Origin of the sequence: Streptantibioticus rubrisoli, assembly GCF_024436055.1 — a bacterium.
GTDB classification, from domain to species: domain Bacteria; phylum Actinomycetota; class Actinomycetes; order Streptomycetales; family Streptomycetaceae; genus Streptantibioticus_A; species Streptantibioticus_A rubrisoli.
In genome coordinates this window covers 1-57,334 of record NZ_JANFNH010000018.1, presented here as the reverse complement: position 1 = coordinate 57,334, position 57,334 = coordinate 1, and the positions used below count along the sequence as shown (strand labels likewise).

Annotated in this window: 48 protein-coding genes and 1 riboswitch (1 of these 49 cut by a window edge); of the genes, 13 read left to right on the top strand and 35 right to left on the bottom strand. The window is 71.2% G+C overall.

The genetic code is table 11. The features are described from left to right. The 4 genes from infB to rimP all read right to left on the bottom strand — a co-directional run. Window positions 1–2,267, bottom strand: partial view of a translation initiation factor IF-2 gene (infB, locus tag NON19_RS17005; RefSeq protein WP_255928980.1) — the 5' portion only. The gene continues 757 nt to the left of window position 1, outside the view; 2,267 of the gene's 3,024 nt are visible here — the first part of the coding sequence; its start codon is at window positions 2,265–2,267; the stop codon falls past the left edge of the window. 167 nt (window positions 2,268–2,434) lie between these two features. Further along, window positions 2,435–2,722, bottom strand: coding sequence for a YlxR family protein (locus NON19_RS17000; protein WP_255928978.1), 288 nt, complete (start codon window positions 2,720–2,722; stop codon window positions 2,435–2,437). Between the two features lie 85 nt (window positions 2,723–2,807). After that, window positions 2,808–3,812, bottom strand: a complete 1,005-nt coding sequence (gene nusA, locus NON19_RS16995) for a transcription termination factor NusA (protein ID WP_255928976.1) — start codon at window positions 3,810–3,812, stop codon at window positions 2,808–2,810. A 2-nt stretch (window positions 3,813–3,814) separates the two neighbouring features. After that, the gene (rimP, locus tag NON19_RS16990; protein WP_255928974.1) at window positions 3,815–4,357 is read right to left on the bottom strand and encodes a ribosome maturation factor RimP; all 543 of its coding nucleotides are present in this window, start codon (window positions 4,355–4,357) and stop codon (window positions 3,815–3,817) included. 267 nt (window positions 4,358–4,624) lie between these two features. Here rimP and NON19_RS16985 point away from each other — a divergent pair, with 267 nt between their 5' ends. Genes NON19_RS16985 through NON19_RS16975 form a run of 3 tightly spaced genes read left to right on the top strand, consistent with a single transcriptional unit; the run spans window position 4,625 to window position 6,548 of the window. Further along, complete coding sequence (locus NON19_RS16985; protein ID WP_255928972.1) at window positions 4,625–5,125, top strand: hypothetical protein; 501 nt, start codon at window positions 4,625–4,627, stop codon at window positions 5,123–5,125. Further along, window positions 5,122–5,598, top strand: a complete 477-nt coding sequence (locus tag NON19_RS16980; RefSeq protein WP_255928971.1) for a ferritin-like domain-containing protein — start codon at window positions 5,122–5,124, stop codon at window positions 5,596–5,598. The genes NON19_RS16985 and NON19_RS16980 overlap by 4 nt, the downstream gene beginning before the upstream one ends. 23 nt (window positions 5,599–5,621) lie before the next feature. Further along, on the top strand, window positions 5,622–6,548 hold the full coding sequence (locus tag NON19_RS16975) for an aminoglycoside phosphotransferase family protein (protein WP_255928970.1): 927 nt from the start codon (window positions 5,622–5,624) through the stop codon (window positions 6,546–6,548). Between the two features lie 156 nt (window positions 6,549–6,704). Here the strand turns inward: NON19_RS16975 and NON19_RS16970 are convergent, their stop codons facing one another. The 10 genes from NON19_RS16970 to NON19_RS16925 form a co-directional block, all read right to left on the bottom strand. After that, window positions 6,705–8,390 (bottom strand): proline--tRNA ligase, encoded by a 1,686-nt coding sequence (locus tag NON19_RS16970; protein ID WP_255928968.1) that lies wholly within the window; start codon window positions 8,388–8,390, stop codon window positions 6,705–6,707. A gap of 128 nt (window positions 8,391–8,518) precedes the next feature. Then, window positions 8,519–9,055, bottom strand: a complete 537-nt coding sequence (locus NON19_RS16965; protein WP_255928966.1) for a GNAT family N-acetyltransferase — start codon at window positions 9,053–9,055, stop codon at window positions 8,519–8,521. A 273-nt stretch (window positions 9,056–9,328) separates the two neighbouring features. Then, window positions 9,329–10,174 carry a GNAT family N-acetyltransferase gene (locus tag NON19_RS16960; protein ID WP_255928964.1) on the bottom strand — a complete coding sequence of 282 codons (846 nt, stop codon included), beginning with the start codon at window positions 10,172–10,174 and terminating at the stop codon, window positions 9,329–9,331. Window positions 10,175–10,236: 62 nt separating this feature from the next. Next, a complete protein-coding gene (ispG, locus tag NON19_RS16955) occupies window positions 10,237–11,391 on the bottom strand; it encodes a flavodoxin-dependent (E)-4-hydroxy-3-methylbut-2-enyl-diphosphate synthase (RefSeq protein ID WP_255928962.1) in 1,155 nt (384 codons plus the stop codon). Window positions 11,392–11,579: 188 nt separating this feature from the next. Continuing rightward, a complete protein-coding gene (locus NON19_RS16950) occupies window positions 11,580–12,890 on the bottom strand; it encodes a M50 family metallopeptidase (RefSeq protein WP_255928960.1) in 1,311 nt (436 codons plus the stop codon). Continuing rightward, complete coding sequence (gene dxr / locus NON19_RS16945; RefSeq protein WP_255928958.1) at window positions 12,887–14,152, bottom strand: 1-deoxy-D-xylulose-5-phosphate reductoisomerase; 1,266 nt, start codon at window positions 14,150–14,152, stop codon at window positions 12,887–12,889. Before dxr ends, NON19_RS16950 begins: the two co-directional genes overlap by 4 nt. Window positions 14,153–14,231: 79 nt before the next feature. After that, window positions 14,232–16,169: an acyl-CoA dehydrogenase family protein gene (locus NON19_RS16940; RefSeq protein ID WP_255928956.1), complete on the bottom strand. Its 1,938-nt coding sequence runs from the start codon at window positions 16,167–16,169 to the stop codon at window positions 14,232–14,234. Between the two features lie 225 nt (window positions 16,170–16,394). Continuing rightward, window positions 16,395–17,846 carry an aldehyde dehydrogenase family protein gene (locus NON19_RS16935; protein ID WP_255928954.1) on the bottom strand — a complete coding sequence of 484 codons (1,452 nt, stop codon included), beginning with the start codon at window positions 17,844–17,846 and terminating at the stop codon, window positions 16,395–16,397. 295 nt (window positions 17,847–18,141) lie between these two features. Beyond that, a complete protein-coding gene (locus NON19_RS16930; protein ID WP_255928952.1) occupies window positions 18,142–19,695 on the bottom strand; it encodes a PucR family transcriptional regulator in 1,554 nt (517 codons plus the stop codon). 36 nt (window positions 19,696–19,731) lie between these two features. After that, complete coding sequence (locus NON19_RS16925) at window positions 19,732–21,819, bottom strand: type IV secretory system conjugative DNA transfer family protein (protein ID WP_255928950.1); 2,088 nt, start codon at window positions 21,817–21,819, stop codon at window positions 19,732–19,734. Window positions 21,820–22,020: 201 nt separating this feature from the next. Between NON19_RS16925 and gabT the strand changes: the two genes are divergently transcribed. Both gabT and NON19_RS16915 read left to right on the top strand, forming a co-directional pair. After that, entirely contained in the window at window positions 22,021–23,382 is a 1,362-nt protein-coding gene (gene gabT, locus NON19_RS16920) for a 4-aminobutyrate--2-oxoglutarate transaminase (RefSeq protein WP_255928948.1), read from the top strand. Window positions 23,383–23,758: 376 nt separating this feature from the next. Continuing rightward, window positions 23,759–24,361: a phosphatase PAP2 family protein gene (locus NON19_RS16915; protein WP_255928946.1), complete on the top strand. Its 603-nt coding sequence runs from the start codon at window positions 23,759–23,761 to the stop codon at window positions 24,359–24,361. On the opposite strand, the gene NON19_RS16910 is transcribed toward NON19_RS16915, so the two are convergent. The 8 genes from NON19_RS16910 to NON19_RS16875 all read right to left on the bottom strand — a co-directional run bounded on the left by NON19_RS16910 (window position 24,333) and on the right by NON19_RS16875 (window position 33,874). Beyond that, window positions 24,333–25,838: a CoA-acylating methylmalonate-semialdehyde dehydrogenase gene (locus tag NON19_RS16910; RefSeq protein ID WP_255928944.1), complete on the bottom strand. Its 1,506-nt coding sequence runs from the start codon at window positions 25,836–25,838 to the stop codon at window positions 24,333–24,335. The genes NON19_RS16915 and NON19_RS16910 overlap by 29 nt on opposite strands. 116 nt (window positions 25,839–25,954) lie before the next feature. Then, complete coding sequence (locus tag NON19_RS16905; RefSeq protein ID WP_255928942.1) at window positions 25,955–26,407, bottom strand: hypothetical protein; 453 nt, start codon at window positions 26,405–26,407, stop codon at window positions 25,955–25,957. 270 nt (window positions 26,408–26,677) lie between these two features. After that, the gene (locus tag NON19_RS16900) at window positions 26,678–28,072 is read right to left on the bottom strand and encodes an NAD(P)/FAD-dependent oxidoreductase (RefSeq protein ID WP_255928940.1); all 1,395 of its coding nucleotides are present in this window, start codon (window positions 28,070–28,072) and stop codon (window positions 26,678–26,680) included. 46 nt (window positions 28,073–28,118) lie between these two features. Next, entirely contained in the window at window positions 28,119–28,991 is an 873-nt protein-coding gene (locus NON19_RS16895) for an ABC transporter permease (protein ID WP_372514167.1), read from the bottom strand. Further along, window positions 28,991–29,923 (bottom strand): ABC transporter permease, encoded by a 933-nt coding sequence (locus tag NON19_RS16890; protein WP_255928938.1) that lies wholly within the window; start codon window positions 29,921–29,923, stop codon window positions 28,991–28,993. The genes NON19_RS16895 and NON19_RS16890 overlap by 1 nt, the downstream gene beginning before the upstream one ends. Next, window positions 29,920–31,071, bottom strand: coding sequence for an ABC transporter ATP-binding protein (locus NON19_RS16885; protein ID WP_255928936.1), 1,152 nt, complete (start codon window positions 31,069–31,071; stop codon window positions 29,920–29,922). The genes NON19_RS16890 and NON19_RS16885 overlap by 4 nt, the downstream gene beginning before the upstream one ends. A 28-nt stretch (window positions 31,072–31,099) precedes the next feature. Next, complete coding sequence (locus tag NON19_RS16880) at window positions 31,100–32,344, bottom strand: ABC transporter substrate-binding protein (RefSeq protein WP_255928934.1); 1,245 nt, start codon at window positions 32,342–32,344, stop codon at window positions 31,100–31,102. A 3-nt stretch (window positions 32,345–32,347) separates the two neighbouring features. After that, the gene (locus NON19_RS16875; protein ID WP_255928932.1) at window positions 32,348–33,874 is read right to left on the bottom strand and encodes a gamma-aminobutyraldehyde dehydrogenase; all 1,527 of its coding nucleotides are present in this window, start codon (window positions 33,872–33,874) and stop codon (window positions 32,348–32,350) included. Between the two features lie 427 nt (window positions 33,875–34,301). Here NON19_RS16875 and NON19_RS16870 point away from each other — a divergent pair, with 427 nt between their 5' ends. Next, window positions 34,302–35,930: a PucR family transcriptional regulator gene (locus NON19_RS16870; protein ID WP_255928930.1), complete on the top strand. Its 1,629-nt coding sequence runs from the start codon at window positions 34,302–34,304 to the stop codon at window positions 35,928–35,930. Between the two features lie 15 nt (window positions 35,931–35,945). Here the strand turns inward: NON19_RS16870 and NON19_RS16865 are convergent, their stop codons facing one another. Next, window positions 35,946–36,767, bottom strand: a complete 822-nt coding sequence (locus tag NON19_RS16865) for a TrmB family transcriptional regulator (RefSeq protein WP_255928928.1) — start codon at window positions 36,765–36,767, stop codon at window positions 35,946–35,948. Window positions 36,768–37,073: 306 nt separating this feature from the next. On the opposite strand from NON19_RS16865, the gene NON19_RS16860 reads away from it, so the two are divergent. Further along, window positions 37,074–39,050, top strand: coding sequence for a putative Ig domain-containing protein (locus tag NON19_RS16860; RefSeq protein WP_255928926.1), 1,977 nt, complete (start codon window positions 37,074–37,076; stop codon window positions 39,048–39,050). A 71-nt stretch (window positions 39,051–39,121) separates the two neighbouring features. Here NON19_RS16860 and NON19_RS16855 read toward each other — a convergent pair whose 3' ends face one another. Next, window positions 39,122–40,021, bottom strand: a complete 900-nt coding sequence (locus tag NON19_RS16855) for a DUF4190 domain-containing protein (protein ID WP_255928925.1) — start codon at window positions 40,019–40,021, stop codon at window positions 39,122–39,124. Window positions 40,022–40,129: 108 nt separating this feature from the next. On the opposite strand from NON19_RS16855, the gene NON19_RS16850 reads away from it, so the two are divergent. After that, the gene (locus tag NON19_RS16850) at window positions 40,130–41,176 is read left to right on the top strand and encodes an adenosine deaminase (RefSeq protein WP_255928923.1); all 1,047 of its coding nucleotides are present in this window, start codon (window positions 40,130–40,132) and stop codon (window positions 41,174–41,176) included. Here NON19_RS16850 and NON19_RS16845 read toward each other — a convergent pair. Continuing rightward, window positions 41,166–41,768, bottom strand: coding sequence for a Uma2 family endonuclease (locus tag NON19_RS16845; RefSeq protein ID WP_255928921.1), 603 nt, complete (start codon window positions 41,766–41,768; stop codon window positions 41,166–41,168). The two genes, NON19_RS16850 and NON19_RS16845, sit on opposite strands and share 11 nt — an antisense overlap. Window positions 41,769–41,878: 110 nt before the next feature. Next, a complete protein-coding gene (locus NON19_RS16840; protein WP_255928919.1) occupies window positions 41,879–43,312 on the bottom strand; it encodes a gamma-aminobutyraldehyde dehydrogenase in 1,434 nt (477 codons plus the stop codon). A 177-nt stretch (window positions 43,313–43,489) separates the two neighbouring features. On the opposite strand from NON19_RS16840, the gene NON19_RS16835 reads away from it, so the two are divergent. From NON19_RS16835 to NON19_RS16820, 4 genes are all read left to right on the top strand, one after another. Beyond that, complete coding sequence (locus NON19_RS16835) at window positions 43,490–43,993, top strand: Lrp/AsnC family transcriptional regulator (protein ID WP_255928917.1); 504 nt, start codon at window positions 43,490–43,492, stop codon at window positions 43,991–43,993. Between the two features lie 2 nt (window positions 43,994–43,995). Then, on the top strand, window positions 43,996–45,357 hold the full coding sequence (locus NON19_RS16830) for an aspartate aminotransferase family protein (RefSeq protein WP_255928915.1): 1,362 nt from the start codon (window positions 43,996–43,998) through the stop codon (window positions 45,355–45,357). Window positions 45,358–45,526: 169 nt separating this feature from the next. Next, a complete protein-coding gene (locus NON19_RS16825) occupies window positions 45,527–46,264 on the top strand; it encodes an ABC transporter ATP-binding protein (protein WP_255928913.1) in 738 nt (245 codons plus the stop codon). Further along, the gene (locus NON19_RS16820) at window positions 46,246–47,319 is read left to right on the top strand and encodes a hypothetical protein (protein ID WP_255928911.1); all 1,074 of its coding nucleotides are present in this window, start codon (window positions 46,246–46,248) and stop codon (window positions 47,317–47,319) included. Before NON19_RS16825 ends, NON19_RS16820 begins: the two co-directional genes overlap by 19 nt. A 135-nt stretch (window positions 47,320–47,454) precedes the next feature. Here the strand turns inward: NON19_RS16820 and NON19_RS16815 are convergent, their stop codons facing one another. The 9 genes from NON19_RS16815 to rpsB all read right to left on the bottom strand — a co-directional run bounded on the left by NON19_RS16815 (window position 47,455) and on the right by rpsB (window position 56,114). Further along, complete coding sequence (locus tag NON19_RS16815; protein ID WP_255928909.1) at window positions 47,455–48,213, bottom strand: energy-coupling factor transporter transmembrane component T family protein; 759 nt, start codon at window positions 48,211–48,213, stop codon at window positions 47,455–47,457. Beyond that, the gene (locus NON19_RS16810; protein WP_255928907.1) at window positions 48,210–49,613 is read right to left on the bottom strand and encodes an ABC transporter ATP-binding protein; all 1,404 of its coding nucleotides are present in this window, start codon (window positions 49,611–49,613) and stop codon (window positions 48,210–48,212) included. The genes NON19_RS16815 and NON19_RS16810 overlap by 4 nt, the downstream gene beginning before the upstream one ends. Before the next feature lie 6 nt (window positions 49,614–49,619). Next, a complete protein-coding gene (locus NON19_RS16805) occupies window positions 49,620–50,213 on the bottom strand; it encodes an ECF transporter S component (protein ID WP_255928905.1) in 594 nt (197 codons plus the stop codon). Next, window positions 50,204–50,311: riboswitch (TPP riboswitch) on the bottom strand. Its footprint overlaps the gene before it by 10 nt. A gap of 45 nt (window positions 50,312–50,356) precedes the next feature. Then, on the bottom strand, window positions 50,357–51,484 hold the full coding sequence (gene rlmN, locus NON19_RS16800) for a dual-specificity RNA methyltransferase RlmN (RefSeq protein WP_255928903.1): 1,128 nt from the start codon (window positions 51,482–51,484) through the stop codon (window positions 50,357–50,359). A gap of 59 nt (window positions 51,485–51,543) precedes the next feature. After that, window positions 51,544–52,617, bottom strand: a complete 1,074-nt coding sequence (locus NON19_RS16795; protein WP_255928901.1) for a phosphatidate cytidylyltransferase — start codon at window positions 52,615–52,617, stop codon at window positions 51,544–51,546. Beyond that, window positions 52,617–53,174, bottom strand: coding sequence for a ribosome recycling factor (gene frr / locus NON19_RS16790; protein WP_255929039.1), 558 nt, complete (start codon window positions 53,172–53,174; stop codon window positions 52,617–52,619). The genes NON19_RS16795 and frr overlap by 1 nt, the downstream gene beginning before the upstream one ends. Before the next feature lie 154 nt (window positions 53,175–53,328). After that, window positions 53,329–54,117 carry a UMP kinase gene (gene pyrH / locus NON19_RS16785; RefSeq protein ID WP_255928899.1) on the bottom strand — a complete coding sequence of 263 codons (789 nt, stop codon included), beginning with the start codon at window positions 54,115–54,117 and terminating at the stop codon, window positions 53,329–53,331. 155 nt (window positions 54,118–54,272) lie between these two features. Then, window positions 54,273–55,127: a translation elongation factor Ts gene (gene tsf, locus NON19_RS16780; protein WP_255928898.1), complete on the bottom strand. Its 855-nt coding sequence runs from the start codon at window positions 55,125–55,127 to the stop codon at window positions 54,273–54,275. A gap of 150 nt (window positions 55,128–55,277) precedes the next feature. Continuing rightward, window positions 55,278–56,114, bottom strand: a complete 837-nt coding sequence (gene rpsB, locus NON19_RS16775; RefSeq protein WP_255928897.1) for a 30S ribosomal protein S2 — start codon at window positions 56,112–56,114, stop codon at window positions 55,278–55,280. Window positions 56,115–56,651: 537 nt separating this feature from the next. On the opposite strand from rpsB, the gene NON19_RS16770 reads away from it, so the two are divergent. Next, window positions 56,652–57,334 (top strand): peptidoglycan DD-metalloendopeptidase family protein (locus tag NON19_RS16770; RefSeq protein ID WP_255928896.1); only part of this gene is annotated, 683 nt, incomplete at its 3' end.

The following is a 57,334-nucleotide window of genomic DNA, read 5'->3' as shown; positions in this document are numbered from 1 at the left end:
TTGTCACCGGCACCCGGCACGTTGGTCAGACCGAGCACCAGGACCGGAGCCGACGGACCGGCCTCCTCCACGTTGTTGCCGGTGTCGTCCAGCATCGCCCGGACTCGGCCGTACGCGTCGCCGACCACCATCGTGTCGCCGACCCGCAGGGTGCCGCGCTGCACCAGCACGGTGGCCACCGCGCCGCGACCGCGGTCGAGGTGCGCCTCGATCGCGATGCCCTGCGCGTCCTGCTCGGGGTTGGCCCGCAGGTCGAGCGCGGCGTCGGCGGTGAGGACCACGGCCTCCAGCAGGCTGTCGATGTGCAGGCCCTGCTTGGCGGAGATGTCGACGAACATGGTGTCGCCGCCGAACTCCTCGGCCACCAGGCCGTACTCGGTCAGCTGGCCGCGGACCTTCATCGGGTCGGCGCCCTCGACGTCGATCTTGTTGACCGCGACGACGATCGGCACGTCGGCCGCCTTGGCGTGGTTGAGCGCCTCGACGGTCTGCGGCATCACGCCGTCGTTCGCCGCGACCACCAGGATCGCGATGTCGGTGGACTTCGCACCGCGGGCACGCATGGCGGTGAACGCCTCGTGACCCGGGGTGTCGATGAAGGTGATCTTCCGGTCGTCGCCGTTTACCTCGGTGGTGACCTGGTAGGCACCGATGTGCTGGGTGATGCCGCCGGCCTCGCCCGCGACCACGTTGGTCTTGCGGATCGCGTCCAGCAGTCGGGTCTTACCGTGGTCGACGTGGCCCATGACGGTCACCACCGGCGGACGCGCGACCAGCGCTTCCTCGCCGCCCTCGTCCTCGCCGAACTCGATGTCGAAGGACTCGAGCAGCTCGCGGTCCTCCTCCTCGGGGCTGACGATCTCCACGACGTAGTTCATCTCGTCGGCGAGCAACTGCAGCGTCTCGTCGGAGACGGACTGGGTCGCGGTGACCATCTCGCCGAGGTTGAGCATCACCTGGACGAGCGACGCCGGGTTGGCGTTGATCTTCTCCGCGAAGTCGGTGAGCGAGGCACCGCGCGACAGCCGGACCGTCTGGCCGTTGCCGCGAGGCAGCATCACACCGCCCACGGACGGGGCCTGCATGGCCTCGTACTCCTGGCGCTTCGCCCGCTTCGACTTACGGCCGCGCGCCGGGCGACCGCCCGGACCGCGCCCGAAGGCACCCTGCGTACCGCCACGGCCGCCCGGACCACCGGGCCGACCGCCGAAGCCGGGACGGCCACCGAAGCCGCCACCGCCACCGGGGCCGCCACCACCGGGGCGACCGGCGAAACCGCCGCCACCGCCACCGGGACGACCGCCGCCGCCCGGACCGGCCGGACGACCGGCGAAGCCGGGACGACCGCCGCCACCGGGACGGGCACCGCCACCGGGACCACGGCCACCGCCACCCGGACCCGGACGCGGGCCCGCGGCGGGACGCTGCGGCATCATGCCCGGGTTCGGACGCGGGCCACCGGGACCGGCCTGCCCGCCGGGACGCGGCATACCGCCCGGAGTGGGGCGCGGGCCGCCCTGCGCGCCACCGGGACGCGGCGCGCCCTGCGGACGCGGACCGCCGGGGGCGCCACCGGGACCGCCCGGACGCGGACCGCCCGGACGCGGCGCGCCGGGCGCCTGCGGGCGCGGCATGCCAGTGCTGCCGGACGAGGTGAACGGGTTGTTGCCGGGACGCGGACCGGCCGGACGGGCACCGCCCGGACGGGGGGCGCGCTCGCCACCCGCACGCGGGCCGCGCTCACCGCGACCGCCCTCACGCGAACCAGGGCCGGGGCGCTGGCTCGGACGCGGGCCGGGCGTGGGGCCGGGGCGCTGCGCCGGACGCTCGGGAGCGGCCGGAGACGGCGCGGCGGCCGGGGAAGAGAACTCCGCCGCGGGCGCGGGCTGCGCCGGGGCGGGCTTGGGGCCGGGGCGCGGACCGGGACGCGGGCCGGCCTGCGCCGGAGCGGCCGGAGACGGCGCCGCGGCGGCGGGCTTCGGCGCGGGCGCGCCGGACGGCTTGGAGGCCGCGGGACGAGCCGCGCCGGCGCTGGGCGCGGACGGCTTGGCGGGCGCCTGCTTGCGCGGCGCCGAGGGCTTGGCAGCGGTGGAACCGGCGCCGCCGTTCCCCTGCTGGAAAGCGTCAGTCAACTTACGAACAACCGGCGCCTCGATCGTCGAGGACGCCGAACGGACGAATTCGCCAAGTTCTTGGAGCTTGGCCATGACGACCTTGCTCTCAACTCCCATCTCCTTGGCGAGTTCGTATACCCGGACCTTAGCCACTTCGCTCCTTCTAGGTCCGGGGTGGTCGTCCGCCGGACCGTCGCTACTTCATGGGCGTACTCATCGCGTACTCATCGAGTGCTCATCGCAATCTCGACCTACTTCCGACTCGCGAGGTACCTGACCGCACGGTTACCCGTACCGTTCTCTTTCCGTGCCGCTTTGTGCTACGCGGCGTTCCGTACCGCGTGTTCCATGGACCGTCGCAACTCCGCCGTACCGAGCGGTCCCCGGCTCCTGAAGGCCCGGGGAAACGCCCGGCGGCGGACCGCCAGGTCGTAACACGCCATGTCGGGGTGCAGATAAGCACCCCGGCCGGGCAGCGTACCGCGTGGATCAAGGACACACTCATCCTCGACCACCGCGATGCGCAGCAGATCGTTCTTGGCCGCCCGCTTCCGGCAACCCATACAGGTTCGCTCAGGGCATGCTCGGGCTCGCGTCCGGCCAGACACTGCTTAAGTCTACCTCCCCGCGCCAACCTCACCCCTTCGGGTCGGTTTGCGCTCTGCTGTTCGTTACCGCTCGCTCACTGCGCGCTCACAGGGGTGCTTCCGCGTTCCGCGGCTCGGCCTCGGTGTCCGGTCGGATGTCGATCCGCCAGCCGGTGAGCCGGGCGGCGAGCCGGGCGTTCTGGCCTTCCTTGCCGATCGCCAGCGACAGTTGGTAGTCGGGCACGGTGACCCGCGCCGAGCGACCGGCCAGGTCCACCACCTCGACCTTGCTCACCCGGGCGGGTGACAGCGCGTTCGCCACCATCTGCGCCGGGTCGTCCGACCAGTCGACGATGTCGATCTTCTCGCCGTTCAGTTCGGCCATCACCGCGCGCACCCGGCTGCCCATCGGGCCGATGCAGGCGCCCTTGGCGTTCAGCCCCTGGCGGGTGGAGCGCACCGCGATCTTGGTGCGGTGGCCCGCCTCGCGGGCGATCGCCTCGATCTCCACCGAGCCGTCGGCGATCTCCGGGACCTCCAGCGCGAACAGCTTCTTCACCAGGTTCGGGTGGGTGCGCGAGAGCGTTACGGACGGTCCGCGCACCCCCTTCACGACCCGGACGACGTACGCGCGCATCCGCGTACCGTGCTTGTACTCCTCGCCGGGGACCTGCTCCTGCGGGGGCAGGATGGCCTCCAACTTGCCGATGTCAACGAGGATGTTGCGGGGATCATTCCCCTGCTGCACCACACCCGCGACGATGTCGCCCTCGCGCCCGGCGTACTCGCCGAAGGTGATCTCCTCCTCGGCGTCCCGCAGCCGCTGCAAGATGACCTGCTTGGCGGTGGTGGCCGCGATTCGGCCGAAACCCGTCGGTGTGTCGTCGAACTCGCGCGGGGATTCGCCCTCCGGAACCTCCGAGGGGTCCTCCTTGGCCCAGACCGTCACATGACCGGTCTTGCGGTCCAGCTCCACCCGTGCGTCGCGGTGACTGCCCGGCTCGCGGTGGTATGCGATGAGGAGGGCCGACTCGATGGCCTCGACCAGCAGGTCGAACGAGATCTCCTTCTCCCGTACCAGACCCCGCAGGGCACTCATGTCGATGTCCACGGCTACGCCTCCTCAGTGCTCTCGGCGTTGTCGCCGTCCGCGTCGTCCAGGTGGGGGGTGTCGTCGGCGGCCTTGCGGCTGAACTCGACCTCGACCCGGGCCTTGGCGATCTCCGCGAAGGCCAGGCGGCGGGCGGTGGGCTTGCGGCCCTTGACGCCCGGCACCTCCAGGTCGAGCCCCTCCTCGTCCACCCCCGTGATGCGGGCGACCAGCTCGCCGCCCTCGGCCAGCTGCACCTTGATGAGGCGGCCGGTGTTGCGTACGAAGTGGCGGGGTTCGGTCAGCGGCCGGTCGGTGCCGGGCGAGCTGACCTCCAGGACGTACGGGGCTCCGCCCATCACGTCCGAGGCGTCAAGGGCCGCCGAGATCTCCCGGCTGAGTTCGGCCACCGCGTCCAGCTGTACGCCCTCGTCGGAGTCGACCACGACCCGCAGCATCCGCCGCTTGCCCGCCGGGGTGACCGCGACCTCGTCCAGTTCGAGGCCCGCTGCGGATGCCAGCGGCTCCAGCAGTTCTCGCAGCCTGTCGGTCTGGGTGGTGCTCATCCGGGTGACTCCTCGGCCGCGTGTGCTGTTGTGGGTTCGTCGCGTGTCGGCATGAGCCTATCGTTTCCGGCACCCCACTGACGATTCGTGCGCCAGCGAGGCGGCCCGAGGCGAACGGGCGATGTGAAACCGCCGGTGAGCGGACCCGACGGGTGCACGCGGCCGCCGTTCCCGTCACGGGTAGGCTCTGCCCTGCCCTGGACCTTGATCCGTCAGGACCGTCCAGGATCCAGCATCCGCCGCCAGTATTCCGCCAGGAAGAGGAACGTGCCGCTCTCCAAGACGCCGCAGGCCCGCCGCGGCCCGCGCAGACGGGCCGTCCTGACCGGCGGTCTCGCCGTGCCGCTGGCGGCCCTGGCCGGATGCTCCGGCAACGCGCACGGCGCCCCGGCCGACCCGGCCGCCGAGTTGAGCGCCCGAGCCGCGCGGGACAGCGCCGCGCTGCTCGCCCGGTACGACGCCACCGCCACCGCGCACCCGGCGCTCGCTGGCCGACTGGGCCCGCTGCGCGCCCAAGTCGCCCTGCACATCGCGGCGTTCACGCCCGCCAGCGGCTCGCCGAGCCCCGCCCCCAGCGCCTCCGGCGCCCCGGTCCCGGCCGACCAGAACGCGGCGCTGGCCGCACTGGCCGACGCCGAACTGCGCACCGCCGACGCCCGCACCGCCGCGCTGTCCGACGCGCCGCCGGAGCTGGCCCGGCTGCTCGCCTCGGTCGCGGCGGCCGGGGCCTGCCATGCGGCCCTGCTGCGGGGAGGCGGTGCCGGATGACCGCCGCCGCGCACCAACTGGCCGCCGTGCAGGCCGCGCTGGCCGCCGAGTACGCCGCGCTGTACGGCTACGGAGTGGTCGGCGCCCGGGTGGACGACGCGCACCGCGCCGACGCCCGCGCCGCCTATGACGCGCACCGCGCCCACCGCGACGCGCTCACCCGTACCGTGCGCGACCTCGGCGCCGATCCGGTGCCCGCCGACGCCGGGTACGCGCTGCCGTTCCCGGTGACCGACCCGGCCTCCGCGGTCCGGCTGGCCGCCGTCCTGGAGGACCGGGTCGCCGCCGCCTACGCCGACCTGGTGCGGGCCGGGCACGACGACGTACGGCGGGACGCCGCGGCCGCGCTGCGCGAGGCGGCGGTCCGCGCGGTGCGCTGGCGGGGCAGCGGTGTGGCCTTCCCCGGGCTGCCGGAGCGGGCCGCCGATGCGAGCCCGTCCGCGTCCGCCACGCCCTCGTCCGACTCGCTGTGAACCCCCGGAAGGATCCGTCACCCATGGCCTCGGCCCCGCAGGTACCGCTGGAGCCGCCCGAGCGCCTGGTCCGCGTGCTGTCCGCGTGGGAGGGCGAGGCGGGCCGCGCATGGCTGGCCGCACTGCCCGGACTGCTCCAGGAGTACCTGGAACGCTGGGAGTTGACGCCGGAGCGGGTGCAGCAGCCCGGCGGGAACATCAGCATGGTGGTGCTGGTGCGGCAGGCCGACGGCACGCCCGCCACCCTCAAGCTGGGTCTGGTCACCGCCGAGACCGCCCAGGAGCCCGCCGCCCTGGCGCACTGGGACGGCCTGGGCGCGGTACGGCTGCTGCGCGCCGACGCCGAGCGCGGCGTACTGCTGCTGGAGCGGCTGCACGGCGAGATCTCGCTGCGCTCGCTGCCGGACGCCAAGGCGATGCTGGAGGCCACCGGGGTGCTGCGCAGGCTGTGGGTACCGCCCGCCGCCGACCACCCGTTCACCTCGGTCGCCGACCACACCGCCCGCCTGGCCGACAAGCTGCGGCAGCGCGCCGAGCAGCCGTGGGCGGTGGACGCCCGGCCGCTGGTCGACGAGGCGCTGGAGCTACCGGACCGGCTGCTGGCCGAGCCACCGGAGCCGGTGCTGCTGCATGGCGACTTCCACCACGGCAACGTACTCGCCGCCGACCGGCTGCCGTGGCTGGCCATCGACCCCAAGCCACTGGTCGGCGACCCCGGTTACGACCTGGCCTGGCTGGTGCGCGACCGGCTCGACACGCTGGCCGCGGCGCCCGCCGCCCGGTCGGCGGCGCGCCGCCGACTCGGCAAGCTGGCCGAGGCGCTGGAGGTGGACCAGGACCGGCTACGGGACTGGTCGTTCTTCCGCGCGGTCGAGGCCGGAGTGTGGAGCTTGTCGGTCGGTGACCGGGAGGGCGGCGAGCTGCTGCTGGAGTTCGCCAGCTGGCTCTAGCGCTCCGCTGGGAGTGCGGCAGCGCTCCGCTGGGAGTGCGGCGATGTGCTTGTCGATCGTCTGCGGCGCCGTTGTGGCTGGTCGCGCCCACGCGGCGGAGCCGCACATGAACACAGCCCCGCGCCCCTTCGGGGCGCCGCCGGGCAGGCCCGCGCGTCAGCCGGTCAGCCGGGTCAGCGCTTCGGCCACGGGGACCTCTTCGCGCTCGCCGGTGCGGCGGTCCTTCAGTTCCACCACGCCCTCGGCGGCCCGGCGGCCCGCCACCACGATGGTGGGCACCCCGATCAGCTCGGCGTCGGTGAACTTCACCCCCGGCGAGACCCCGGTGCGGTCGTCCACCAGCACCCGGACACCGGCGGCGTGCAGCCGGTCGGCCAGCTCCAGGGCGAGTTCGGTCTGGGCGGCCTTGCCCGCGGCGACGATGTGCACATCGGCCGGTGCCACCTCGCGCGGCCAGCACAGCCCGTGCTCGTCCGAGGTCTGCTCGGCCAGCGCCGCCACCGCCCGCGAGATGCCGATGCCGTAGCTGCCCATGGTGACCCGGACCGGCTTGCCCTCCTTGCCGAGCACGTCCAGGGTGAACGCGTCGGTGTACTTGCGGCCGAGTTGGAAGATGTGCCCGATCTCGATGGCCCGGCCGATCTCCAGGCCCGCGCCGCACTTGGGGCACGGGTCGCCCGGCTCCACCACGACCACGTCCAGGTAGCGGTCGACGGTGAAGTCCCGGCCGCACACCACGTTGCGGGCGTGCCGCCCCGGCTTGTTGGCGCCGGTGATCCACGCGGTGCCCTCGGCGATCCTGGGGTCGGCGAGGTACCGGAAGGCGCGGCCCTGCGGCCCGATGTAGCCGCGCACCAGCTCCGGGCGGCCCTCGAAGTCCTCGGCGGTCACCAACTCCACGGTGGCGGGGGCGAGTTGCTCGGCGAGCTTGCCGAGGTCCACCTCGCGGTCGCCGGGCACCCCGACCGCGGTGACCTCTCCGTCGATCTTGACCAGCAGGTTCTTCAGCGTGGCGGAGGCGGGCACGCCCAGGTGGGCGGCGAGCGTCTCGATGGTGGGGGTGTCGGGGGTGTCCAGCTCCTCCACCGGCGGGTGCTCGACGTGCGGGACGGGCGGTACGACGGCGGTGACCGCCTCGGTGTTGGCCGCGTAGTCGCACTTGGGGCAGTCCACGAAGGTGTCCTCGCCCGCCGCGGCCGGGGCCAGGAACTCCTCGGACGCCGAGCCGCCCATGGCACCGGATACCGCCGAGACGATCCGGTAGTCGAAGCCGAGCCGCTCAAAGATCCGTACGTAGGCCTCGCGGTGCAGCCGGTAGGAGTTGGCGAGCCCCGCGTCATCGGTGTCGAAGGAGTAGGCGTCCTTCATCTGGAACTCCCGGCCGCGCAGCACGCCGGAGCGCGGCCTGGCCTCGTCCCGGTATTTGGTCTGGATCTGGTAGAGGATCACCGGCAGGTCCTTGTAGGAGGTGGCCTGCTCCTTCACCACCTGGGTGAAGATCTCCTCGTGGGTGGGGCCGAGCACGTACTCCGCGCCCTTGCGGTCCTTGAGCTGGAACAGCAGGTCGCCGTACTCGTCGGCGCGGCCGGTGGTCTCGTAGGGCTCGCGCGGCAGCAGCGCCGGGAGCAGCACCTCCTGGCCGCCGATGGCGTCCATCTCCTCGCGCACCACCCGGGAGACGTTGTCCAGCACCCGCTTGCCCAGCGGCAGCCAGGTCCACACGCCCGCCGACGTACGACGCACGTATCCCGCGCGCACCAGCAGCTTGTGGCTGGCGGTCTCGGCGTCGGCCGGGGCGTCGCGCAGTGTCTTGAGCAGCATCCGGGACATGCGCAGGACCATGGTGGCTCTCCGTACGGTGGGGTCTTCGTGCCGCCGACGATACTGCGCCGCCCGGCCGGTGCCGCACCGGATTTTGTCGGCGGGGTTCGGGGGGTGATCCCCCCGAGAAGGCACAGTCCGAAGCCCGGTCAGCGCCTGCGCAGCGGCAGGGTCGCGCCCATCACCGTGTACGGGGTCCGGGCGCTGGGGAAGTGCACCGGGTGCGCCAGGTCGCGGTAGCCCAGACCGCGGTAGAAGCGGCGGGCGGGGCTGTCCAGGTCCAGCGCGGACAGTATGCTGCGCGGCTGCGGTACCGGGTCGGTGATCTCCGTGATCAGTCGGCGGCCGATGCCGACGCCCTGGTAGGCGGGCAGGACGTGGAGTTCCACGATGACGAACGAGTCGTCCAGCCAGCCGTCGTGGCCTCGGCGGCGCAGGTACGGTTCCACGACGGTGGACCACCAGTGGGCGCGGTCGTTGGGCATGCCGTAGACGAAGCCGACCAGGCGGTCGTCGGCGGTGGTGGCGCCGAGCGCCCGCACTCCCGGCAGGGTGAGGTGGCGCAGCACGATCTGGCGGCGGACCGCGATCTCCTCGTCGGTGAGCCCGAATGCCAGTGCCTGCACCGCGAGTGCGTCGTCCACCCTGCTCGCCAGATCAAGCGGCCCCACCGCGACGTCGTCCATGACCGGAGCGTACTAGCGGCACGCCCCCGGCAACCACGGCGCCTGAACCGTGATGGCACGCACCGGCCCACCCCACCCGCGATGGCAGGCACCGGCCAACCCCACCCGTGATGGCACGCACCGCCCAACCTCGTTTCCGCGAGGTGAGCGAGCCAAAGGCCGCGCCGGTGTCGAAAGCGACGAGGAGGAGGGAGCGCAGCGACCGCTCGACGAGGAGTGTCGACACAGGCTCAAAGCGGCCGGAGGCGAGCGAACACAAAAAAGGGGCGCCGCTCAGAACAACACGCTCATGAACGAGCCGACTTCGGTGAAGCCGACGCGGCGGTAGGCGGCGCGGGCGGCGGCGTTGAAGTCGTTGACGTAGAGGCTGGCGACCGGGGCGACCTCGCGCAGCGCGTGGTGCAGCACCGCCGACATGCCGGTCTCCGACAGTCCGCGGCCGCGGTACTCGGGGGCCACCCAGACGCCCTGGATCTGGCAGGCGTGCTGGGTGACCGCGCCGATCTCCGCCTTGAACACCACCCGGCCGTCCTCGATCCGGGCGAACGCCCGCCCGGAGGTGACGAGTTCGGCGACCCGGGCCTGGTAGAGCAGTCCGCCGTCACCGGCCAGCGGGGAGACGCCGACCTCCTCAGTGAACATGGCCACGCAGGCGGGCATGATCAGGTCCATCTCGTCCCGCCTGACCCGCCGCACCAGAGGGTCGCAGGGCACGTCGACGGGCAGCGAGCGGGTCACCATCAGCGGCTGGTGGGCGCGCACCTCGCGCGCCGGTCCCCAGCTGGGCTCCAGCAGCGACCACAGTTCGGCGGTGGGCTCGGCCGGGCCGACGATGGACGAGCAGCGGCGGCCACTGCGCCGGGCCCGTTCGGCGAAGGCGCGCACCGCCTCCGGGCCCGCGCAGATCGGCACCAGGTTGGCACCGGCGTAGCACAGCGACTCAAGGCGTCCGCCGGTGTACCAGCCCCACATCTCGCCGCCGAGCCGCCAGGGGTCCAGACCTGCGATGCGCACCCGGGCGGCGACGAAGGCGTTGGCGACCGGATCCCGGTCGAGGACGGCCAGCGCGGCGTCGAGCTCGGCCGGGTCCAGGACCTTGGTGGTGGTCGTCGTCAACACGTGGGCGCCTCACCAGTACGGGGCTGATCTCCGCACTTTACCGTGCGGCCGCGGCGGTGGTGTCAGGAGACGGTGACGGCTGGTTCCCCGGACGGTACGCCGTCGGCCTCCATCCGCGCGGCGAGCTTCATCGCCTCCTCGATCAGGGTCTCGACGATCTTCGACTCCGGAACCGTCTTGATCACCTCACCCTTCACAAAGATCTGCCCCTTGCCATTGCCCGAGGCCACACCCAGATCCGCCTCACGCGCCTCACCGGGACCGTTGACCACACACCCCATCACCGCGACCCGCAACGGCACCTCCATGCCCTCCAGACCCGCGGTCACCTCATCCGCCAACTTGTACACATCCACCTGCGCCCGACCACACGACGGACACGACACAATCTCCAACCGCCGCTGCCGAAGCCCCAACGACTCCAGAATCTGGATACCGACCTTGACCTCCTCCGCAGGAGGCGCCGACAGCGACACCCGGATCGTGTCCCCGATCCCCTCCGACAACAGCGCACCAAACGCCACCGCCGACTTGATCGTCCCCTGGAACGCCGGACCCGCCTCCGTCACCCCCAGATGCAGCGGATAGTCACACCTGGCCGCCAGCAACCGATAGGCATTGACCATCACCACCGGATCGTTGTGCTTCACCGAGATCTTGATATCCCGGAAACCGTGCTCCTCGAACAACGAGCACTCCCACAACGCCGACTCCACCAACGCCTCCGGCGTCGCCCTGCCGTACCGCTCCAGCAACCGCTTGTCCAACGACCCGGCGTTCACCCCGATCCGGATCGGCACCCCCGCCTCCGACGCCGCCTTCGCGATCTCCTTGACCTTGTCATCGAACTGCCGGATGTTCCCCGGATTCACCCGCACCGCCGCACACCCGGCATCAATCGCCGCGAACACATACTTCGGCTGGAAATGGATGTCCGCGATCACCGGAATCTGCGACTTCTTCGCGATCACCGGCAACGCGTCCGCGTCATCCTGCGACGGACACGCCACCCGCACGATCTGACAACCAGCCGCCGTCAACTCCGCGATCTGCTGCAACGTGGCACCGATGTCCGCGGTCACCGTGGTCGTCATCGACTGCACCGACACCGGCGCATCCCCACCCACCGCCACCGACCCCACCTGGATCTGACGGCTCTTGCGCCGCTGCGCGAGCGTGGACGGAACCGATGGCATACCAAGCGAAATCGCGGCCATGTGCTGTGCATCCCCAGGGTTCGGATGTGCGGGCGTCGTTCGAGGCCCGGTCTGGGCGGGCTTCGGCTTCCGAGATTACGGCACGGCGTAGACGCCGGGCACATCCGCCAGGACCGCGCGCGAACATGGCACCGGCCGGACACTCATCATGCCCGGCCGGTTCGTACCTCGTTAGCGTTTGATCGAAATCAGGTGATCTTGACCGGATTGACAACATCCGCGATCAGGACCAGCACGGTGAATGACAGGAAGAGACCGGCCACCACATAGGCCACCGGCATCATCTTCGCCACGTCGAACGGACCCGGGTCCGGGCGGCGGAACACCTTGGCCAGGTTCCGCTTCAGCGCCTCCCACAGCGCCCCCGCGATGTGGCCGCCGTCCAGCGGCAGCAGCGGAAGCATGTTGAACAGGAACAGCGACAGGTTGAACCCGGCCACCAGCATCAGCATGGTCGCCACCCGCTGCTCCGGCGGGATCTTCAGCGAGAACACATCGCCGCCGACCCGAGCCGCGCCGACCACACCCATGGGCGAGTCTGGCTGGCGCGGCGCGCCCTCGAAGGCGGCCCGCCACAGGGCGGGGACCCGCTCGGGCAGGTCCACCAGCGACCGGGTGGCGGTGGTCACCATGTCGCCCATCCGGCTCACCGAGTCACCGAAGGACTGCTTGACGATGCCCTGGGCCGGGGTGAAGCCGAGGAATCCGGCCGTCACGTACTGGCCGTCGACGTAGCCGCCGTGCCCGTCGGTCTTGGCCACCTGGTTCTTTATCAGGTCGGCGTGGAGTTCCAGGCTCTGCCCGCCGCGCTGCACCATGATCACGGCCGGGCCGGTGGTCCTGCGGATGTCGCCCTGCAGCGCGGCCCAGTCCTTGATCGGCTGGCCGTTGAAGGCGGTGATCCGGTCGCCCGCCTTCAGCCCGGCCTTCTTCGCCGGGGAGGCCGGGTCACCGGACGCACAGGTGGTCTTGCCCTTGCTGGCGGCGGACTGCGTGATCACACAGTCCTGCACCGTACTGACCGTCGTGGTCTGGGAGTTGATGCCGAAACCCATCAGCACGCCGAGGAACAGTGCCACCGCGAGGATGAGGTTCATGAACGGACCGGCGAACATCACGATCACGCGCTTCCACGGCTTGCGCGTGTAGAACAGCCGGGTCTCGTCGCCGGGTTGCAGTTCCTCGAAGGCCGCCGAGCGCGCGTCCTCGATCATCCCTCGCCACGGCGAACTGGACCGGGCCACGATCCTTCCGTCCTCACCGGGCGGAAACATCCCGATCATGCGGATGTAGCCGCCCAGCGGGACCGCCTTGATCCCGTACTCGGTCTCGCCCTTCTTGCGGGAGAAGATCGTCGGGCCGAAGCCCACCATGTACTGCGGCACCCGGATGCCGAACATCTTCGCCGTGGTCAGATGGCCCAGTTCGTGCCAGGCGATGGAGATCAGCAGGCCGACGGCGAACACGACTACGCCGAGGACCGTCATCGCTGTCGTCATACACGGGCCTCCGCTGTCGCCTTCGCCGCCAGTTCACGGGCGCGGGCCCGTGCCCACGCCTCCGCCCCCAGGACGTCCGCCACGGTGAGGGAAGTTCCCGAGGCGGGCGTGCCGTGCTCCTCGACGACCTCGGCGACGGTGTCCACGATCCCGGTGAACGCCAGCCGCCCGGCGAGGAAGGCGTCAACGCACTCCTCGTTGGCCGCGTTGAACACCGCGGGTGCGGTGCCCCCGAGGCTACCCACTCGACGGGCCAGCGCCACCGAAGGGAACGCCTCGTCGTCCAGCGGCGAGAACTCCCAGTTCATCGCCTTGGACCAGTCGAACGCGGGCGCGGCGTCCGCAACCCGGTGCGGCCAGCCCAGCCCCAGCGCGATGGGCATCCGCATGTCCGGGGGGCTCGCCTGGGCCAGGGTTGAGCCGTCGGTGAACTCCACCATCGAGTGGATGTACGACTGCGGATGGACCACGACCTCGATCCGGTCGAACGGGATGTCGTACAGCAGATGCGCCTCGATGACCTCCAGGCCCTTGTTCACCAGGGTCGCCGAGTTGATGGTGATGACCGGCCCCATGTCCCAGGTGGGGTGCGCCAGCGCGTCGTCCGGGGTGACACCGGCCAGCTCCGCCCTGGTCCGGCCGCGGAACGGGCCGCCGGAGGCGGTGACGACCAGCTTGCGCACCTCGCGCCGGGTGCCGCCCATCAGCGCCTGGAACAGCGCCGAGTGCTCGGAGTCCACCGGCACGATCTGCCCGGGCTTCGCCAGCGCCTTCACCAGCGGCCCGCCGACGATCAGCGACTCCTTGTTGGCCAGCACCAGCACCCGGCCCGCCTCCAGGGCGGCCAGCGTCGGCGCCAGACCGATGGACCCGGTGATGCCGTTGAGCACCGAGTGGCACTCCATCCGCGCCGCCTCGCAGGCCGCGTCAGGCCCGGCGAGGATCTCCGGCTGGGCCTCCCCCGCCGGGTAGACCGCGGACAGCGCCTCGCGCAGCGCGGGCACCGCCGCCTCGTCGGCCACCGCCACCGCGCGGACCCGCAGGGTGTGCGCCTGCTCGGCGAGCAGCCGGACCCGGCCGCCCGCGGCGGACAGGGCGACCACCCGGAAGCGGTCCGGGTTGCGCAGCACCACGTCGATCGCCTGGGTGCCGACCGATCCGGTCGACCCGAGGATGACGACATCGCGCGGGGCGCCGGGGCCGCCGGTGTCCGGTTGGTAGATCAGGTGCGGATCGGCGAGGGGTGCGGGACTCTCGGTCATGCCCCCCATTGTGGCCGCATCCCCTGACGGTTCCGACAGGGGATGCGGCGGGGCGGCGCGCTGGTCGGGGGTGTGCCGCTCAGCGGATCGGCCGGTGCACGTTGTCCTTGGTGGACGGGCCGGGGGTGGCGTCCGCGATCCACGGGCCGTCGTCCGACGGGTCCACGATGCCGTCCTCCAGCCAGGTGTAGGCGCCGCTCATGATGCCCTTGACCAGTCGGCGGTCGATGGTGTCGGTGTTGGTCCACAGCCGGTTGAAGTGCTCCTCGATCCGGATCCGGGCCTGGCGGCAGAAGACGTCGGCGAGTTGGTACGCCTCCGTGCCGTGCTCGCCGTGCGCCCTGAGCATCTCGGCCCGTACGCATGCCGCGCTCATGGCGAACAGCTCCGCGCCGATGTCGACCACCCGTCCCAGGAAGCCCTGTTTGGTCTCCATCCGGCCCTGCCAGCGGGACATCCCGTAGAAGGTGGACCGGGCCAACCGGCGAGCCGAGCGCTCGACGTAGCGCAGATGCGCCGCCAGGTCGGTGTGGCCGGATGGATGGAACTGCCCGTAGGACGCCGGGAGTTGGCCGGGCCCGGCGACCAGCCTGGGCAGCCAGCGGGCGTAGAAGCCGCCCGCCTTCGCCCCGGCTTTCGCCTTCTGCGACAGGGACTTGTCCGGATCGATCAGATCGCCCGCCACCGACAGATGGGCGTCCACCGCCTCGCGGGCGATGAGCAGGTGCATGATCTCCGTCGAGCCCTCGAAGATCCGGTTGATCCGCAGGTCGCGCAGCACCTGCTCGGCGGGCACCGCCCGCTCCCCCCGGGCGGCGAGCGACTCGGCGGTCTCGAAGCCGCGGCCACCGCGGATCTGCACCAGCTCGTCGGCCATCCGCCAGGCCATCTCGCTGCCGTAGAGCTTGGCCAGCGCGGCCTCGATGCGGATGTCGTTGCGGTCCTCGTCGGCCATCTGGCTGGACAGGTCGAGCACCGCCTCCAGGGCGAAGCTGGTCGCCGCGATGAACGCCATCTTCGAGCCGACCGCCTCGTGCTCGGCGATCGACTTGCCCCACTGCACCCGGGCCTGGGACCACTCACGGGCGATCTTCAGGCACCACTTGCCCGCGCCCGCGCAGGCGGCGGGCAGCGACAGCCGTCCGGTGTTGAGCGTGGTCAGCGCGATCTTCAGACCCGCGCCCTCGGGGCCGATGCGGTTGGCGGCGGGCACCCGCACCTGGTGGAAGCGGGTGACGCCGTTCTCGATGCCGCGCAGGCCCATGAACGCGTTGCGGTTCTCCACGGTGATACCGGGGCTGTCCGCCTCGACCACGAAGGCCGTGATGCCGCCGTTGTGCCCCTCCGACTTCGGCACCCGGGCCATCACCACCAGCAGGTCGGCGACCACCCCGTTGGTGGTCCACAGCTTGACGCCGTCCAGCACGTAGTCGTCACCGTCCGGCACCGCGCTGGTCGCCAGTCGGGCCGGGTCGGAGCCGACGTCCGGTTCGGTCAGCAGGAACGCGGAGATGTCGGTACGGGCGCAGCGCGGCAGGAAGGCGTCCTTCTGCTCCTTGGTGCCGAACAGCTTCAGCGGCTGCGGTACGCCGATGGACTGGTGCGCGGACAGCAGCGCCCCTATCGCCGGGCTGGCGGTGCCGGTGAGCGCGAGCGCCTTGTTGTAGTACACCTGGCTGAGGCCGAGGCCGCCATAGGCCACGTCGATCTTCATGCCGAGGGCGCCGAGCTGCTTGAGTCCGTCGATGACCTCGTCGGGGATCCGCGCCTCGCGCTCGATGCGGGCGCCGTCGACCTTCGTCTCCAGGAAGTCCTTGAGCTTGGCCAGGAACTCCTCCCCTCGCTCGACGTCCTCCGCGCTGCCGGTGGGATGCGGGTGGATGAGGTCGAGTCGGAACCGGCCGAGGAACAGCTCCTTGGCGAAGCTCGGCTTGCGCCAGTCCTGCTCCCGGGCGGCCTCGGCGACCTGCCGGGCTTCGCGCTCGGAGACTTGGCGTGGGGCGGATGGTGCGGTCATGAGGGCTCACCTCGCCGCAAATCGATGAGTGCGGTCACGGTCGGTTACCGACCGGTTGCTACTGATGCGTATCTACCCACTTAATGGGAACAGCACCAGCCCCCGCGCACAACCCGGGCGACGGTTCCCGGACGAACCCGAGAAGGGGGCACTCAACGAGGGGCGCGCTGAAAAAGGGCGGAGGGCGCCCCCGCACAGGGCGCCCTCCGCCGTGGGGGAGTTGGTCTACAGGTCCAGTCCGGTCAGGACCAGAACGCGCTCGTAGGTGTAGTCGGCCATCGCGTAGGCGACGCCCTCCCGGCCGGTACCGGACGCCTTGACCCCGCCGTACGGCATCTGGTCGGCCCGGTACGAGGGCGCGTCGCCGATGATCACGCCGCCGACCTCCAACTCGCGGTGGGCCCGGAACGCGGTCCGCACGTCGTGCGTGAACACCCCTGCCTGCAGGCCGAACTTGGAGTCGTTCACCGCGGCGAACGCCTCGTCGGTGCCGTCCACCTTGTGCAGGCTGAGCACCGGGCCGAACACCTCGGCGGTGGCCAGGATGGCGTCCGCGGGCAGGTCCGCGAGCACGGTCGGGGCGTACGAGGCGCCCTCCCGCACCCCGCCGGTGACCAGCTTGGCGCCCTTGGCGATGGCGTCCGCCACCCAGGACTCCACCCGCCGGGCGGCGTCCTCGCTGACCAGCGGCCCGACATCGGTGGCGTCGTCCGACGGGTCGCCGGTGACCTGGGCCTCGACCTTGGCGACGACCTTCTCCACCAGCCGGTCGTAGACGGCGGCGTCGGCGATCACCCGCTGCACCGAGATGCACGACTGGCCCGCCTGGTAGTTGGCGAACGTGGCGATCCGGGTGGCCGCCCACTCCAGGTCGGCGTCCGAGGAGTAGTCGGCCAGCACCACGGCCGCCGCGTTGCCGCCGAGTTCCAGGGTGACGTGCTTGTGCGGCACCGACTGCTGGATCTGGAAGCCGACCGTGTCCGAACCGGTGAACGAGATCACCGGCAGCCGCTCGTCCTGGACCAGCGCTGGCATCCGGTCGTTGGCCACCGGCAGCACGCTCCACGAACCGGCCGGAAGCTCGGTCTCCGCGAGCAGTTCGCCCAGCAGCAGCGCGGACAGCGGGGTGGCCGGGGCGGGTTTGACGATGATCGGCGCGCCGACCGCGATGGCCGGGGCGACCTTGTGCGCCACCAGGTTCAGCGGGAAGTTGAACGGCGCGATGCCCAGCACCGTGCCGCGTGGGAAGCGCCGGGTCAGCGCCAGCCGTCCGACGCCACCGGCGTCGGTGTCCAGCCGCTGCGCCTCACCGCTGTTGAAGCGGCGGGCCTCCTCGGCGGCCCAGCGGAAGACCGAGACCGCGCGGCCGACCTCGCCGCGCGCCCACTTGATCGGCTTGCCGTTCTCGGCGGTGATCAGCCGGGCGATCTCCTCGGCCCGCTCGGCGAGCCGCTTGGCGACATGGTCCAGCGCCGCGCTGCGGACATGGGCGGGGGTGGCCGCGAAGTCGGCGGCCACCGACTCGGCGGCCGCGATCGCCGCTTCCACCTGGGCGTCGGTGGGGACGCTCACCGTGCCGACGACGGCGCCGTCCCAGGGGTGGGTGACATCGAAGGTGTCCTCGCCGGTGGCCTGGCGCCCGGCGATCCAGAACGGGGTGGCAGTGGGGGTGGTCATGCGAACACGGTAGGGCCGGGTGGGGCGGATCGGGGTTGTCCGTGTGGGAGTGCGGTTCGGCGCGGGTGCGCCGAATTGGCGTACGGGATGGTCTTTCGGGAGCGGGTCCGGGGGTGGGGTGTGCCCTGCCCACAACGGGGGCGGCTAGGCGCTTCGCTGGGAGTGCCGCGAGGTGCCGTCGATCGGCTGCACCACCATCGTGGCTGGTCGCGCCCACGCGGCGGAGCCGCACATGAACCCAGTCCCGCGCCCCTTCGGGGCGCCACCGAACCGCGGCCGACTTCGCCCGACCTGCTTAGCCGTCGGACTTCAGGGCGAGCCACAGCTCCATGCGGACGTCCGGGTCGTCCAGGGAGCGGCCCAGGATCTCCTCGACCCGGCGCATCCGGTAGCGCAGTGTGTGCCGGTGCACCCCGAGGTCGGCGGCCGCGGCGTCCCACTGGCCGTGCCGGGACAGCCAGGCCCGCAGCGAGCGGACCAGGTCGCCGCGTGAGGTGGCGTCGTGGTCGTGCAGCGGGCGCAGCAGCCCCTCGGCGAACGCCCTGACCGCCTCGTCGCCCAGCAGCGGAAGAATCGATCCGGCACCGACCTCGCCGTGCTCCACCAGTGCCCGCCCCCTGCGCCGCGCCACGGCCAGCGCCCGCTCGGCCTGGCCTCCCGCGGCGGGCACCGCGTCCGCCGACGCCGCCGCCGAGAGCCCGGCGGCCAACTCCTCGGCGGCGCCGACGAGTTCGGCGCAGGCCGCCAGCACCGCTCCCCCGTCGGCGGCCAGCACGGTCAGCCGTGGCCCGTCCAGTTCGGCCAGCAGCGGCTCGGCCGCCCTGGCGGCGGCCGCCTCCACCTGGTCGGCCAGCAGCGCCAGGGCGGCCTGCGGATCGTCCCGCTCGGCCCGGTCCTGCCGCGGCGCGGGCTGTACGACGAGCACCCGCACCGGCCGCTCCAGCAGCGTGCCGTAGCGGCGGCCCGCCACGGTACGGGCGTGGCCGGACTCGCCCGCCAGCAGCATCCGCAGCAGCGCCGCGCCGAACCGCCGCTCGGCGTCCTGCAGGCTGCCGGACTGCTCCAGGGACAGGGTGAGCAGCGCGACCGCCGCCTGCACCACATAGCGGTCCGAGGTCTCCAGCCGCTCCGCGGTGCCCACCGCCAGGAAGCCGCGCGGGCGCCGCCCGGTGCCCAGCGACTGGATCTCCACCCGGTCGTCCGTACCGCCGGGACCCGCCACCGCGGCACTGGCCGGGGCGGGCCGGGCCCGCAGCCGCTCGATCTCGCCGCCCAGCCGGGCCGCGCGCCGCCCGGCCCAGTCCGGCGAGGCGGCGACCACCGCGCCGGACGCGTCGTACAGCGCCGCCCAGCCGTCGAGGTGCGCGGCCAGCCGGGACAGCAGCGCGCCGGTGCCGTCCGGGGCGAGGGCGGCCCGGGTCAGCTCGCGCTGCGCCTCCAGGCTGGCGGTGACCGCCTTGTACTGCTCGGCCGCGATGGCCGCCGAGACCGCCTTGCTGATCGCGATGAACGGAGTCGGGCGGGGCACCCGCAGCAGCGGCAGCCCACGCTGCTCCGCGGCGCTGACCAGCGCCTCCGGCACCGCGTCATGCCCGAGCCCCACGCCGAAGCCCAGGCCTACCACCCCGGCGTCGGCCAGCCGGTACACGTACGCGCGCAGCGCCTCGGCGTCGGTGCCGAGCTTCAGCCCGGTGGTGAGCAGCAGTTCGCCGCCCTCCAGGTACGGGGTGGGGTCGTCCAGTTCACTGGTATGCACCCAGCGCACGGGGGCGTCCAACCGGTCGCCTCCGGCCAGGACGGTCAGCTTGAGCGCGGAGGCGCGCACGAGGGAGGCGAGGGTGGGTGGCATGGCGTTACCGATTCTGCCTCACCCGTCAGCGTTGCCTCATCCCCACAGATCGACCAGTACCGGCGGCGAGCTGTCACCCCCGACCGAGGTCAGCGAGGCGACCGCGTGGCCGGGCGGGACGTGGTTGGCCAGGTCGGAGGCGGACCAGCGCTCCCGCTCCACCCGCCGCACGGTGACCGACTCGGTGGTCGCCGCCTCTCCGGTGAACAACCGCCGGACGCCGCGCAGCGTGCGCTTGATGATCCCGCCGGAGAAGTCCGGGGTGCGGGTCACATCGCTCTCCTCGACCCAGGTGGTGCCCCAGGCCTCGGCGAACCGCTTGCCGTCCCAGGTGTTCAGCCCGGACAGCGCGACCTTGCACCCGGCCGCGCCCAGCAGCGCCGAGCGCAGCGCCTCCGGCACGTCGTCAAGACCGCGCAGGGCCAGCACGGCGCCCGCGTGTGCCGAGCGCAGCCGCTGCAGCCCGCGCACCGCCTCGGTGGTGACGGTGTGCGCGGCGTCGTCCAGCACCAGGCAGGCGAACAGCGAACGGTCGGTACGGGCGGTGGCGGCGGCGGTGAACTGCGCGAGCAGCAGCCGGGTGAGCATCCGGGACGCCTCGGCGTGCCCGCGCTCCGGCAGGTCGACGCGCACCCGCAGCGGGTGCTCCAGCGAGTTCAGCGCGAACGGCCGGGTGCGACCGGTGACGTCGAAGAACCCGGCGAAGGCGGGCCGGTCCAGCAGCGCCACCCGGTCGGCGAGCAGGGCGCCGATGTCGCCGGGGCGGCCCGACTGCCGTTCCCTGGCGGCGAGTTCCCTCACCCAGGCGTGCTCACCGGACTCGTCCAGCACCTCGCGCAGTCCGGCCAGCGCCGCGGCGTTGCCGTCCAGCAGCTCACGCAGCTCGGGCACGGAGGGGAACCGGCGGTGGGCGGCGCGGTACGGGCCGAGGAGCTGCCCGAGCGCGGTGGCCGCGCGGCGGGGGTCGGCCTCCGGGCCCTCGAAGCCGTCCAGCAGCGCGGCGGCGAGGATGCCCGCCGCCTCGTCGGGGTCGGTGGTGCCGCCGTACAGGTCGAGGTCGTAGGCGGACGCCGGGTCACCGATCGCGATGACCACGTCGAACGCGTCGGCCGGTCCCAGGTCGGATCCCGCCGCACCGACGGCCACCACGGCCGCGGTCCCCGCCAGTGCCTGCAGGCACAGCGACTCGACCACCGGCCGCGCCACCCGGTGCGTCTTGCCAGAGCCGGGCGGCCCGACGACCAGCAGCGAGGTGCCCAGCAGCGCCGGGTCGAGCGCGACGCCCACACCCCGGTAGCGGTACGGGTTGCGCTCCGCGTCGACCGCCGTGCCGATCCGCACCTGGGCGGTGAGCAGGTCGTGCCGGGCGGCCCGGGCGGGCAGGTCGCGGGCGCCGGAGGGGTGCGCGCAGGCGGCGGCGCCGTGCCGCAGCACCGCGTCGGTGTAGGCGTTCAGCCGTGCGGAGTCGGCCCGCGCGGATCGCCAGGCACGGTGCAGCCGCACGTAGTCCACGTCGTTCAGCCGTCCCTCGCGGGTCTCGGCGGCCAGCCGCTCGGCCACCGCGGGCTGCCCGGCCTCCCGCAACTCCGGCCACCCCGCGGGGTCCACCTCGGGCGCCGGCACGGCTGCGGTTTGGGGGGCGCGGGGGCGGGTGAGGGGGGTGAGGACGAAGCGGCGGAGGACTTCACCCCATCGACCAAGGCGCCCGAAGATCCACACGATGGCCAAACCGATCGCCCCGAACAGCGCAATGCTGAACAGCCCTGCCAGGTACCGATTTCCACCACCGGACGGCCACGAGTCCGGCACAACCCACAGGACCACGCTGACCACCGGCAGGTAGCCGTTCCAAATGAGCGACCACAGCAGCGCAGCGCACAGTGCTGACCAAATCGCCCCCCCGACCAGCTTTCGATTGGCCACCCGCTCCGGCTCCTCCGGGGGCCGGGGCACGTGCCCGTACGCGTAGATGCCCGGGGCGTCGGCGTGCCGCGGGGTGCGCAGCCAGGTCTCGACGGGGTTGGTGGGCGGCGCCTGCGGCATCGGCGGTGGGGTGGCCGGTCGCGGAACGGAGGGCACCGCCGGGGCGGTTTCGCGGTAGCCGTGCGTGCCGTCGATGTCCATGTAATCGCTGTCCCTCGCCCTGACCAGCCGACCTTGTTCCCGGTGTCGCTCAATGTAGTGGAGGCGGTACGCCAGGCCGAGTGGCCGACTGGCCGTCGCGTCGAAGAGGCCTGGGCGACTGCTACCGAACGGCGTATGCGGAGCCCGGTCGCCGAGGCTTAGCCTGCGGTAAAAGACCGTGATCGCAAGGAGTTAGCCCCCATGACCGAACTGTCCGGCGGCCCCGCCCTGCCCCAGGAGCGGCGTCTCGTCACCTCGATTCCCGGTCCGAAGTCCCAGGAGCTGCTGGCCCGCAAGACCGCGACGGTCGCGAACGGCGTGGGCACGACGCTGCCGGTGTTCGTCACCCGCGCGGGCGGCGGTGTGCTGGAGGACGTGGACGGCAACTCGCTGATCGACTTCGGCTCCGGCATCGCGGTCACCTCGGTGGGCAACAGCGCCGAGGCCGTGGTGCGGCGCGCCACCGAGCAGTTGGCCGCCTTCACCCACACCTGTTTCATGGTCACGCCCTACGAGGGCTATGTGGAGGTCTGTGAGCGGCTCGCCGAGCTGACCCCGGGCGACCACGCCAAGAAGTCGGCGCTGTTCAACTCCGGTGCCGAGGCTGTGGAGAACGCGGTGAAGATCGCCCGCGCCTACACCAAGCGCCAGGCGGTCGTGGTGTTCGACCACGGCTACCACGGCCGTACCAACCTCACGATGGCGCTGACCGCCAAGAACATGCCGTACAAGCACGGTTTCGGCCCGTTCGCGCCCGAGGTCTACCGGGTGCCGCTGGCCTACCCGTTCCGCTGGCCGACCGGTGCGGACAACTGCGCCGAGCAGGCCGCCGCCCAGGCGATCGACCAGATCAGCAAGCAGGTGGGCGCGGAGAACGTGGCCGCGATCGTGATCGAGCCGATCGCCGGTGAGGGCGGCTTCATCGAGCCCGCCAAGGGCTTCCTGCCGCGGATCGCCCAGTTCGCCAAGGACAACGGCATCGTCTTCGTGGCGGACGAGATCCAGACCGGCTTCTGCCGCACCGGCCAGTGGTTCGCCTGCGAGGACGAGGGTGTCGTCCCGGACCTCATCACCACGGCGAAGGGCATCGCGGGCGGGCTGCCGCTGGCCGCGGTCACCGGCCGCGCGGAGATCATGGACGCGGCCCACGCGGGTGGCCTCGGCGGCACCTACGGCGGCAACCCGGTGGCGTGCGCGGCGGCGCTCGGCTCGATCGAGACGATGCGCGAGCTGGACCTGAACGCCAAGGCCAAGCGGATCGAGGAGGTCATGAAGGGCCGACTCACCGCGCTGGCCGAGAAGTTCGACATCATCGGCGATGTGCGCGGCCGCGGCGCGATGATCGCCATCGAACTCGTCAAGTCCGGAACCCGGAACGGGGCGAAGACCCCCAACCCCGAGGCGACCGCCGCCGTCGCCAAGGCGTGCCACGCCGAGGGGCTGGTGGTCTTGACCTGTGGCACCTACGGCAACGTGCTGCGGTTCCTGCCGCCGCTGGTGATCGGCGAGGACCTGCTGACCGAGGGCCTGGACATCATCGAGCGGGCGTTCGGCACCCTCTGATCAGCGACGACACGTCGCGGAACGCGGCGGGCCAGTGGTGTTGTGCGCCCAGGTGAAGAACCTGTGCGGGCCTGATGTAGGGAACGGTGACCCCACTGACTGCCGCCTCTTGTGTGACGTACGGTCGTGCCAGATGAAAGAACCACCCCGGCCGCGGGAGACCGCGGGCGACATCCCGTCGACGACTCCCCATCGTCGATACGGCAGTGCCCTCGCGCACGAAACCGCCGGTGCCGCAAGCTCCGGCAATCCTCGCCGATCGGTCGGCCGCTCGTCCCAAACCCCCCGGGACCAGCGGTCCGGCGATCGTCCCGACCGCCCCGGAACTCTCCCCCCTGTTCCGGGGCGGTCAGCTGTCGCCAGCGGCCTGTGCGCGATGCTGTTCGCCCTGCTGACCTGGCAGGTCGCGGCGCACGGCGTGCTGTACCGGTGGGACGTCCGGGTCGACGCGGCGGCGTTGCGGTCCGCCGCGCACCACCAACCGCTGCGGCCCGCGGCCCAGTTGGTGGCCGATCTGGGCGACATCGGCGTCGCGGTTCCGGTGCTCGTGGTGGCCCTGGGATACGCCGCCTGGCGGCACCGCCGGGCGGGCGTACCGCGCTGGTGGCTGCCGTCCGCCGTGGGCGCGCTGGCGATGGCGGTGACCGCGCCACTGGTCGTACCGGTGAAGGATCTGCTCTCCCGCCCCGCTCCCGGCACCGCCCAACTCGTGGCGCACTCCGGGTACTTCCCGTCCGGGCACGCCGCGACGGCGGCCATGGCGTACGGGCTGGCCGTACTGCTCCTCACCGGTCCGCTCCAACGCGCGGCGGCACGGCGGCTGTTGGTGCTCGCCGCCGTGCTGCTGAACCTCGCGGTGGGTGCCGCGCTGGTGTGGCGCGGCTACCACTGGCCGCTGGACGTGGCGGCCAGTTGGTGCCTGAGCGGGGTGCTGCTCTGCCTCGCCCGCCTTACGAGTTGGTGGGGAACCCGAGGTTGATCCCGCCGTGCGACGGGTCCAGCCAGCGCTGGGTGACCGCCTTGCCGCGGGTGAAGAAGTGGACGCCCTCCTGGCCGTAGGCGTGGGTGTCACCGAACAGGCTGTTCTTCCAGCCGCCGAAGGAGTAGTAGGCGACCGGCACCGGGATCGGCACGTTGATGCCGACCATGCCGACCTCCACCTCGTGCTGGAACCGCCGGGCGGCGCCGCCGTCGTTGGTGAACAGCGCGGTGCCGTTGCCGTACGGGTTGGCGTTGATCAGCTCCAGGCCCTCGTCGTACGAGGGGACCCGCACCACCGAGAGCACCGGGCCGAAGATCTCGTCGTTGTAGACGGACATGCCGGGCTTGACGTGGTCGAAGAGGGTCGGGCCGAGCCAGAAGCCGTCGACCGTGTCGTCGCCGGAGATCGGGTGCTTGCGGCCGTCGACGCAGAGCGTGGCGCCGTCGGCGACTCCGGCGTCCAGGTAGGAGGCCACCTTGTCCCGGTGGGCACCGGTGACCAGCGGGCCCATCTCGGAGTCGGGGGAGCAGCCGGGGCCGACCTTGAGGGTGGCCATCCGCTCCTTGATCTTCGCCACCAGTGCGTCGCCGATCGGGTCGACGGCGACCAGCACGGAGACCGCCATGCAGCGCTCACCGGCGGCGCCGAACCCGGCGTTGACGGCGGCGTCGGCGGCCAGGTCCAGGTCGGCGTCCGGCAGCACCAGCATGTGGTTCTTGGCACCGCCGAGGGCTTGTACCCGCTTGCCGTACCGGGTGCCGGTCTCGTACACGTAGCGGGCGATCGGGGTGGAGCCGACGAAGGAGACCGCCTTGATGTCGGGGTGTTCGAGCAGCCGGTCGACGGCGGCCTTGTCGCCGTGCACCACGTTGAAGACGCCGTCCGGCAGTCCGGCGCGCTGCCACAGCCGGGCGAGGAAGGTGGCGGCCGACGGGTCCTTCTCGGACGGCTTGAGCACCACGGTGTTACCGGCCGCGATGGCGATGGGGAAGAACCACATCGGCACCATGGCCGGGAAGTTGAACGGCGAGATGATCGCGACCGGGCCGAGCGGCTGGCGGATCGAGTAGACGTCGATGCCGGTGGAGGCCTGCTCGGTGAAGCCGCCCTTGAGCAACTGCGGGATGCCGCAGGCGTATTCGACGACCTCCAGGCCGCGGGCGATCTCGCCGAGCGCGTCCGAGTGCACCTTGCCGTGCTCGGCGACGATGATCGAGGCCAGTTCGTCGCGTTCGGCGTTCAGCAGCTCGCGGAAGGCGAACAGCACCTGGGTGCGCTTGGCGACCGAGGTGTGCCGCCACTGGCGGAACGCGGCGGCGGCCGCGCCGACCGCCTGGTCGACCTCGGCGATGGTCGCGAAGTCCACCTGGCCGGTGACCCGCCCGGTGGCCGGGTCGTACACGTCGCCCCGTCGTTCGGCGGTTCCGGTCCATTCCTGTCCGGAGATCCAGTGCGTGATGTGCTTGGTGGTCACGGCAGACCTTCCTGTTGACCGTTGTGTCGATCGAGCCGCTCGGAGCCTGCTGCCAGTGTCGCGAGCGGCTCCCGGCCGCCACAAGCACCAGTGTGTCGGCGCATCCGCGATCCGCTTTACAGTCCGTCGGCCGCGATCCGGGCCATCGCCTCGTGCATGGCCGTCTCCAGCAGCACCGGGTCGTTCAGGGTGCCCGACCCGTCCGGCGGCACCAGCCAGCGCACCCCGCCGCTGGCCCGGCCCGGGTACGGCACGACGATCCAGCTGCCGCGCCCGGCCGTGCGTACCCCGGTGCCCACCCAGCGGGCGGCCGTACCGGCCGGGACGAAGAAGCCGGTCCTGCGGTCCTCGAAGTCGCCGAGCACCGGCCCCGGCCGGTCGACGCACCGGGTGAGCACGTCCAGCGTCGGACAGCCCAGCCGACCACTGACGATCAGCACGTCCCAGAGCCTTCCGGCGGGCAGCAGCGTCACCCCGAGCGGGTTGCGCTCCCACTCCCACCAGCAGGTCCGCGGGTCCGGTGCCACCGACACCAGCCACTCCACCGCGGTCTTCGCCGCGCCGCCCATCTCATCCCTCCGATTCCCCGGCCGCGGCCGGATGCCCCCGTCATGGAGGAGAGGGGGCACCGGGCGCGGCATTACGCGGGTTGGGAGGGGATTTTCCCGAACCGGCCGACACAGGTTCGCAGGTCTTGACTTCGACGGCCGCGGCGGGTTCGGCGGCGCCCTGAAAGGGCGTAGGGCTGGGTTCATGTGCGGCTCCGCCGCGTGGGCGCGACCAGCCGCAACGGTGTTGCAGATGGTCGACGGCGCATCGCCGCGGCGCCAGCGCAGCGCCTAGCTGTCGAAGCCGAGCCCGACCTTGTCCATGGCCTTCAGCCACAGGTTGCGCCGCCCGCCGTTGCGGTCCGCACGCGCCAAAGACCTGCGGGTCAGCTCAATGCCCGCCCAGGCGAAGGGCTCTGGAGGAAAGGGCAGCGGCCGACTGCGCACCATCTCCAACTCGGTGCGCTCGGTGCGCTCGCCCGCCAGCAGGTCCAGCATCACCTCCGCGCCGAACCGGGTGGCGCCCACCCCGAGCCCGGTGTAGCCGAGCGCATAGCCGACCCGGCCGCCGTGCGCGGTGCCGTAGAACGCGGAGAAACGCGAGCAGGTGTCGATCGCACCGCCCCACGTATGAGTGAACCGCAAGCCCTCCAACTGCGGGAAGCAGGTGAAGAACTGGGCGGCGAGTTTACGGAAGGTCTCCGGCCGCTGGTCGTGTTCGGCGGCCACCCGCTTGCCGAACTTGTAGATGGCGTCGTATCCGCCCCACAGGATGCGGTTGTCGGCGGTCAGCCGGAAGTAGTGGAACTGGTTGGCGCCGTCGCCGAGTCCCTGCCGCCGCTTCCAGCCGATCGACGCCAACTGGCCCTCGCTCAGCGGCTCGGTGACCATCGCGTAGTCGTACACCGGCACCACGTACGACCGCAGCCGCTTGACCAGGGACGGGAACACCCCGGAGCCGAGCGCCACCCGGCGGGCGAAGACCCGGCCGTAGCCGGTGCGCACCGCCATGCCGCCGCCGTTGGGGGTCATGGCGGTGGCCCGGGTGTGCTCGTGGATGCGTACTCCCAGCGACTCGCAGGCGCGCTTGAGTCCCCAGGCGAGCTTCGCCGGGTGCAGCATCGCGACGCCGTCGCGGTCCCACAGTCCGCCGGCGAAGGTCGGCGAGTCGACCTCGGCGCGCATCGCGTCCCGGTCGAGCAGTTCGAGGTGGACGCCGAGTCCTGCGGCCCGCTGTGCCAGCTCGTGCAGTTCGTCGAGCTGGTACGGCTCGGTGGCCACGTCGATCTCGCCGGTGCGCTCGAAGTCGCAGTCGATGCCGTAGCGGGCGACGGCCGCCTCGATCTCGTCGAGGTTGTGGGCACCGAGCTGTTGCAGCTTGCCCAGTTCCTCGGGCCAGCGCTCGAGTCCGTTGCCGATCCCGTGGGTCAACGAGGCGGCGCAGAAGCCGCCGTTGCGCCCGGTGGCCGCCCAGCCGACCTCATTGCCCTCGATCAGCACCACCTCGCGCGAGGGGTCGCGCTCCTTGGCGATCAGGGCGGTCCACAGTCCCGAGTAGCCACCGCCGACGACCAGCAGATCGCAGTGCTCGTCCCCGACCAGCGCGGGGTTCGCCCGCGGCCTGCCGGGATCCTCCAGCCAGAAGGGGGTGGGCTGCGCGTCAGCGAGCGAATGGGCAGGGTCCATGCGGTATCACTGCTTTCCCAGTGCTTCGCGGATTTTCCTTGTGCCGTCAGCGACGGGCGGTCCTGGCCCGGCCGACGAGCTGCGAGAGGGCGATGACGGTCATCGTGCCCAGCAGCATCAGTGAACCGATGACGTCGATCTGAGCCGGGTAGGCACGCTGCACCGAGCCCCAGACGTACATCGGGAAGGTTTCCAGGTTGCCCGCGGTGAAGACGGTGATGATGTAGTCGTCCACCGACAGGGCGAAGGCCAGCAGCGCGGCGGCGGCGATGCCGGGCGCCACCAGCGGCAGGGTGACGTGGCGGAAGGTCTGTGCCGGGCTGGCGTACAGGTCCTGGGCGGCTCGCTCCAGGGTCGGGTCCATGCCGGCCAGCCGGGACTTGACGGTGACCACCACATAGCTGACGCAGAACATGACGTGGGCGATGGTGATGGTCCAAAAGCCCAGCGCGCCGGGGCCGACGGTGTTGAAGAACAGCGCGGCGAGAGTGGCGCCCATGACCACCTCGGGGGCTGCCATCGGCAGGAACAGCAGGGCGTTGACGCCGGAGCGGGCCTTGAAGCGGTACCGCACCATGGCGAAGGCGATCATCGTGCCGAGCAGCGTGGCCACGATGGTGGCGACCACGCCGACCTGCAGCGACAGGCCGATGCTGTGGCACATCTCGCTGTTGGCGCACGGGTGGCGCCAGGCGTCGAGGGAGAACTCGTTCCAGACGTAGTCGTACTTGCCCACCGGCCGGTTGAACGACATCCACAGGATGACCGCGTTGGGCAGCAGCATGAACACGAACACCACGATGGTGACGGCCAGCAGGGTGTGTTCGCGGATCCAGGCCAGCGGGGAGCGGCGGCGCGGCTCGGGTGCCGGGGTCGCGGCGGTGGTGCGGGCCGCGGGCGGGGCGGTCACGGTGCTCATCAGATCAGGTCCTCCGTCCCGGCCTTGCGGATGTAGCTCATCACCAGGACCAGGGTGCCGACCATCATCACGACCGAGATCGCGGAACCGACCGGGTAGCCCTGGGTGTTGCGGAGGAACAGGTCCTCGATCTTCTGGCCGACGACCCCGGTGTTGGGGTTGCCGAGGAGCTGGGCGTTGATGTAGTCGCCGACCGCGGGGATGAAGGTCAGCAGGGTGCCGCCGATGACGCCGGGCATGGACAGCGGCAGGGTGATCCGGCGCCAGGTGGTGAAGGTGTTGCAGTACAGGTCGTGTCCGGCCTCGTGCAGCCTGGGGTCGATCTTCTCCAGCGAGGTGTACAGCGGCAGGATGGTGAACGGCAGGAAGTTGTAGACCATGCCGCACACCACGGCGGCCGGGCTGGCCAGTACGTGGTCGCCCACGGTCCAGCCGAGCGCGGTGGTGAGCTTCAGGACGTGCAGGTCGCCCAGCAGCCGCACCAGCGGGCTGTTGTCGGCGAGGATGGTCTTCCAGGCGATGGTGCGGATCAGGAAGCTGGTGAAGGAGGGCACGATGACCAGCGCCATCAACAGGCTCTTCCACCTGCCGCCCTTGAAGGCGATGAAGTAGGCGACCGGGTAGCCGAGCAGCAGGCACAGCACGGTGCACAGCAGCGAGTACAGGCCCGAATGCAGGTATTGCGGGCCGAACTTGGTGACCGCGTCGACGTAGTTTGCCCAGTGCCAGGTGAGTTTGAAGCCGTCGTCGTAGTCGCCCTGCTGCACCGACGCCGACACCGAGGTGAGGATCGGCACCAGGAAGAAGACCACCAGCCACAGCAGTCCGGGCAGTAGCAGGATCCACGGCGTGAGGTTCCGGCGTGGCCTGCGCTCCTTCGGCGGCGGCTCAACGGGCTTCTCCGCAGCCGGAGTCGGAACAACAGCAGTCATGCGGCGTCCTCCTCCACGTCCGCGCCCGCCTCGATGTCCTGGCCGCCCTCCAGGCCGAAGCCCTGGCCGGGGTCCCAGAAGACGGTCACCTCGGCGCCGGGGCGCTGGATGGGCCGACCGGTGTTCTGCTCGAACACCGACAGCTCCTCGCCGGACGGCAGCTTGACCAGGTACTGGGTGGACACCCCGATGAACGAGGTGTCCAGCACGACCCCGCCGGTCAACTTGTTGTGGCCGGAGGGGACTTCCGCGTCGCAGGTGGCGATCTGCACCTTCTCCGGCCGCACCCCGAGGATCACCAGCCCGGAGCTGACCGGGCAGCGCGCCGCGTCGAGGGTGAGCCGCTGGCCGTGGGCGCTGATGGTGGCGGTGCCGCCGGTGACGCCCTCGACGGTGCCGGGTATCAGGTTGGACTGGCCGAGGAAGTTGGCCACGAAGGTGGTGCGCGGGTTCTCGTACAGCTGCGCGGGGGAGCCCATCTGCTCGATGCGGCCCGCGTTCATCACCGCGATGGTGTCGGCCATCGTCATGGCCTCCTCCTGGTCGTGGGTGACGTGCACGAACGTCAGGCCCACCTCCAGTTGGATGCGCTTGAGTTCGATCTGCATCTGGCGGCGCAGCTTGAGGTCGAGGGCGCCCAGCGGTTCGTCGAGCAGCAGCACCTGCGGCTGGTTGATCAGGGCGCGGGCGAGTGCGATGCGCTGCTGCTGGCCGCCGGAGAGCTGGTGCGGCTTGCGCTTGGCGACATGGCCGAGCTCCACCAGGTCCAGCATCTCCTCGACCGGCTTCCTGACGTCCCTGACACCGCGGCGGCGCAGGCCGAAGGCGACGTTCTCGTAGATGTCCAGGTGCGGGAAGAGCGCGTAGTTCTGGAAGACGGTGTTGACCGGCCGCCGGTACGGTTTGCGGTCGGTCACGTCCTCGTCGCCGAGGAAGATCTGGCCGACGGTGGGCTCCTCAAGCCCGGAGACCATGCGCAAGGTGGTGGTCTTGCCGCATCCCGAGGCGCCGAGCAGCGCGAAGAACGATCCCTGCGGGACCGTCAGGTTGAGGTCGTCCACGGCGGTGAACGAGCCGTAGCGCTTGGTCAGCCCGACCAGGCGCAGGTCGCCGCCCTCGGTGCGGCCGAGCACGTCGTTGGAGCTCATCAGGGGTCCTCTCCGATCCGTGGACGGTCTACTGGCCGGTGACCTGCTGGAAGCGGTTGGTGTAGTCGTTCAGCTGGGCGATGCTGACGGCCATGAAGCCGCGCGCCTTGTCCTGCATCGCCTGCGTGGGCACGATCAGCGGGACGGCCGCGGCGGTGGAGTCGAGCTTGCGCAACTCGTCCTCGGCGCCGCGCACCGAGGGGATGTAGTTGATGAAGTCATCGAGCGCGGCGGCCACTTGGGGCTGGAGGTAGTAGTTGAGCAGCTTCTCGGCGTTGGTCTTGTGCCGGGCGAAGTTGGGGATCACGCAGTTGTCGGACCAGGAGAGCATGCCTTCCTTCGGCAGGTCGAGGGTGACCAGGTTGGGCTTGCCCAACTGGGCCACGTCGCCGGAGTAGGCCATGGTCACCGCGGTGTTGCCCTGCTGGAAGTCGCTCAGGTAGTCGTTGCCGGTGAAGGATCGTATCTGCCCGCGGTCCTTGGCCCGGCGCACATACTCCAGCGCCTGGTTGAACTGGGCGTCGGTGAAGTGTTCCGGGTCGTGGCCCAGGGCGAGCAGCGCGATCGCGACGGTGTCCTCCATCTCGCTGAACAGCGAGACCTTGCCGTGCAGATCGGGCCGGGTGAAGACCTCGGCGAGCGAGGTGATCGGCTGCTTCACCAGGTTGGTGTTGTACGCGAAGGTGGTGTAGCCGTACGCCCAGGGGATGCTGAACCGGCGGCCGGGGTCGGTGGGGTCCTTGATCACCCGGGGCAGCAGCAGGGAGTGGTTGGGGATGTTCGTCAGGTCCAGTTCCTGGATGTAGTCGTAGGCGCGGTACTTGCCCACCATGTAGTCGCTGACGACCATCAGGTCGTAACCGGTGTCGATCCCCTTGACCAGCGATGGGTCGATCTTGGTGTACCAGTCGTTGTTGTCGTTGATCACCTCCAGGTACTGGACCTGGATGCCGGTCTGCTTCTCGAACGCCTCCAGCGTGGGGCGCCGGTTGGGGTTCTTGGGGTCGACGTCGATGTAGGACGGCCAGGTGGCGAAGACGACCTTCTTCTCGGTCGCCGAATAGTCCTTGCCCGCCTGCCCCTTCTCCTGCGCACCGGCCGGTACGACATGGCCGCGCACCCCACAGGCGGTGAGCGCCGCGGCGCCGGTGAGGCCGAGGCCGCCGGTGGCGGCGGCGCGCAGCAGGGTGCGGCGGCCGATCCGGGCGGCGGTGGATCGGGCTCGGGTGTGGTTGACGTACTGGGCGAGCTCGGTTGGGCTGGGGTTCGTCACGCGTCACCTGTCCCCGAAGATCGTGCGGTGCCAGTCTTTTCTCGCCACCGCCGTATTGTCGAACATGACGTGCTTGACCTGCGTGTACTCCTCGAAGGAGTAGGCGGACATGTCCTTGCCGAAGCCGGAGGACTTCGCTCCGCCGTGCGGCATCTCGCTGATGATCGGGATGTGGTCGTTGACCCACACACAGCCCGCCTTGATCTCGCGGGTGGCGCGGTGCGCCCGGAACACATCACGGGTCCACGCGGACGCGGCCAGTCCGTACGGGGTGTCGTTGGCCAGCCGCAGCCCCTCGTCGTCCCCGTCGAACGGCAGCACCACCAGCACCGGGCCGAAGATCTCCGCCTGCACGATCTCGCTGTCCTGCGGGGCCCCGGTGATCAGGGTCGGCCGGTAGTAGGCGCCCTTCCCGTCGGGGGCCGCGCCGCCGGTGACGACGGTGGCGTAGTCGCGGGCGCGCTTGACGAAGCCCGCGACCCGGTCCCGTTGGGCGTGGCTGATCAGCGGCCCGAGGTCGGTCGCCGGATCGAAGGGGTCGCCTAGGCGCACGGTGGCGAACAGGTCGGCGACGGCGGCCACGAAGGCGTCGTACAGCGGCCGTTGCACATAGGCGCGGGTCGCCGCGGTGCAGTCCTGGCCGGTGTTGATCAGCGCGCCCGCGACCGCGCCGTGCGCGGCGGCCTCCAGGTCGGCGTCGTCGAAGACCACGAACGGTGCCTTGCCGCCGAGTTCCAGGTGCAGCCGCTTGACGCCGCGGGTGGCGAGTTCGGCGACCCGTCGGCCGACGGCGGTGGAGCCGGTGAACGAGGTCATCGCGACGCCGGGGTGGCCGACCAGGTGCTCGCCCGCGTCCGGTCCAGTGCCGGTGACGACGTTGACGACGCCGTCCGGGATTCCGGCGTCGGTGGCCGCCTGGGCGAACATCAGCGAGGTGAGCGGGGTGAGTTCGGCGGGCTTGAGCACGATGGTGTTGCCCGCCGCGATGGCGGGCAGCACCTTCCAGGCGGCCATCTGCAGCGGGTAGTTCCACGGCGCGATGGAGCCGACCACGCCGACCGGCTCGCGGCGTACGTACGAGGTGTGGTCGCCGGAGTACTCCGCAGCCGCCTTGCCCTCCAACTGGCGGGAGGCACCGGCGAAGAACACGGTGTTGTCGACCGTGCCGGGCACGTCGAACTCGGTCGACAGCTTGATGGGCTTGCCGCACTGCAGCGACTCGGCCAGCGCGAGGTCGGCGGCGCGGGCGGACAGCGCGGCGGCGAAGCCGTGCAGGGCGTCGGAGCGTTCGCCCGGGGTGGCGCCCGCCCAGTCGGGCAGCGCCTGGGCGGCGGCGGTCACGGCGGCGTCCACGTCGGCGGCGCCTGCCAGTTCGTAGCCGCAGACGGTCTCGCCGGTGGCCGGGTCGACCACCGGATGCGTGCGGCCGGAGGAGCCGGAGCGCAGGCGTCCCGCGATGTACTGCGCTCGCCCGCCGAAACCTTCCGCCAGGGCGAGCGCGGCTTCGCGGCTGTGCTCCCTGTGGTCCATCGCGTTCTCCTCATATCGCCCGGCGGCGTAGCATCGGGCCGGGTTGGTGGCCGATCTTGGCAGAGTAGCCTTGCCTCAACAAGGGATTCCGTTGTTGCCTTTTGGTTACGCGACGGAATCTGTCTCGAAGGCTCCTTGCACGCAACGGACGATGCCGCCCGTCGACAGATCATGGCAACCAGCAGGTTGCCCAGCGGGACCGGCCCAGCTTTACACTCTGCCGGAAGACCGGGCTCCGCTAGGCGCTTCGCTGGAAGGTGCCGCGATGTGCCGTCGATCAGCTGCGGCACCGCCGCGGCTGGTCGCGCCCACGCGGCGGAGCCGCACATGAACACAGCCCCGCGCCCTTTCAGGGCGCTGCCGAACCGCAGCGGACTTCGCCCGACCTGCTTGGTTCGCGCCCCGCCCGACCAGACCGGAGGTCGCCGTGTTCCCCACCGTCGCCGAGGTCCTGGGCCTCGACGTGCTGCGCCGTGGCAACCCCCGTGTGGTCGCCGGGAAGTCCGGGCTGGACGCACCCGTGCGCTGGGTGCACATCAGCGAACTCGCCGACATCGCGGGCATGCTGCACGGCGGCGAGCTGGTGCTGACCACCGGAGTGATGCTGCCCGCCGACAAGGAGTCGCTGGCCCGCTACATCGGCGAGCTCGCCGATGTCGGGGCGGCCGGCCTGGTCGTCGAACTCGGCCGCCGGTACGCGGACGAACTGCCCCGCCCCCTGGTGCGCGCCGCCGAGCGGCGCGGGCTGCCGCTGGTCGAACTGCGCACCGAGGTGCGCTTCGTGGCGGTCACCGAGGCCGTCCACGAACACGTGGTCAACGCCCAGCTGACGGAGTTGCGCGCCTCGGAGTCCGTGCACCAGATCTTCAACGAACTGTCCGTCGAGGGCGCGGAACCGGCGGAGATCGTCCGGGAGGTGGCCCGGCTGGCCGGAGCGCCGGTGGTGCTGGAGAACCTCACCCACCAGGTGCTCGCCTTCGACCCGGCGGGCGGCGATCCGCAGGCGCTGCTGGACGGCTGGGAGCGCCGCTCCCGCTCGGTGGCCACGGCCGGGCGCACCGGACACGACGCGCGCACCGGCTGGCTGGTGACCTCGGTCGGCGCGCGCGGACGGGACTGGGGGCGGCTGGTCGTCGTGGGCGAGCCGGGCACCGTCCCACCGCCCCGGCTCACCGTCGTACTGGAGCGCGGCGCCGCCACCTTGGCGCTCAACCGGCTGCTGGAGCGCGACCGCGAGTCGCTGGAGCGGCAGACCCACCGCACCCTGCTGTCCGGCATCCTCACCCACGCCCTGACCGTCTCCGACGTGGCGCTGCGCGCCCGGGCGCTGGGGGTGCCGCTGGAGGGCCGCCGGCTGGTCGGCGTGATGCTGCGGCTGCGCGGCGGTCCCGCGTCGGCGGCGCTGGAGGCTCAGGCGCGGCTGCGGGACTTCACGGAGACGGCGGCGCAGGCGGCCCGGGAGCGCGGGCTGACGGCGCTGATCGGCGGGCTGGACGACGGCGGGGTCGGCATGCTGGTCTCGCTCGGCCCGGCCGACGAGGAGCACGCGGCGCTGGAGGGCTTCGCCGCCGCCCTGGACCGGCTGGCCGAGCCCGGCGCGAGCGCTCCGGCGTTCTTGATGGCGGCCGGTTCCTCGGTGGGCTCGCTGCGCGACGCCCGGCGCACCCTGCTGGAGGCCGCCCAGGTCGCGGACGCGGCGGAGCACTCGCAGACCCGCAAGGCGGGAACGTACTACCGGCTGCCGGACGTACGGCTGCGCGGCCTACTGCATCTGCTGCGGGACGACGCCCGCCTGCAGACGTACGTGGAGCGGGAGTTGGGACCGCTGCTGGCCTACGACGCGGAGAACGGCACAGACCTGGTGGGTATGCTCGGGGTCTACCTCTCCCACGGCCGCAACAAGTCGGCGGCCGCCGACGCCGCCCACATGTCCCGCCCGTCCTTCTACGACCGGCTGCACCGCGTGGAGCGCATCCTGTCCACCGACCTCGACCAGGTCGAATCCTGCCTGTCGCTCCACGTGGCCCTGCTGGCCCTGGAGGCGGTACGGCGGTGAGAACGCCCCAAGCTCCTACCGCGACGCCCGAAGGTCATCGAGGGTCGCCGCGTGGTCCCAGACGGTCTGGAACGCCAGCCGCAGGCAGCCCGCCAGGGCGGGGTGCTCGATGTACAACGCGGTCGTCGCGCCGGTCCCGGCCACGGGGTCCGGCATGTCGCACAACACCAGGGACCCGTCGGCGACGATGAGCTTCAGCGGCAGGTCGGAGGCGAACCGGGCCTCCTCCCCCGCCTTCCCGAAGTGCTCGACGTTGTCCATCATCGCCGGGTCGCCCAGCACGTCGTAGGTGTAGATCGCCCGCACCGTGCCCTCGGCGCGGCGCAGCCGCCGGGTGGCCTTGATCCCGGCGGTGTTCTCGGTGGGCGCCACGAACGGCGGTTTGCAGAAGCTGAGCAGTTCGTGGGTGGCCTGCTCCTGGATGTCGGCGAACCGCTCGGAGATCGCCTTGGGGTCGCGCAGCACCTCGATGTAGTCCAGCGGATTGGACTGCGAGCGCCCCTCGGACCACACCGGCAGCAGGGCGGAGACCAGTCCGGTGGAGATCCGCTCCATCCGGTCCAGGGCCTCCCGCTGCTCCGACATCAGCCGGGTGAGCGCCAGCTCCGGCGCGATGGCCGAGAAGGTGGCCACCTTGCCGGGGTGCGCGGTGGCCAGTCGGCGCCGCACCAGGGCGTCGAGTACGTCGTAGATGCGTTGCCGCGGTACGTCCGCCTCGCGGGCGACCTCGGCCGCCGTGTAGGACTCGCGCCTGATCAAGGCGAGGTAGACACGTGCTTCATACCGGGCCAGCCCGAGCGATACGAGCTGGCCAACGGACTGCTCATCCGGCTCCATGGCACGACACCGTATACGTCCCAGCCATGAAGCCAACCCTGTGGATTTCTCCTTTGCCCGTTGTCACGTCATGAAGCGTTCGCTAACTTCATCGAGCCACCACTGTGTGTGGTGACAACCAGGGAGGCAGGGGGCTCACACGGCCCCCATCCGCTCGGCTCGCAGAATTTCCACCCGCACGGCACCCGCACTCTCCACCGATCACGGGCCACCGCTGATCGCTTGTCATGCGCAGACCACCCTGTCCTGCGCATCCCCCACGGGAGGGCATTGCCCATGCGTTCGAAGAGACACTCCGGAAGACGGATGGCGAGAACCGCCGCCACCGCGCTGCTGTCCACAGCGGCACTGGTGAGCGGCGGTCTTCTCGCCGCCACCCCGTCGTCCGCGACCCCGGTGACCGGCACCGCCTCGTCCCCGAGCACCGTCCACACCCGGAACCTGTGCGACCAGCACACCGCGCCCGGCCGTGAGGCCTGCCTCGCCGTGGCGCGCACCGACGTGATGCAGCACCTGCACCTGTCCCCCAGCGCCACCCCCTCCGGTTACGGCCCCAGCGACCTGCAAAGCGCCTACAACCTGCCGTCGGCCTCGGCCGGTTCGGGCCAGACGGTCGCCATCGTGGACGCGCAGGACGACCCCAACGCCGAATCCGACCTGGCCACCTACCGTTCGCAGTACGGTCTGCCGGCCTGCACCACGGCCAACGGCTGCTTCAAGAAGATCGACCAGAACGGCGGCACCAACTACCCGACCGGCGACACCGGTTGGGCGGGCGAGATCTCCCTCGACGTGGACATGGTCAGCGCGATCTGCCCGCAGTGCCACATCCTGCTGGTCGAGGCGAACAGCGCCAGCATGTCGGACCTGGGGGCCGCGGTGAACCAGGCCGTCGCCCAGGGCGCCAAGTACGTCTCCAACAGCTACGGCGGCTCCGAGGACGCCACCGACACCAGCTCGGACAGCCAGTACTTCAACCACCCGGGCGTGGCCATCACCGTCAGCTCCGGCGACAGCGACTACGGCGCGGAGTACCCGGCCGCCTCGCAGTACGTGACCTCCGTCGGCGGCACCTCGCTGACCCGCGACTCCAGCGCCCGCGGCTGGTCGGAGTCGGTGTGGAACACCAGCAGCACCGAGGGCACCGGCTCCGGCTGCTCGGCGTACGACCCCAAGCCCTCCTGGCAGACCGACAGCGGCTGCTCCAAGCGCACCATCTCCGATGTCTCCGCGGTCGCCGACCCGGCCACCGGTGTCGCCGTCTACCAGACCTACGGCGGGTCCGGCTGGAACGTCTACGGCGGAACCAGCGCCTCCTCGCCGATCATCGCCTCGGTCTACGCCCTGGCGGGCACCCCGGCCGCCAGCAGCTACCCCGCGTCGTACCCGTACGCGCACACCTCGGCGCTGAACGACGTGACCAGCGGCAACAACGGTTCCTGCTCCCCGTCGTACCTGTGCACCGCGGGCCCCGGCTACGACGGCCCGACCGGGTGGGGCACCCCCAACGGCACCGCCGCGTTCACCGGCGGCTCCAGCACCGGCAACACCGTGACGGTGACCAACCCCGGCAACCAGTCGACCGCCGTGAACACCTCGGTGTCACTGCAGATCAAGGCGAGCGACTCGGCCAGCGGACAGACCCTCAGCTACGGCGCGACCGGGCTGCCCGCGGGGCTGTCCATCAACTCCTCGACGGGTCTGATCACCGGCACCCCGACGACCGCGGGCACCTCCAACGTGACGGTGACCGCCAAGGACTCCACCGGAGCGTCCGGCTCGACCTCCTTCACCTGGACCGTGACCGGATCCGGCGGGGGCGGCTGCACGGGCAAGCAGTTGCTGGGCAACCCGGGCTTCGAGACCGGCACCGCCGCGCCCTGGTCGGCCACCTCGGGCGTGATCAACAACGACACCACCAGCGAGCCCGCGCACTCCGGCAACTGGGATGCCTGGCTGGACGGTTACGGCAGCACCCACACCGACACGCTCTCCCAGTCGGTGACCATCCCGACCGGCTGCCACGCGACGTTCAGCTTCTGGCTGCACATCGACACCGCCGAGACCACCAGCAGCACCGCGTACGACACGCTCAAGGTGCAGGCGGGCTCGACCACCCTGGCCACGTACTCCAACCTCAACGCCAGCAACGGCTACGTCCAGAAGTCCTTCGACGTCTCCTCGCTCGCCGGGCAGACGGTGACCTTGAAGTTCACCGGAGTTGAGGACTCCAGCCTGCAAACCTCGTTCGTCATCGACGACACGGCGCTCAACATCAGCTGATCCGTGGGCCATCAGCCACCGGCACAGAGGCGGGTCCGGGCGAGCGCCCGGACCCGCCGTACGTCCGCCCCCTACTTCAACGGCAGTTCCCAGTAGGCGTCCTGGTGCTTGGTGGTGGGTTCGAAGTCGAACTGCAGGGGGGTCAGTCCGGACGGGACGTCGAAGGCGAAGACGACCTTGGAGACCTGGCCGGGGCGCAGGACGTCGGGGAAGTCCTCGGCCAACTCGCCGGTGGAGGTGGAGATCAGCTGAAGGTCGGTCTGGTCGTGGCCCGCGGTGCCGTAGTACGTGTAGTCGCCGAGGTGCAGGTCCCCGTCCCCGGTGTTGCGCACGGTCACGGTGAAGCGGTACGCGGCGTCTCCCGCGGTGTAGCCGTCGGCGCCCGCGGGCGGGGTGAAGCGCTGCGGGGTGGTGGCGGTGACCTGCGTCCCGTCGTCGAACTTCGCGGTGTCATCCGCGCCCAGCGGTCTGTCGTACGTCCCGCGGGCCGAGGTCAGCGCCACGTCCGCCGCGCCGAACAGGCCGTTGTACGAGGTGGCGACCAGCGCGATCACCGCGATCGACACGGCGATCGCGGCGGCGCCCAGGATCGTGCCGCTCAGCGCCTGCCCGCCGTTGGTCGCCTCGCCGCGGCGCGCCCGGCGGCGGCCGATGAGGCCGAAGACCACCGCCAGCACGCCGAGCGGCAGTCCGACCACCACGCCGAACAAGGTGACCGCGGCGACGGTGCCGCCGGTGCCCAGCACCAGGGCGGCGGTGCCGAGCGCGTTGCGCGGCGCGGGGTGCAGCCAGGCGGCGTACGGGTAGCCGGGCGGATACGCCGCGGGGTACGGCTCGTACGACCCGGCGCCGGGCGGCGGGGGGTGGACCTCTGGTGGCGAGTCCTGTGCGGAGACGGGCACGGCGTCCTGCGGCGGTGCCCACGGGTCACGGCGCTCGGTTCGTGACCGGTCGTGTTGCTCGTCGGACATCGCGACCTTCCTCTAGGTACGTCCCGTAATGTTATGGCCTGCGGGCCACGGCCGTCCGGCGCCGACGTCTACGATGGCCCGGTCCGCGCAAACCCAGGAGGGGACCGTATGACCGCCAGTTCCGCACCGGCCGCACCCACCGGGCTCGACGCCTTCATCGCCGGACTGCCCAAGGCGGAACTGCACGTCCACCACGTGGGCTCGGCCTCGCCGCGGATCGTCGCGGAACTCGCCGCACGGCACGCCGACTCGACGGTACCCGCGGATCTGGACGCGTTGGCGGAGTACTTCACCTTCCGGGACTTCGCGCACTTCATCGAGGTCTATCTGTCCGTGGTGGACCTCATCCGCGACCCGGCCGACGTACGGCTGCTGACGTACGAGATCGCCCGTGACATGGCGCGGCAGAACATCCGCTACGCCGAGTTGACCATCACCCCCTACAGCTCGGTGCGCCGCGGGATCGCGGCCGAGGCGTTCATGGAGGCGATAGAGGACGCGCGCGTGGCGGCCGAGCGGGAGTTCGGCACCGTGCTGCGCTGGTGCTTCGACATCCCGGGTGAGGCGGGCTTGGAGTCGGCGGAGGTGACCACGGAGCTGGCGCTCAAGCACGGCCCGCAGGGACTGGTCTCCTTCGGCCTCGGCGGTCCCGAAATCGGCGTGCCGCGCCCGCAGTTCAAGCCGTACTTCGACCGCGCCCGGGCCGCGGGCCTGCACAGCGTGCCGCACGCGGGCGAGACCACCGGCCCGCAGACCATCTGGAGCGCCCTGCACGACCTGGGCGCCGAGCGCATCGGCCACGGCACCAGCGCGGTGCAGGACGCCACGCTGCTGGAGCACCTGGCCGAGCACCGCGTCCCGCTGGAGGTCTGCCCCACCTCCAACATCGCCACCCGCGCGGTGCCCACGCTGGAGGAGCACCCGATCCGCGCGATGGTCGACGCGGGCGTACTGGTGACCGTCAACAGCGACGACCCACCGATGTTCGGCACCGACCTGAACACCGAATACGCCGTGGCGGCACGGCTGTTGGGGCTGGATGCCGCGGGGATCGCGCAGTTGGCGAAGAACGCGGTCGAGGCCTCGTTCATGGACGACGCGGCGAAGAAGAGTCTGACAGCGGAGATCGACGCGTATGTAAGCGTCAACGCTTGAGCGTTAGGTCGTGAGGGAACTTCTCGGTCGAGAGCGTGAGGTCGAGGCCGAGCGGCGTGAGGTCGAGCGGATCGCCGAACTTGACCGTGATCTCGTTCTCGTAGGCGTTCCCCTCTGGGCCGCTGAAGGCATGGCACTTGGCCGAGTAGGGGTCGACGATGATGTAGAGGGGGACCCCCGCCTGGGCATACAGCGCCTTCTTCGGACCGTAGTCGTTCTGCGCGGTCTTGCGGGAGATGACCTCCACGATGAGTTCGATGTCCCTGGGGGCGAATCGGCCGCCGTCATCCGGTTCAGCCGCGTCAGCGAGCTTGGCGAGATCAGGGCACAGGCCGTTCAGGTCGCCGGGGAAGTCGACGCGGACGTCGGAGAGGATCTTGACGTCCTCACCGTAGTGGTTCTCCAGTTGACGGCACGTCCTGCGAATGATCTCCCAGTGCGTGTACCGCTGCGGCGTCACGTAGGCAGCCCCCTCGACGATCTCCACCTTGAAGCCCTCGGGGAAGGCCCGCTCAAGCCCGTCGAACATCTCGTCAAGGCTGAGCTCGTCGCTCTCGGCCATCTCGGTCCCATCGATCAGCTCGACCGTCACCGTGCCCCTCCTCCCCGCCGCCGCGTCGGGTGCGACAGCCGCACGGTCCAACGATATGCACGGACCCCGGGTCGCGGCAGCCGCGACCCGGGGTCCGTACTACGCGGGCGTCAGTCCAGCGACGTCATCACGTGCTTGATGCGGGTGTAGTCCTCGAAGCTGTAGGACGACAGGTCCTTTCCGTAGCCGGACTTCTTGAAGCCGCCGTGCGGCATCTCGGCGACCAGCGGGATGTGGGTGTTGATCCACACACAGCCGAAGTCGAGCTTCTTGGACATCCGCATGGCGCGGCCGTGGTCCTTGGTCCACACCGAGGAGGCGAGCGCGTACTCCACGCCGTTGGCGTAGGCGACGGCCTGGTCCTCGTCGGTGAAGGACTGGACGGTGATGACCGGGCCGAAGACCTCCTTCTGGATGATCTCGTCGTCCTGCTTCAGGCCGGAGACGACGGTGGGGGCGAAGAAGTAGCCGCTCTCGCCGACCCGGTGGCCGCCGGTCTCCACCTTGGCGTGTGCGGGCAGCCGCTCGATGAAGCCGGTGACCTGCGCCAGTTGGTTGGCGTTGTTCAGCGGGCCGAACAGCACGTCCTCGTCGTCGGGTTGACCGGTCCTGGTCTCGGCGGCGGCCTTGGTCAAGGCGGCGACGAACTCGTCGTGGATGGCCTCGTGCACCAGCACCCGGGTGGCGGCGGTGCAGTCCTGGCCCGCGTTGAAGAAGCCCGCCACCGTGATGTCCTCGACGGCCTTGGGGATGTCGACGTCGTCGAACACCACGACCGGGGCCTTGCCGCCGAGTTCGAGGTGGACCCGCTTGACGTCCTTGGACGCGCTCTCGGCGACCTGGATGCCGGCGCGCACCGAGCCGGTGATCGAGGCCATGGCGGGCACCTCGTGCTCGACCATCAGCCGGCCGGTCTCGCGGTCTCCGCAGATGACGTTGAAGACGCCCTTGGGGAGGATGCCGCCGAGGATCTCCGCCAGCAGCACGGTCGAGGCGGGGGTGGTGTCCGACGGCTTGAGGACCACCGTGTTGCCCGCGGCGATGGCCGGGGCGAACTTCCAGACGGCCATCATCATCGGGTAGTTCCACGGTGCGACCTGGGCGCACACCCCGACCGGCTCACGGCGGATGATGGAGGTCAGGCCCTCCATGTACTCACCGGCCGAGCGGCCCTCCAGCATCCGGGCGGCGCCCGCGAAGAAGCGGATCTGGTCGACCATCGGCGGGATCTCCTCGGTCCGGGTCAGACCGATCGGTTTGCCGGTGTCCTCGCTCTCCGCGGCGATCAGTTCCTCGGCGCGCGCCTCGATGGCGTCGGCGATCTTCAGCAGCGCCTTCTGCCGCTCGGCGGGGGTGGTGTCACGCCAGGCCGGGAAGGCGGCCGCCGCGGCGGCCATCGCCGCGTCCACATCGGCCTTGCCGGACAGCGGGGCGGTGGCGTACACCTCGCCGGTGGCCGGGTTGACGATGTCCGTGGTGCGACCGTCGGTGGCGTCCCGGAACTGGCCGTCGATGTAGTTGCGCAGCGTACGCGGCTCGCTCACTGCCTGCTCCTGTCCTTTGTGCGGTGTGCTCTGTCCGATGGGTGGGACAGGACTCACCCTAGCCGCTGGACGGCCGGATTCGACATACCCACACCTCTCGAACAATGGAATCAGTAATTTGCCGCTCGCATCTCAACGGATTTCATTGCCGGGGGGTTGCATGACTGACGAGTCCTCGTGCACAGTGGCTCCGTGGCCACACGTACACCCGACCCCAAGGACCGCAACGGCGCTCCGCTGATCGACTCCGTCTCCAAGGCGATCATCGAGCAGCTGCAGGAGGACGGACGCCGCCCGTACGCCGCGATCGGCAAAGCGGTCGGCCTGTCCGAGGCAGCCGTCCGCCAGCGGGTCCAAAAGCTCCTCGACCAGGGCGTGATGCAGATCGTCGCGGTCACCGACCCGCTCACCGTGGGTTTTCGGCGACAGGCGATGGTCGGCATCAACGTCGAAGGCGACCTGGAACCGGTCGCCGACGCGCTGGCCGAGATGGGAGAGGTCGAGTACGTCGTGATGACGGCGGGCTCGTTCGATCTGCTGATCGAGATCGTCTGCGAGGACGATGACCACCTCCTGGAGATGATCAACAAGCGGATCCGCGCGCTGCCCGGCGTGCGGTCCACCGAGAGCTTCGTCTACCTCAAGCTCCGGAAGCAGACCTACACCTGGGGAACCAGATAGCCATGAGCTCGGACCTGTCACAGTCTGCGTACGACCACCTGTGGATGCACTTCACGCGCATGTCGTCGTACGAGAAAACCCCCGTACCGACCATCGTGCGCGGCGAGGGCACCTACATCTACGACAGCAACGGCAAGAAGTACCTCGACGGCCTCGCCGGTCTGTTCGTGGTGCAAGCCGGTCACGGCCGCCGGGAGTTGGCCGAGGTCGCCGCGAAGCAGGCGTCGGAGCTGGCCTTCTTCCCGATCTGGTCGTACGCCCACCCCAAGGCGATCGAACTGGCCGAGCGGCTAGCGCAGCACGCGCCCGGCGACCTGAACAAGGTCTTCTTCACCACCGGCGGCGGTGAAGCGGTCGAAACCGCCTGGAAGCTGGCCAAGCAGTACCACAAGCTGACCGGCAACCACACCAAGTACAAGGTGATCTCGCGTGCGGTCGCCTACCACGGCACCCCGCAGGGCGCGCTGTCCATCACCGGACTGCCCGCGCTCAAGGCGCCGTTCGAGCCGCTGGTGCCGGGCGCGCACAAGGTTCCCAACACCAACATCTACCGTGCCCCGATCCACGGCGACGACCCGGAGGCGTTCGGCCGCTGGGCCGCCGACCAGATCGAGCAGCAGATCCTGTTCGAGGGCCCGGAGACCGTGGCCGCGGTCTTCCTGGAGCCGGTGCAGAACGCGGGCGGCTGCTTCCCGCCGCCGCCCGGGTACTTCCAGCGGGTCCGCGAGATCTGCGACCGGTACGACGTGCTGCTCGTCTCCGACGAGGTCATCTGCGCCTTCGGCCGTCTCGGCACGATGTTCGCGTGCGACAAGTTCGACTACGTGCCGGACATCATCACCTGCGCCAAGGGCATGACCTCGGGCTACTCGCCGATCGGCGCCGCGATCGTCTCGGACCGGATAGCCGAGCCGTTCTACCGGCAGGACAACACCTTCCTGCACGGCTACACCTTCGGCGGCCACCCGGTCTCGGCGGCCGTCGCCCTGGCCAACCTCGACATCTTCGAGCGCGAGGGGCTCAACCAGCACGTCCTGGACAACGAGTCGGCGTTCCTGAAGACCCTGCAGAAGCTGCACGACCTGCCGATCGTCGGCGACGTGCGCGGCAACGGCTTCTTCTACGGCATCGAACTGGTCAAGGACAAGGCCACCAAGGAGACCTTCACCGGCGAGGAGTCCGAGCGGCTGCTGTACGGCTTCGTGTCCAAGAAGCTGTTCGAGAACGGTCTGTACTGCCGCGCCGACGACCGCGGCGACCCGGTGGTCCAGCTCGCCCCGCCGCTGATCTCCGACCAGTCCACCTTCGACGAGATCGAGCAGATCCTGCGTTCGGTGCTCACCGAGGCGTGGACCCGGCTGTGAACCGGCCCGCGCGACTGGCCTGATTGGCACCCTCCGCTGCTCCACCGGGGCCGCCGGTCGTGACCGATCCCCTTCGCACTCGTTCGACGGTGCGAAGGGGATTGTCCTTTCCGGACCGAACCGTCCCGGCGGGCTGTCCCGGCAACGACGAGCAGCGGAGGTGTGCGGCATGGTGGCCCCGCCGGACAACGATGTGCTGTGGGGGCGCGGCCTGCGCCACTGCCATCAGGGCTCGCCCGCCCTGCTGGGGGTTTCCGTCGGGGCACGCGACGGGGAGATCCTGGGCATCGTCGGCCCGCGCGGCGCGGGCAAGACCACGTTGCTGAAGTGCCTGTCCGGGCAACTGGTGCCGGACGAGGGCGAGGTGTGGTTCAACAGCGCGGCGGTGCACACCCTGCCCGCCGCCGCGCGGGACCGGCTGCGCCGGGAGCGGTTCGGCTGGGTGGGCAGCAGCCCGCAACTGGTGCCGGAGCTGACCGCGTGGGAGAACGCGGCGCTGCCGCTGCTGCTGTCCGGCGCCCGGCACCGCGCCGCCCGGGACACGGCACGGGAGTGGCTGGACCGGCTGGACGTCGGCGACTGTGCCCGGCGGCGGCCCCGTGACCTGGTGCAGGCGCAGCGGCAGCGGGTGGCGATCGCCCGGGCGCTGGTCTGCCTGCCGGAGGTGATCTTCGCGGACGATCCGACGGCTCCGCTGCACAGCGCCGACCGGGCGCAGGTGCTGCGGACGCTGACCGCGGCGGCCCGCACCCATGGCATCACCGTGCTGCTGGCCACCCATGACCCGGACGTGGCCGCCTTCACCGATCGCACCGTGGCGCTGGTGGACGGCCAGCGCGCGGCGGCCCTGCCGGGCGGGCGGCCCTGGCCCGAGGAGGGGGTGGCGCCATGCTCAGCCCCCGCCTGATGCGCGGCCCGCGACCGCTGTCACTGCTGCGGCGAGGGCTGGTGGTGGCGGCGTCCGCGGGCACCGGTTTCCTGTTGCTGTCCGCGGTCGGCCATGCGCTGGGCCATCCACAGGATCCGTCCGCCGGGCTGGTGCGGCTGGCCTGGTGTGTGGTTCCGCTGGCCGCCGCGGTCCATCTGACGGTGGCGGTCTCCCGTGGCGAGACCGGGCACCGGCCGCATCCCGGGCTGATCGCGGCGGGCCTGGGCCGGTCGTGGCTGCCGGTGCTGGCGGCGGTGTCCACGGCGGTGAGCAGTTCGCTGGGCAGCCTGATCGCGCTGGGGGTGTTCCTGTGGTTGCGCGGGCGGCTGGTGGAGGCGGTGCCGCTGCCGGTCGCCGGGATCGCCACACTGCTGGTGGTGCTGCCGCTGGCGGGCACCACCGGGTCGCTGGTGGCGTTGCGGCGACGGCGTCGGCCGCCGACCGTGGCCGGGCTGCCGTGGGGTGTGGCGCTGACGGCGGCCGGGCTGGCCGTCGAGGTCTACGCCAGCCACTGGACCCGTCCGGCGGCCGGTACGGCGGTGCCGCTGCCCGGCGGGCTGGGGTCGATCGCGCCCGCGGTGCTGCTGGGCTGGCTGCTGACCGCCGCGGGTCTGGTGCTGGCCGGTCCTGGCCTGGTGCACTTCGGCGGCCGGCTGCTGGCGGCCTTCCGGCCCGGGGCGGTACGGCTGTTGGCGGGGCGTACGTTGCAGACGCAGGCCGCGCGGGTGGGGCGTCCGTTGGGGGTGCTGTGCGCGGTGGCGTCGGCGGCGTTGGCGGCCACGGTGCTGCACGGGGTGCGGCCGTTCGGGCCGCTGACCGGTCTGGGTGCGGCGCTGGTGCTGGCGTGTACGACGGCCACGGCGTGCACGGCGGTCACCGGTTCACCGGCGGCCGCCGAGGTGCTGGGGGATCTGGCGGCCCCCGCCCGTGTGTCGCGCCTCGCGGCGTTGCTGCGGCTGCTGGTCGTACTCGCCGTACTGGCCCCGGTGACATGGTCCGTCGCCCAACTGGCGGCACTTCCGCTGACGCGGTAACTCCGGTTGGGGTGCGGTGAGTTCGGCGGCGCCGGGCGGCGGGGTGGGGGTTGCGGGGCCCCCCCCCCCGACGGCGGAGGGCGGCGGTGTATGCACCCACCGCAGCTCCAAACCGCCGACGCGGCGCCGCAGCGGTCAGCTGAACACCGGGTGGAAGGCGCCGGTGAGGACGCTTACCGTCACCGCCCCGGCGGCCAGAGCGGTGCTCGCCGCGACGAACGCCGCGTCCACCGCGGTGAACCGCTGGCGCCGGGCGCTGGTGCGCGGCGCACCGGAGTCGAAGCCGCGGGCGTCCATGGCGGAAGCCAACCGCGTACCGCGCCGGATGGCCCCCACCAGCAGGGTGAACGTCGCCGAGGCGAACAGCCGTAGCCGGGCGGCCGGATTGCGTCCGGGGTCCACCCCCCGGGCCCGCCGCGCCGCGTTGATCAGTTGCCACTCCTGCCCGAGCAGCGGCACCAGCCGCCACGCGGCGAGTGTGCCGATGGCGAACCGCGGGGAGAGGCGGGCGTTCTGGACGAGCGCGTCGGCGAGGTCGGTGGGGTCGGTGGTGGCGAAGACCAGGACCCCTGGCAGTGCCACCGCCACGATCCGCAGGCCCAGCGCGAGGGCGTCGGTGAGGATGTGCTGGCGGTCGGCGGCGAACAGGAAGAGGGTGACGACCGCGCCGAGCACGCTGACCAGCAGCGGCCAGGCGCGCCGGGCCAGCGCTCGGTAGCGGATGCCGAAAAGCGGTACGGCGGCGAGTTCCACGGCGAGCGCGATGCCCGGCGCCACCGGGTCGAGGCTGATGACGAGGGCGAGCGCGAAGCTGGCCGCGGCGGCGAGTTTGGCCACCGGGTTGCGGCGGGCCAGCACGGCGGCGGGGTCGGCGATGGGTGCGGTGCGGTTCATACGGCCGCCAACGGCGGTGCCGCCAGGCGCAGTTCGCGTGCGTTCAGCGCGGTGAGGAAGTCGGCGTCGTGGGTGACGGCGACGACGCCGTGTCCCTCGTCGCGCAACTGGGCCAGCAGGGCGACGAGTTCGGCCCAGGTTCGCCGGTCCTGCCCGAACGTCGGCTCGTCGAGGATCAGCAGCCGGGGTGCGGCGGCCAGTGCGGTGGCGACGGACAGTCGGCGCTGCTCACCGCCGGAGAGGGTGTGCGGGTTGGCCTCGGCGAGGGCGTCGAGCCGTAGCCGCTGCAGGAGTTCGTCCGTGCGCTCGGGTCGGGCGGCGCCGAGGGCGAGTTCGTCGCGCACCTTGGCGGTGACGAACTGGTGCTCTGGGTTCTGGAAGACCGAGCCGATGCGGCGGGCCAGTGCGGGTGCCCGCCACTTGTGCGGTGGGGTGGTGTGGTCGGCTCCGGCGAGTTCCGGGGTGGCGGTGACGCGGCCGCCGGTGGGGGCGAGCAGTCCGCCGAGCAGCAGGGCGAGGGTGGACTTGCCCGCGCCGTTGGGGCCGAGGACGGCCAGCGCCTCGGCGGCCCGTACCGTCACCGCGTCCAGGTCGCGCAGCACGGGTCGGTAGCTGAGGGATTCGGTGCGCAGCAGGGTGTCGCCGGGGGTGGTGCGCGCGGGGTGGGCGGGCACCGGGTGGCCGGGCACCCATACGCCGTCGGCGGCGAGCTGGTCGCCGTGTTCGGCGAAGACCTGCTCGGGCGGGCCGTCGGCGCGGATGCCGCCGCCGGGTTCGAGGACGATGACGCGGTCGAGTTGCCCGGCGAGTTCGGCGATGCGGTGCTCGACGATGATCTGCGTGGTGTCCTCGATTCCGGCGAGCACCTGGCGGACCAGGGCGGCTCCGGCCGGGTCGAGGTTGGCGGTGGGCTCGTCGAGCAGCAGCAGTCCTGGGCGGGTGACGAGTGCCCCGGCGAGCGCGAGGCGCTGCTGTTCGCCGCCGGACAGCGCGCCGGTGGACCGGCGCGGGCCGTAGGGGAAGCCGACGCGGCGCAGCGCGGCGTCGACCAGCGCGGGGATCTGGTCGGGCGGGGTGCCGCGGTTCTCCAGGCCGAAGGCGACGTCATCTCCCGCGCGTTCCATGACCAGTTGGGACTGCGGGTCCTGGAAGACGATCCCGGTGCCCGCTCTGGCGTCGCGCGGGTCGGCGCCGTCGATCTCGATGCCGCCCTCGCGCTCACCGGAGTCGGGGGGCAGCAGCCCGGCGAGGGCGGCCAGCAGCGTGGACTTGCCCGCGCCGGACGGGCCGAGCAGGGCCACCCGTTCGCCGTGCGGTATCTCCAGGTCGACGCCGCGCACCGCCCACCGGCGGCGTCCGGCGTGCCGGTGGCCGAAGCCACGCAGCCGTACCGTGCTCATGCCGCCTCAGACGGCGGGGCGTTCGCGGCCGGACGGGAACGGGTCCAAAGCGCCGGTCTGGGCGAGCGACTTGGTCAGCGCGAGGCTGCCGAGCCCCGCGATGGCGGCCGAGCTGAGGGTGACCAGCACGGTGTAGCCGATCTGCCAGACCAGCGAGTCGGCTCCGTAGTACAGGACGTTGTCCAGCAGTGAGGCGGCCAGCCCCGCCAGCGCGCCGCCGGTGAGCGCGGTCGGCCAGCGCCAGACCCGGTAGCCGGTGAGGGCGAAGCCGAACTCTCCGGCCATGCCCTGCAGCACCCCGTACAGCAAGGTGACCAGGCCCCAGGGGGAGCCGAAGAAGGTGGCGACGGTGGCGGCGACCAGTTCGCAGAAGATGCCCGCCCCGGGCTTGCGCACGACCAGCGGGCCGAGCACCGCGGGCACCAGCCACACGCCGTAGATCAGTCCGCGGGCGGGCAGCGGGATGGCGCTGGCGACCCCGTCCCACAGCGAGTTCCACGCCCAGAACACCACACCGAAGGCGGCGCCGAGCACGGCGGTGACGACGATGTCGACGGTGCGCCATCTGGTGGCGGGCAGGCTTGCGTTGGCCGAAGGCATGGCCGAACTCCCTTCGCCGGCATGACCCGGATCAGGTTCGAGGGTCTGCGGCCGTCGGCCGCACTCTCAGCGCTGGACGCGCTCCCCTGTCGGAAAAGGACTCAGTGTGCACACTTGTGCGAACCTACGATATCAGTGCGCCATCAGCGTTCGGCAGCGGCGAGCTGACCGCAGGCTCCGTCGATCTCCTGGCCGCGGGTGTCCCGCACCGTCACCGGCACACCGTGCGCCTCCAGGGCGCGGACGAAGGCCCGCTCGTCCTCGGGGCGGGAGGCGGTCCACTTGGAGCCCGGGGTGGGGTTGAGCGGGATGAGGTTGACGTGCGCCCGGTGCCCCTTGAGCAGTCGGCCCAGCAGGTCGGCCCGCCACGCCTGGTCGTTGATGTCCTTGATCAGCGCGTACTCGATGGAGACCCGGCGGCCGGAGACCTCGGCGTAGTGCCAGGCGGCGTCGAGCACCTCGCGCACCTTCCACCGGGTGTTGACCGGCACCAGGGTGTCGCGCAGTTCGTCGTCGGGGGCGTGCAGGGAGACCGCGAGCCGGCACTTGAAGCCCTCGTCGGCGAACCGCAGCATGGCCGGGACCAGTCCGACGGTGGAGACGGTGATGCCGCGCTGCGACAGGCCCAGCCCGTCCGGCTGCGGGTCGGTCAGGCGGCGGATGGCGCCAACGACCCGGTTGTAGTTGGCCAGCGGCTCGCCCATGCCCATGAACACGATGTTCGACAGCCGCGCCGGGCCGCCGTCCGCCTCGGCCGACGCCGCGCCGAACTCGCCGTCGCGCAGCGAGCGCATTCCGGCGACGATCTGGTGCACGATCTCGGCGGTCGACAGGTTGCGGGTCAGCCCCGCCTGCCCGGTGGCGCAGAACGGGCAGTTCATCCCGCATCCGGCCTGCGAGCTGATGCACATGGTGACCCGGTCCGGGTAGCGCATCAGCACCGACTCCACCAGCGTGCCGTCGAACAGCCGCCACAGGGTCTTGCGGGTGTTGTCGTCGTCGCACGATATGTGCCGGACCACCGACATCAGGTCGGGCAGCAGGTCGGCGGCGAGCCTGTCGCGCGCCGCCGCCGGGATGTCGGTCCACTGCGCCGGATCGTCCGCGTACCGCGCGAAGTAGTGCTGGGACAGCTGCTTGGCGCGAAACGGCTTCTCGCCGAGCCCGGCGACCGCCTCCCGGCGCTCGGCGGGGCTGAGGTCGGCGAGGTGCCGCGGGGGCTTCTTGGCCCCGCGCGGGCTGACGAAGGTGAGTTCTCCGGGTGCAGGCATGATTCGTCCAGTGTCGCAGACCCGGTGACCGTTCCCCCGCGGTCACCGTGGGCGGTGGATCAGGAACTCCCCACGAAGATCACCAGCAGCAGCCACACCACCGGGGCGGTGGGCAGCAGCGAGTCGAGCCGGTCCATGATGCCGCCGTGGCCCGGCAGCAGCGTGCCCATGTCCTTGATGCCCAGGTCCCGCTTGATCATGGACTCGCCGAGGTCGCCCAGTGTGGCGCTGGCCGCGACCGCCAGCCCCAGCAGCAGGCCCTGCCACCACTGGCCGCCGTCGATGAGGAACCGCATCGACAGCGCGCCCGCGGCCATGGCGAAGGCCACCGCGCCGACCAGTCCCTCCCGGGTCTTGCCCGGGCTGATCCGCGGCGCCAGCTTGTGCCTGCCGAACCGCCAGCCGACCGCGTAGGCGCCGGTGTCGCTGACCACAGTGAGCAGCAGGAAGACGAACACCCGCCACGGCCCGTCGTGCGCGGCCAGCATCATCACCACGAACGTGGCCAGGAACGGCACGTAGAACGCGGCGAACAGGCCCGCGGTGACATCCCGCAGGTAGTTCTCCGGCGGCTGGGTCATCCGCCACACCAGCACCGCCAGCGCGGTCAGCGCCATCGCCACCCAGGCGCCCTCGGCGTCCCGCACGTACCCGGCGACCACCATCGCCGTGCCGCCGACCGCCAGCGGCACCAGCGGCACCCGGATGCCCTTGCGTTCGGAGAGCCGACTGGTCAGCTCCCAAAGGCCCACGACCACCGCGAGCACCACCACGCCGACGAAGGCCGCCTTCTCCACGAACAGCGAAGCGATGATCACGGCACCGAGCCCGACGCCGACCCCTATCGCGGCCGGCAGGTTGCGGCCCGCCTTCTTCCTCGTCCGGGCGGCGCGGCGCCCGCCCGGCACCGCGGAGGCACCGGTCCCGGTGGCGCCGGGGTGCGGCTGGCGCTCCGGCGGCAGGGCGGACTCGTCCCGGAACTGCGGACCGCCGCTGGCGTCCGGTACTGGTGGCATGGGTCGAGTCTGCGCCGCCTCCCCGCCGTCGTAGCCGGGACCCGCCGGAGCATGCGGCTGCTCGGGGGCCCTCCAGTAACCGGCGCCCGGCGAGGACCCCCGCGAAGAGTCGTTCATCAGACCTCTAGCAGCTCTGCTTCCTTGTGCTTGAGCAGCTCGTCGACCTGCGCCACGTACTTGGCGGTGGTGTCGTCGAGCTCCTTCTCCGCGCGCCGCACCTCGTCCTCGCCGGACTCCTTGTCCTTGACCAGCTTGTCGAGGGCGTCCTTGGCCTTGCGCCGGACGCTGCGGATGGAGACCTTCGCGTCCTCGGCCTTGTTCTTGGCGACCTTGATGAACTCCCGGCGGCGCTCCTCGGTCAGCTCCGGGAACGTCACCCGGATGATGTTGCCGTCGTTCGACGGGTTGACGCCCAGGTCGGAGTCGCGGATCGCCTGCTCGATGTTGCGCAGCGCGCTCTTGTCGAACGGAGTGACCACGGCCATCCGCGGCTCGGGCACCGAGAAGGACGCCAGCTGGTTGATCGGCGTCATAGCACCGTAGTAGTCCGCCACGATCTTGTTGAACATCGCCGGGTGCGCACGACCGGTGCGGATCGCGGCGAAGTCCTCCTTGGCGACCACGACGGCCTTTTCCATCTTCTCCTCGGCTTCGAGGAGGATCTCTTCGATCACCATTCGCTCCTGGTCCTCATCATGAGCAGAGTCTCGCCCCTGCGTGCGCGCGTCTTCCCTGCACGGTGTCGAACCGGCAGCGTGTTTGTCCATCCCCGTACCGAACTGTTCCGTCCGGCACGGGGTTGCCGTACCCCGGGTCGCGGGGCCGTGCTCAGTCCCGGGTGCCGTGCTCGCTCACCAGCGTGCCGATCTTCTCACCCTTCACGGCGCGGGCGATGTTCCCTTCAGCGAGGAGTTCGAAGACCAGGATGGGCAGCTTGTTGTCCCGGCACAGCGTGATCGCGGTGGCGTCGGCCACCTTCAGGTCACGGGCCAGCACCTCGTCGTACTCCAGGGCGTCGAACTTCACCGCGTCCGGGTTGACCTTCGGGTCGGAGTCGTAGACGCCGTCCACACCGTTCTTGCCCATCAAGATCGCCTCGGCGTGGATCTCCAGGGCGCGCTGTGCGGCGGTGGTGTCGGTGGAGAAGTACGGCATGCCCATGCCCGCGCCGAAGATGACGACGCGTCCCTTCTCCAGGTGCCGCACCGCCCGCAGCGGAATGTACGGCTCGGCGACCTGGCCCATGGTGATGGCGGTCTGCACCCGGGTGTCGATGCCCTCCTTCTCCAGGAAGTCCTGGAGCGCCAGGCAGTTCATCACGATGCCGAGCATGCCCATGTAGTCCGAGCGCGCCCGGTCCATACCGCGCTGCTGCAGCTCGGCGCCGCGGAAGAAGTTGCCGCCGCCGATCACCACGGCGATCTGCGTGCCGCCGCGAACGACCGCCGCGATCTCCCGCGCGATCTTGTGCACGACATCGGGGTCCACGCCGAGGCTGCCGCCGCCGAACGCCTCGCCGGAAAGCTTCAGCAGGAACCGGCGCGGCTTGCCGCCGCTGTTGTCAGTGCCTTCGGCGGTGTTGGCCGTCGCATCGCCGGTGCGGTCGTCCTGATCCATGGGGTTCTCCTCGTGCACGTACGAAGGAGGCCACTGCCGCGGGTCCCGTTGAGTTCCCATGACGGCAATGGCCTCCTCGTCACAACTGCGGCCGGCCGGCCAGCGGCCGACCGCGATCGACCCTGGCAGGGTCGCGGGTCTTACGCTTGCGCGACTCAGACGCCGACGCGGATGCGCGCGAAGCGCTTCAGCGTGACGCCAGCCTCGTCCAGCACCTTCTGCACGGACTTCTTGTTGTCCTTGGCGAAGGGCTGGTCCACCAGCACGTTCTCCTTGTAGAAGCCCGTCACCCGACCCTCGACGATCTTCGGCAGGGCGGCCTCCGGCTTGCCCTCCTCACGCGCGGTGGCCTCGGCGACGCGACGCTCGTTCTCCACGACCTCGGCCGGGATCTCCTCACGGCTGAGGAACTTCGGCGAGAACGCGGCGATGTGCTGCGCGACGTCCTTGGCGACCGCCGCGACCGCCTCGTCCGAGGCGGTCCCCTTGTCCAGCTCGACCAGCACGCCCACCTGCGGCGGCAGGTCGGGCATGGTGCGGTGCATGTACGCGGCGACGTAGCCGTCGGTGAACTGCGCGAAGCGGTCCAGCACGATCTTCTCACCGAGGTTGGCGTTGGCCTCGTCGACGAAGGCCTGCACGGTCTTGCCCGCCTCGATCTCGGAGGCGAGCAGCGCCTCCAGGTCGGCCGGGGAGGTCTTGGCGACGTGTGCGGCCAGCGCGTTGGCGACGGCGAGGAACTTGTCGCCCTTGGCGACGAAGTCCGTCTCGCACTTCAGCTCCAGCAGCACGCCGGAGGTGTTGTCGTCGGCGATGAGCGAGACGACGGCACCGTTCTCGGCGCTACGGCCCTCGCGCTTGGCGACGCCCTTCTGGCCCTTGACGCGCAGGATCTCGACGGCCTTCTCGACGTTGCCCTCGGCCTCGTCCAGCGCCTTCTTGCAGTCCATCATGCCGGCGCCGGTGAGCTCGCGGAGCTTCTTGACGTCGGCGGCGGTGTAGTTCGCCATGGTCCCTGGAATCTCTTCTCGGAAAGTCGGGGGTCTACCACCGGTGGCCCGCGCCGATCGGCGGTCCCACCGGTGAACGGCGGGGGCCGGTCCCCGTAAGGAAGGTCCCGTCCCCCGCCGTGTTCAGCCGTGTGAGCCGATGGCTACGGCTCAGGCCTGCTCGCCCTCGGCGGGCTTCTCGGCCTCGGCGGCCGGAGCCTTCTCCTCGGCGGCCTGGGCCTTCTCGCCCTCCAGCAGCTCGCGCTCCCACTCCGCCAGCGGCTCGGCCGGGGCGGCCTTGTCACCGGTGGCGGCGCCGGAGCGGGCGATCAGACCCTCGGCGACGGCGTCGGCGATCACCCGGGTGAGCAGGGTGACCGAGCGGATCGCGTCGTCGTTGCCCGGGATCTTGTAGTCGACCTCGTCCGGGTCGCAGTTGGTGTCGAGGATCGCGACGACCGGGATGCGCAGCTTGCGCGCCTCACCGACGGCGATGTGCTCCTTCTTGGTGTCCACGATCCAGACGGCGCTCGGCACCTTCTGCATGTCGCGGATACCGCCGAGGGTCTTCTCCAGCTTGTTCTTCTCGCGCTCGAGGACCAGGAGCTCCTTCTTGGTGAGGCCGGAGGCGGCCACATCCGTGAAGTCGATCTCCTCGAGCTCCTTCAGGCGCTGAAGACGCTTGTAGACGGTCGAGAAGTTGGTGAGCATGCCGCCCAGCCAGCGCTGGTTGACGTACGGCATGCCAACGCGGGTCGCCTGCTCGGCGATGGCCTCCTGGGCCTGCTTCTTCGTACCGACGAAGAGGATGGAACCGCCGTGCGCGACGGTCTCCTTGACGAACTCGTAGGCGCGGTCGATGTACGACAGCGACTGGAGAAGGTCGATGATGTAGATGCCGTTGCGCTCGGTGAAGATGAAGCGCTTCATCTTCGGGTTCCAACGGCGGGTCTGGTGCCCGAAGTGGACGCCGCTCTCCAGCAGCTCCCGCATCGTGACGACGGCCATGGCCGTACTCCTTGGGTACTCGGTTCCGTGGCCGCCGGGCGGCTGCCACGCCTGACGCCCCGACGCGCCATGCCGCGGGAGCCTTGCGCTGACGCGAGTCTTCCCAGGACCGAGGGACGCGGCCGCCGTGCTGCCCATGACGTGGATGACGTGGACTGACGCAACGGCGGCGGGGCGTGCGAAGTCGACCCGGGGGCCCGGGTCGCCAGGGAAAGTGTACGGGACCGGCGAGGCGCCGGGCGACACAGCGGTTTCCCGCGGATTTCGGTTTTGATGAGGGTGCAGGGCGATTTCACCCGCATGAGTGGCCCGGTTATCCACACTCCCCGGGTTGTCCCCACATTCCGTCCATGATCGTCCGCCTCCGGCACGGTGCGGGACGGTAAGCCCATGCAGACGACAGCGCAGCGGCTTGGACCGCGGAGCACGGTGGCGGGGACGCCGCGGAGCACGGTGGCGGGGACGCCACGGAGCACGGTGGCGGGGACCTGGAGTCTGGCGGGGACCTGGAGTTCGGGGTCGCGCCCGGTTATGTGGGTGGCGGCGGACGCTCGGAAGCTGGGGTGGGGCCGGGTGGCGGCGACGGTGGTGGCTGCCGTGCTGCTTGCGGTGCTGCCAGCGGGGCGGGCCGCCAGCGCACCCGAAGCGGACGGCCAGCGGGCCTGGCCGGTCACCGGCCCGGGCGGTCGAGAACCCCCCACGGTGGTACGCGGCTTCGAACCGCCGCCACATCGTTGGTCCCCCGGCCACCGAGGAGTGGACCTGGCCGCCACGGCAGGCACCCCGGTAGCCACCGCGGCCCCCGGCCACATCACCTTCGCCGGAACCGTGGCGGGGCAGGGGGTGGTCACCGTCGAACTCACGGACACCGGAACGCCTCCGCTGCGCACGACCTACGAGCCCGTGCGCGCAACGCTCCCGACCGGGACCCAGGTGGCCGCCGGGCAAACGGTCGGCATGCTGCAAGCCGGTCCCTTCCACTGCCCTGCCGGGTGCCTCCACTGGGGGCTGCTCAGGGGCGATGCCTATCTCGACCCGCTGTCCTTGATTCCGGCTTCCCTGCGGCGACACGGGCCCTCGCGGCTGCTGCCAGTGGTGGGGGTCGAGGCCGGAGGGGACCCGGGCGCGCGGGAAGTCTTGCTGAGCGGCGCCGCGGGGCGGGGGGCGGGTGCGGGTACGGGTACGGGTGCGGCTGGGGGGTTGGGGTTGGCGGTGGAGGG

What these genes read in the sequence shown, in the direction of transcription:
- rimP (WP_255928974.1), bottom strand. Translation starts at nt 4,357, where the DNA reads ATGAGCACCACCCAGACCGACAGGCTGCGAGAACTGCTGGAGCCGCTG.
- NON19_RS16980 (WP_255928971.1), top strand. Translation starts at nt 5,122, where the DNA reads ATGACCGCCGCCGCGCACCAACTGGCCGCCGTGCAGGCCGCGCTGGCC.
- NON19_RS16975 (WP_255928970.1), top strand. Translation starts at nt 5,622, where the DNA reads ATGGCCTCGGCCCCGCAGGTACCGCTGGAGCCGCCCGAGCGCCTGGTC.
- NON19_RS16970 (WP_255928968.1), bottom strand. Translation starts at nt 8,390, where the DNA reads ATGGTCCTGCGCATGTCCCGGATGCTGCTCAAGACACTGCGCGACGCC.
- NON19_RS16965 (WP_255928966.1), bottom strand. Translation starts at nt 9,055, where the DNA reads ATGGACGACGTCGCGGTGGGGCCGCTTGATCTGGCGAGCAGGGTGGAC.
- ispG (WP_255928962.1), bottom strand. Translation starts at nt 11,391, where the DNA reads ATGGCCGCGATTTCGCTTGGTATGCCATCGGTTCCGTCCACGCTCGCG.
- NON19_RS16950 (WP_255928960.1), bottom strand. Translation starts at nt 12,890, where the DNA reads ATGACGACAGCGATGACGGTCCTCGGCGTAGTCGTGTTCGCCGTCGGC.
- dxr (WP_255928958.1), bottom strand. Translation starts at nt 14,152, where the DNA reads ATGACCGAGAGTCCCGCACCCCTCGCCGATCCGCACCTGATCTACCAA.
- NON19_RS16940 (WP_255928956.1), bottom strand. Translation starts at nt 16,169, where the DNA reads ATGACCGCACCATCCGCCCCACGCCAAGTCTCCGAGCGCGAAGCCCGG.
- NON19_RS16935 (WP_255928954.1), bottom strand. Translation starts at nt 17,846, where the DNA reads ATGACCACCCCCACTGCCACCCCGTTCTGGATCGCCGGGCGCCAGGCC.
- NON19_RS16930 (WP_255928952.1), bottom strand. Translation starts at nt 19,695, where the DNA reads ATGCCACCCACCCTCGCCTCCCTCGTGCGCGCCTCCGCGCTCAAGCTG.
- NON19_RS16925 (WP_255928950.1), bottom strand. Translation starts at nt 21,819, where the DNA reads ATGGACATCGACGGCACGCACGGCTACCGCGAAACCGCCCCGGCGGTG.
- gabT (WP_255928948.1), top strand. Translation starts at nt 22,021, where the DNA reads ATGACCGAACTGTCCGGCGGCCCCGCCCTGCCCCAGGAGCGGCGTCTC.
- NON19_RS16915 (WP_255928946.1), top strand. Translation starts at nt 23,759, where the DNA reads ATGCTGTTCGCCCTGCTGACCTGGCAGGTCGCGGCGCACGGCGTGCTG.
- NON19_RS16905 (WP_255928942.1), bottom strand. Translation starts at nt 26,407, where the DNA reads ATGGGCGGCGCGGCGAAGACCGCGGTGGAGTGGCTGGTGTCGGTGGCA.
- NON19_RS16900 (WP_255928940.1), bottom strand. Translation starts at nt 28,072, where the DNA reads ATGGACCCTGCCCATTCGCTCGCTGACGCGCAGCCCACCCCCTTCTGG.
- NON19_RS16895 (WP_372514167.1), bottom strand. Translation starts at nt 28,991, where the DNA reads ATGAGCACCGTGACCGCCCCGCCCGCGGCCCGCACCACCGCCGCGACC.
- NON19_RS16890 (WP_255928938.1), bottom strand. Translation starts at nt 29,923, where the DNA reads ATGACTGCTGTTGTTCCGACTCCGGCTGCGGAGAAGCCCGTTGAGCCG.
- NON19_RS16885 (WP_255928936.1), bottom strand. Translation starts at nt 31,071, where the DNA reads ATGAGCTCCAACGACGTGCTCGGCCGCACCGAGGGCGGCGACCTGCGC.
- NON19_RS16875 (WP_255928932.1), bottom strand. Translation starts at nt 33,874, where the DNA reads ATGGACCACAGGGAGCACAGCCGCGAAGCCGCGCTCGCCCTGGCGGAA.
- NON19_RS16865 (WP_255928928.1), bottom strand. Translation starts at nt 36,767, where the DNA reads ATGGAGCCGGATGAGCAGTCCGTTGGCCAGCTCGTATCGCTCGGGCTG.
- NON19_RS16860 (WP_255928926.1), top strand. Translation starts at nt 37,074, where the DNA reads ATGGCGAGAACCGCCGCCACCGCGCTGCTGTCCACAGCGGCACTGGTG.
- NON19_RS16855 (WP_255928925.1), bottom strand. Translation starts at nt 40,021, where the DNA reads ATGTCCGACGAGCAACACGACCGGTCACGAACCGAGCGCCGTGACCCG.
- NON19_RS16850 (WP_255928923.1), top strand. Translation starts at nt 40,130, where the DNA reads ATGACCGCCAGTTCCGCACCGGCCGCACCCACCGGGCTCGACGCCTTC.
- NON19_RS16830 (WP_255928915.1), top strand. Translation starts at nt 43,996, where the DNA reads ATGAGCTCGGACCTGTCACAGTCTGCGTACGACCACCTGTGGATGCAC.
- NON19_RS16825 (WP_255928913.1), top strand. Translation starts at nt 45,527, where the DNA reads ATGGTGGCCCCGCCGGACAACGATGTGCTGTGGGGGCGCGGCCTGCGC.
- NON19_RS16820 (WP_255928911.1), top strand. Translation starts at nt 46,246, where the DNA reads ATGCTCAGCCCCCGCCTGATGCGCGGCCCGCGACCGCTGTCACTGCTG.
- NON19_RS16815 (WP_255928909.1), bottom strand. Translation starts at nt 48,213, where the DNA reads ATGAACCGCACCGCACCCATCGCCGACCCCGCCGCCGTGCTGGCCCGC.
- NON19_RS16810 (WP_255928907.1), bottom strand. Translation starts at nt 49,613, where the DNA reads ATGAGCACGGTACGGCTGCGTGGCTTCGGCCACCGGCACGCCGGACGC.
- NON19_RS16805 (WP_255928905.1), bottom strand. Translation starts at nt 50,213, where the DNA reads ATGCCTTCGGCCAACGCAAGCCTGCCCGCCACCAGATGGCGCACCGTC.
- rlmN (WP_255928903.1), bottom strand. Translation starts at nt 51,484, where the DNA reads ATGCCTGCACCCGGAGAACTCACCTTCGTCAGCCCGCGCGGGGCCAAG.
- NON19_RS16795 (WP_255928901.1), bottom strand. Translation starts at nt 52,617, where the DNA reads ATGAACGACTCTTCGCGGGGGTCCTCGCCGGGCGCCGGTTACTGGAGG.
- pyrH (WP_255928899.1), bottom strand. Translation starts at nt 54,117, where the DNA reads ATGGATCAGGACGACCGCACCGGCGATGCGACGGCCAACACCGCCGAA.
- tsf (WP_255928898.1), bottom strand. Translation starts at nt 55,127, where the DNA reads ATGGCGAACTACACCGCCGCCGACGTCAAGAAGCTCCGCGAGCTCACC.
- rpsB (WP_255928897.1), bottom strand. Translation starts at nt 56,114, where the DNA reads ATGGCCGTCGTCACGATGCGGGAGCTGCTGGAGAGCGGCGTCCACTTC.